At 65.2% G+C, this 55,218-nt stretch carries 59 protein-coding genes, 5 tRNA genes and 1 other RNA gene (2 of these 65 cut by a window edge); 9 read left to right on the top strand and 56 right to left on the bottom strand.

What is annotated here, in order from left to right:
• On the top strand, window positions 1–948 hold the 3' portion of the coding sequence (locus tag CRO39_RS10340) for an amidase (RefSeq protein WP_097121868.1). It extends 684 nt beyond the left edge of the window; 948 of the gene's 1,632 nt are visible here — the last part of the coding sequence; the start codon falls outside the window, past its left edge; its stop codon occupies window positions 946–948.
• Window positions 949–1,083: 135 nt separating this feature from the next.
• Entirely contained in the window at window positions 1,084–4,602 is a 3,519-nt protein-coding gene (locus tag CRO39_RS10345; RefSeq protein ID WP_097121869.1) for a bifunctional diguanylate cyclase/phosphodiesterase, read from the top strand.
• A gap of 17 nt (window positions 4,603–4,619) precedes the next feature.
• Here the strand turns inward: CRO39_RS10345 and CRO39_RS10350 are convergent, their stop codons facing one another.
• The 56 genes from CRO39_RS10350 to CRO39_RS10625 form a co-directional block, all read right to left on the bottom strand.
• Entirely contained in the window at window positions 4,620–5,768 is a 1,149-nt protein-coding gene (locus tag CRO39_RS10350; RefSeq protein ID WP_097121870.1) for a mechanosensitive ion channel family protein, read from the bottom strand.
• A 60-nt stretch (window positions 5,769–5,828) separates the two neighbouring features.
• Window positions 5,829–7,226 carry a class II 3-deoxy-7-phosphoheptulonate synthase gene (locus CRO39_RS10355; protein ID WP_097121871.1) on the bottom strand — a complete coding sequence of 466 codons (1,398 nt, stop codon included), beginning with the start codon at window positions 7,224–7,226 and terminating at the stop codon, window positions 5,829–5,831.
• 61 nt (window positions 7,227–7,287) lie between these two features.
• The gene (locus CRO39_RS10360; protein WP_097121872.1) at window positions 7,288–7,803 is read right to left on the bottom strand and encodes a disulfide bond formation protein B; all 516 of its coding nucleotides are present in this window, start codon (window positions 7,801–7,803) and stop codon (window positions 7,288–7,290) included.
• A gap of 112 nt (window positions 7,804–7,915) precedes the next feature.
• Entirely contained in the window at window positions 7,916–8,299 is a 384-nt protein-coding gene (rplQ, locus tag CRO39_RS10365) for a 50S ribosomal protein L17 (RefSeq protein WP_097121873.1), read from the bottom strand.
• A 296-nt stretch (window positions 8,300–8,595) separates the two neighbouring features.
• A complete protein-coding gene (locus tag CRO39_RS10370; RefSeq protein ID WP_097121874.1) occupies window positions 8,596–9,594 on the bottom strand; it encodes a DNA-directed RNA polymerase subunit alpha in 999 nt (332 codons plus the stop codon).
• A 54-nt stretch (window positions 9,595–9,648) separates the two neighbouring features.
• The gene (gene rpsD / locus CRO39_RS10375; RefSeq protein ID WP_097121875.1) at window positions 9,649–10,275 is read right to left on the bottom strand and encodes a 30S ribosomal protein S4; all 627 of its coding nucleotides are present in this window, start codon (window positions 10,273–10,275) and stop codon (window positions 9,649–9,651) included.
• Window positions 10,276–10,289: 14 nt separating this feature from the next.
• A complete protein-coding gene (gene rpsK / locus CRO39_RS10380; protein WP_055941307.1) occupies window positions 10,290–10,682 on the bottom strand; it encodes a 30S ribosomal protein S11 in 393 nt (130 codons plus the stop codon).
• A gap of 12 nt (window positions 10,683–10,694) precedes the next feature.
• Window positions 10,695–11,051 (bottom strand): 30S ribosomal protein S13, encoded by a 357-nt coding sequence (rpsM, locus tag CRO39_RS10385; protein WP_097121876.1) that lies wholly within the window; start codon window positions 11,049–11,051, stop codon window positions 10,695–10,697.
• A gap of 347 nt (window positions 11,052–11,398) precedes the next feature.
• A complete protein-coding gene (secY, locus tag CRO39_RS10390; protein ID WP_097121877.1) occupies window positions 11,399–12,754 on the bottom strand; it encodes a preprotein translocase subunit SecY in 1,356 nt (451 codons plus the stop codon).
• A gap of 7 nt (window positions 12,755–12,761) precedes the next feature.
• A complete protein-coding gene (gene rplO / locus CRO39_RS10395) occupies window positions 12,762–13,205 on the bottom strand; it encodes a 50S ribosomal protein L15 (RefSeq protein ID WP_162125913.1) in 444 nt (147 codons plus the stop codon).
• Window positions 13,205–13,396 carry a 50S ribosomal protein L30 gene (rpmD, locus tag CRO39_RS10400; RefSeq protein WP_097121879.1) on the bottom strand — a complete coding sequence of 64 codons (192 nt, stop codon included), beginning with the start codon at window positions 13,394–13,396 and terminating at the stop codon, window positions 13,205–13,207. The genes rplO and rpmD overlap by 1 nt, the downstream gene beginning before the upstream one ends.
• Window positions 13,389–13,931: a 30S ribosomal protein S5 gene (gene rpsE / locus CRO39_RS10405; RefSeq protein WP_097121880.1), complete on the bottom strand. Its 543-nt coding sequence runs from the start codon at window positions 13,929–13,931 to the stop codon at window positions 13,389–13,391. Before rpsE ends, rpmD begins: the two co-directional genes overlap by 8 nt.
• Before the next feature lie 154 nt (window positions 13,932–14,085).
• The gene (gene rplR, locus CRO39_RS10410; RefSeq protein WP_097121881.1) at window positions 14,086–14,442 is read right to left on the bottom strand and encodes a 50S ribosomal protein L18; all 357 of its coding nucleotides are present in this window, start codon (window positions 14,440–14,442) and stop codon (window positions 14,086–14,088) included.
• Window positions 14,443–14,471: 29 nt separating this feature from the next.
• The gene (rplF, locus tag CRO39_RS10415; RefSeq protein WP_097121882.1) at window positions 14,472–14,999 is read right to left on the bottom strand and encodes a 50S ribosomal protein L6; all 528 of its coding nucleotides are present in this window, start codon (window positions 14,997–14,999) and stop codon (window positions 14,472–14,474) included.
• A 12-nt stretch (window positions 15,000–15,011) separates the two neighbouring features.
• Entirely contained in the window at window positions 15,012–15,410 is a 399-nt protein-coding gene (gene rpsH, locus CRO39_RS10420) for a 30S ribosomal protein S8 (RefSeq protein ID WP_097121883.1), read from the bottom strand.
• 205 nt (window positions 15,411–15,615) lie between these two features.
• Window positions 15,616–15,921 (bottom strand): 30S ribosomal protein S14, encoded by a 306-nt coding sequence (gene rpsN, locus CRO39_RS10425; RefSeq protein ID WP_097121884.1) that lies wholly within the window; start codon window positions 15,919–15,921, stop codon window positions 15,616–15,618.
• Window positions 15,922–15,939: 18 nt separating this feature from the next.
• Complete coding sequence (gene rplE, locus CRO39_RS10430) at window positions 15,940–16,482, bottom strand: 50S ribosomal protein L5 (RefSeq protein ID WP_097121885.1); 543 nt, start codon at window positions 16,480–16,482, stop codon at window positions 15,940–15,942.
• 11 nt (window positions 16,483–16,493) lie between these two features.
• Window positions 16,494–16,811 carry a 50S ribosomal protein L24 gene (rplX, locus tag CRO39_RS10435; RefSeq protein WP_097121886.1) on the bottom strand — a complete coding sequence of 106 codons (318 nt, stop codon included), beginning with the start codon at window positions 16,809–16,811 and terminating at the stop codon, window positions 16,494–16,496.
• Between the two features lie 15 nt (window positions 16,812–16,826).
• Window positions 16,827–17,195 carry a 50S ribosomal protein L14 gene (gene rplN / locus CRO39_RS10440; RefSeq protein WP_097121887.1) on the bottom strand — a complete coding sequence of 123 codons (369 nt, stop codon included), beginning with the start codon at window positions 17,193–17,195 and terminating at the stop codon, window positions 16,827–16,829.
• Window positions 17,196–17,208: 13 nt separating this feature from the next.
• Entirely contained in the window at window positions 17,209–17,475 is a 267-nt protein-coding gene (gene rpsQ, locus CRO39_RS10445) for a 30S ribosomal protein S17 (RefSeq protein ID WP_097121888.1), read from the bottom strand.
• Window positions 17,476–17,487: 12 nt separating this feature from the next.
• Window positions 17,488–17,673 (bottom strand): 50S ribosomal protein L29, encoded by a 186-nt coding sequence (rpmC, locus tag CRO39_RS10450; protein ID WP_097121889.1) that lies wholly within the window; start codon window positions 17,671–17,673, stop codon window positions 17,488–17,490.
• On the bottom strand, window positions 17,673–18,086 hold the full coding sequence (gene rplP / locus CRO39_RS10455) for a 50S ribosomal protein L16 (protein WP_097121890.1): 414 nt from the start codon (window positions 18,084–18,086) through the stop codon (window positions 17,673–17,675). Before rplP ends, rpmC begins: the two co-directional genes overlap by 1 nt.
• 6 nt (window positions 18,087–18,092) lie before the next feature.
• Window positions 18,093–18,812, bottom strand: coding sequence for a 30S ribosomal protein S3 (rpsC, locus tag CRO39_RS10460; RefSeq protein WP_097121891.1), 720 nt, complete (start codon window positions 18,810–18,812; stop codon window positions 18,093–18,095).
• A 4-nt stretch (window positions 18,813–18,816) separates the two neighbouring features.
• Window positions 18,817–19,170 (bottom strand): 50S ribosomal protein L22, encoded by a 354-nt coding sequence (gene rplV, locus CRO39_RS10465; protein WP_097121892.1) that lies wholly within the window; start codon window positions 19,168–19,170, stop codon window positions 18,817–18,819.
• Window positions 19,171–19,176: 6 nt separating this feature from the next.
• Complete coding sequence (rpsS, locus tag CRO39_RS10470) at window positions 19,177–19,452, bottom strand: 30S ribosomal protein S19 (protein WP_097121893.1); 276 nt, start codon at window positions 19,450–19,452, stop codon at window positions 19,177–19,179.
• Between the two features lie 6 nt (window positions 19,453–19,458).
• On the bottom strand, window positions 19,459–20,286 hold the full coding sequence (gene rplB, locus CRO39_RS10475; RefSeq protein ID WP_097121894.1) for a 50S ribosomal protein L2: 828 nt from the start codon (window positions 20,284–20,286) through the stop codon (window positions 19,459–19,461).
• A gap of 11 nt (window positions 20,287–20,297) precedes the next feature.
• On the bottom strand, window positions 20,298–20,594 hold the full coding sequence (gene rplW, locus CRO39_RS10480) for a 50S ribosomal protein L23 (RefSeq protein WP_097121895.1): 297 nt from the start codon (window positions 20,592–20,594) through the stop codon (window positions 20,298–20,300).
• Window positions 20,591–21,196 carry a 50S ribosomal protein L4 gene (gene rplD / locus CRO39_RS10485; protein ID WP_097121896.1) on the bottom strand — a complete coding sequence of 202 codons (606 nt, stop codon included), beginning with the start codon at window positions 21,194–21,196 and terminating at the stop codon, window positions 20,591–20,593. Before rplD ends, rplW begins: the two co-directional genes overlap by 4 nt.
• 11 nt (window positions 21,197–21,207) lie before the next feature.
• The gene (gene rplC, locus CRO39_RS10490; protein WP_097121897.1) at window positions 21,208–21,861 is read right to left on the bottom strand and encodes a 50S ribosomal protein L3; all 654 of its coding nucleotides are present in this window, start codon (window positions 21,859–21,861) and stop codon (window positions 21,208–21,210) included.
• Window positions 21,862–21,872: 11 nt separating this feature from the next.
• Window positions 21,873–22,184: a 30S ribosomal protein S10 gene (rpsJ, locus tag CRO39_RS10495; RefSeq protein ID WP_027070119.1), complete on the bottom strand. Its 312-nt coding sequence runs from the start codon at window positions 22,182–22,184 to the stop codon at window positions 21,873–21,875.
• Window positions 22,185–22,727: 543 nt separating this feature from the next.
• Window positions 22,728–23,918, bottom strand: coding sequence for an elongation factor Tu (gene tuf, locus CRO39_RS10500; RefSeq protein WP_097121898.1), 1,191 nt, complete (start codon window positions 23,916–23,918; stop codon window positions 22,728–22,730).
• A 153-nt stretch (window positions 23,919–24,071) separates the two neighbouring features.
• On the bottom strand, window positions 24,072–26,162 hold the full coding sequence (gene fusA, locus CRO39_RS10505; protein ID WP_097121899.1) for an elongation factor G: 2,091 nt from the start codon (window positions 26,160–26,162) through the stop codon (window positions 24,072–24,074).
• Between the two features lie 179 nt (window positions 26,163–26,341).
• Entirely contained in the window at window positions 26,342–26,809 is a 468-nt protein-coding gene (gene rpsG, locus CRO39_RS10510; RefSeq protein WP_097121900.1) for a 30S ribosomal protein S7, read from the bottom strand.
• Between the two features lie 12 nt (window positions 26,810–26,821).
• The gene (gene rpsL, locus CRO39_RS10515; protein ID WP_097122018.1) at window positions 26,822–27,196 is read right to left on the bottom strand and encodes a 30S ribosomal protein S12; all 375 of its coding nucleotides are present in this window, start codon (window positions 27,194–27,196) and stop codon (window positions 26,822–26,824) included.
• Between the two features lie 229 nt (window positions 27,197–27,425).
• Window positions 27,426–31,658, bottom strand: a complete 4,233-nt coding sequence (gene rpoC / locus CRO39_RS10520; protein WP_097121901.1) for a DNA-directed RNA polymerase subunit beta' — start codon at window positions 31,656–31,658, stop codon at window positions 27,426–27,428.
• Between the two features lie 146 nt (window positions 31,659–31,804).
• Window positions 31,805–35,953 carry a DNA-directed RNA polymerase subunit beta gene (gene rpoB, locus CRO39_RS10525; RefSeq protein WP_097121902.1) on the bottom strand — a complete coding sequence of 1,383 codons (4,149 nt, stop codon included), beginning with the start codon at window positions 35,951–35,953 and terminating at the stop codon, window positions 31,805–31,807.
• Between the two features lie 346 nt (window positions 35,954–36,299).
• The gene (rplL, locus tag CRO39_RS10530) at window positions 36,300–36,668 is read right to left on the bottom strand and encodes a 50S ribosomal protein L7/L12 (RefSeq protein ID WP_097121903.1); all 369 of its coding nucleotides are present in this window, start codon (window positions 36,666–36,668) and stop codon (window positions 36,300–36,302) included.
• A gap of 74 nt (window positions 36,669–36,742) precedes the next feature.
• Window positions 36,743–37,273: a 50S ribosomal protein L10 gene (rplJ, locus tag CRO39_RS10535; RefSeq protein WP_097121904.1), complete on the bottom strand. Its 531-nt coding sequence runs from the start codon at window positions 37,271–37,273 to the stop codon at window positions 36,743–36,745.
• Between the two features lie 541 nt (window positions 37,274–37,814).
• Window positions 37,815–38,513: a 50S ribosomal protein L1 gene (gene rplA / locus CRO39_RS10540; RefSeq protein ID WP_097121905.1), complete on the bottom strand. Its 699-nt coding sequence runs from the start codon at window positions 38,511–38,513 to the stop codon at window positions 37,815–37,817.
• 4 nt (window positions 38,514–38,517) lie between these two features.
• The gene (rplK, locus tag CRO39_RS10545) at window positions 38,518–38,946 is read right to left on the bottom strand and encodes a 50S ribosomal protein L11 (RefSeq protein WP_097121906.1); all 429 of its coding nucleotides are present in this window, start codon (window positions 38,944–38,946) and stop codon (window positions 38,518–38,520) included.
• Window positions 38,947–39,161: 215 nt separating this feature from the next.
• The gene (gene nusG / locus CRO39_RS10550; RefSeq protein ID WP_097122019.1) at window positions 39,162–39,719 is read right to left on the bottom strand and encodes a transcription termination/antitermination protein NusG; all 558 of its coding nucleotides are present in this window, start codon (window positions 39,717–39,719) and stop codon (window positions 39,162–39,164) included.
• Window positions 39,720–39,732: 13 nt separating this feature from the next.
• Complete coding sequence (gene secE / locus CRO39_RS10555) at window positions 39,733–40,122, bottom strand: preprotein translocase subunit SecE (RefSeq protein ID WP_097121907.1); 390 nt, start codon at window positions 40,120–40,122, stop codon at window positions 39,733–39,735.
• Window positions 40,123–40,190: 68 nt separating this feature from the next.
• Window positions 40,191–40,266, bottom strand: a tRNA-Trp gene (locus CRO39_RS10560).
• 143 nt (window positions 40,267–40,409) lie between these two features.
• Window positions 40,410–41,600: an elongation factor Tu gene (tuf, locus tag CRO39_RS10565; RefSeq protein WP_097121898.1), complete on the bottom strand. Its 1,191-nt coding sequence runs from the start codon at window positions 41,598–41,600 to the stop codon at window positions 40,410–40,412.
• Between the two features lie 55 nt (window positions 41,601–41,655).
• Window positions 41,656–41,731: transfer RNA gene (locus CRO39_RS10570), tRNA-Thr, on the bottom strand.
• 42 nt (window positions 41,732–41,773) lie between these two features.
• Window positions 41,774–41,847, bottom strand: a tRNA-Gly gene (locus CRO39_RS10575).
• 78 nt (window positions 41,848–41,925) lie between these two features.
• Window positions 41,926–42,058: non-coding RNA, RtT sRNA (locus CRO39_RS10580), on the bottom strand.
• 40 nt (window positions 42,059–42,098) lie between these two features.
• A tRNA-Tyr gene (locus CRO39_RS10585) sits at window positions 42,099–42,184 on the bottom strand.
• 109 nt (window positions 42,185–42,293) lie between these two features.
• Window positions 42,294–43,385 (bottom strand): redox-regulated ATPase YchF, encoded by a 1,092-nt coding sequence (gene ychF / locus CRO39_RS10590; RefSeq protein WP_097121908.1) that lies wholly within the window; start codon window positions 43,383–43,385, stop codon window positions 42,294–42,296.
• Window positions 43,386–43,453: 68 nt separating this feature from the next.
• Window positions 43,454–44,038 carry an aminoacyl-tRNA hydrolase gene (gene pth, locus CRO39_RS10595; RefSeq protein WP_097121909.1) on the bottom strand — a complete coding sequence of 195 codons (585 nt, stop codon included), beginning with the start codon at window positions 44,036–44,038 and terminating at the stop codon, window positions 43,454–43,456.
• 57 nt (window positions 44,039–44,095) lie between these two features.
• A complete protein-coding gene (locus CRO39_RS10600) occupies window positions 44,096–44,758 on the bottom strand; it encodes a 50S ribosomal protein L25/general stress protein Ctc (protein ID WP_097121910.1) in 663 nt (220 codons plus the stop codon).
• Between the two features lie 176 nt (window positions 44,759–44,934).
• Complete coding sequence (locus CRO39_RS10605) at window positions 44,935–45,894, bottom strand: ribose-phosphate diphosphokinase (protein WP_097122020.1); 960 nt, start codon at window positions 45,892–45,894, stop codon at window positions 44,935–44,937.
• A gap of 74 nt (window positions 45,895–45,968) precedes the next feature.
• A tRNA-Gln gene (locus CRO39_RS10610) sits at window positions 45,969–46,044 on the bottom strand.
• 6 nt (window positions 46,045–46,050) lie between these two features.
• Complete coding sequence (ispE, locus tag CRO39_RS10615) at window positions 46,051–46,935, bottom strand: 4-(cytidine 5'-diphospho)-2-C-methyl-D-erythritol kinase (protein ID WP_097121911.1); 885 nt, start codon at window positions 46,933–46,935, stop codon at window positions 46,051–46,053.
• Complete coding sequence (gene lolB, locus CRO39_RS10620) at window positions 46,932–47,591, bottom strand: lipoprotein insertase outer membrane protein LolB (protein ID WP_097121912.1); 660 nt, start codon at window positions 47,589–47,591, stop codon at window positions 46,932–46,934. Before lolB ends, ispE begins: the two co-directional genes overlap by 4 nt.
• Window positions 47,588–49,270, bottom strand: coding sequence for a tetratricopeptide repeat protein (locus CRO39_RS10625; protein WP_097121913.1), 1,683 nt, complete (start codon window positions 49,268–49,270; stop codon window positions 47,588–47,590). Before CRO39_RS10625 ends, lolB begins: the two co-directional genes overlap by 4 nt.
• A gap of 66 nt (window positions 49,271–49,336) precedes the next feature.
• On the opposite strand from CRO39_RS10625, the gene hemA reads away from it, so the two are divergent.
• The 7 genes from hemA to ppk2 all read left to right on the top strand — a co-directional run.
• The gene (gene hemA, locus CRO39_RS10630) at window positions 49,337–50,617 is read left to right on the top strand and encodes a glutamyl-tRNA reductase (protein WP_097121914.1); all 1,281 of its coding nucleotides are present in this window, start codon (window positions 49,337–49,339) and stop codon (window positions 50,615–50,617) included.
• On the top strand, window positions 50,595–51,680 hold the full coding sequence (gene prfA, locus CRO39_RS10635) for a peptide chain release factor 1 (RefSeq protein ID WP_097121915.1): 1,086 nt from the start codon (window positions 50,595–50,597) through the stop codon (window positions 51,678–51,680). Before hemA ends, prfA begins: the two co-directional genes overlap by 23 nt.
• Entirely contained in the window at window positions 51,677–52,129 is a 453-nt protein-coding gene (locus CRO39_RS10640; RefSeq protein ID WP_097121916.1) for a GNAT family N-acetyltransferase, read from the top strand. The genes prfA and CRO39_RS10640 overlap by 4 nt, the downstream gene beginning before the upstream one ends.
• The gene (locus CRO39_RS10645) at window positions 52,126–53,838 is read left to right on the top strand and encodes an O-linked N-acetylglucosamine transferase, SPINDLY family protein (RefSeq protein ID WP_097121917.1); all 1,713 of its coding nucleotides are present in this window, start codon (window positions 52,126–52,128) and stop codon (window positions 53,836–53,838) included. Before CRO39_RS10640 ends, CRO39_RS10645 begins: the two co-directional genes overlap by 4 nt.
• An 80-nt stretch (window positions 53,839–53,918) precedes the next feature.
• Window positions 53,919–54,437 (top strand): molybdenum cofactor biosynthesis protein B, encoded by a 519-nt coding sequence (gene moaB / locus CRO39_RS10650; protein ID WP_097121918.1) that lies wholly within the window; start codon window positions 53,919–53,921, stop codon window positions 54,435–54,437.
• Between the two features lie 4 nt (window positions 54,438–54,441).
• Window positions 54,442–54,777 (top strand): helix-turn-helix domain-containing protein, encoded by a 336-nt coding sequence (locus tag CRO39_RS10655; RefSeq protein WP_097121919.1) that lies wholly within the window; start codon window positions 54,442–54,444, stop codon window positions 54,775–54,777.
• 52 nt (window positions 54,778–54,829) lie between these two features.
• On the top strand, window positions 54,830–55,218 hold the 5' end (the start) of the coding sequence (gene ppk2 / locus CRO39_RS10660; RefSeq protein ID WP_097121920.1) for a polyphosphate kinase 2. Its footprint extends 394 nt past the window's final position; the window shows 389 of its 783 coding nt (coding positions 1–389); the start codon lies at window positions 54,830–54,832; the stop codon falls past the right edge of the window.

Raw genomic sequence — 55,218 nt, forward strand, 5'->3', positions numbered from 1 at the left:
TGCCCCGCCGCCGTCAACGGACTGGTGGGACTCAAGCCCACCGTCGGCCTGGTCAGCCGCAACGGTATCGTGCCCATCTCGCACAGCCAGGATACCGCCGGCCCGATGACCCGCAGCGTGGCCGACGCGGCGCTGCTGCTGACCGTGCTGGCCGGACGCGATGTGGCCGATGCCGCCACCACCGGGTCGGCCTGGAACGTGACCCTGGACTACCACGCCCGGCTCAGGACCGACGCGCTGAAAGGCGCACGCATCGGCGTGTTGCGCAGCAAGTTCGCCATCCATCCGGATGCGGCAATGGCGATGGAGGCGGCCATCGAAGTGCTGCGCGAAGCCGGCGCGACCGTGGTCGACGCCGAGATACCCACCGACGGCCAATGGGACGACGCCGAACTGGAATTGATGCTGTACGAATTCAAGGTCGGGGTGGAACGCTACCTGGGCAACCACGATGCGCCGCTGAAGACGCTGCCGCAGCTGATCGGTTTCAACCAGCAGTACCGGACCTCGGAAATGCCCTACTTCGGACAGGAATTGTTCGAGATGGCCAACGGCAAGGGCGGGCTGGGCGACCCGGCCTATATCGCCGCGCGCAGCCTGGCGCGCCGGCTGGCCGGCCCCGAAGGCATCGATGCCGCGTTGAAGGCGCAGAAGCTGGATGCGCTGATCGCGCCGACCACCGGTCCGGCATGGCCGACCGACTACGCCAACGGCGACCGGTTTCCCGGCGCAGGTTATGGCGCCGCCGCCGTGGCCGGCTATCCCAGCCTGACCGTACCGATGGGGCATAGCGATGGCCTGCCGCTGGGCATCGTGTTCATGGGTACCGCCTGGAGCGAACCGCGGCTGATCGAGCTGGGCTTTGCCTACGAACAGCTGACCCGCGCGCGCAAGCCGCCAGAGTACTGGCCCAGCCTGCAGAAGCCGGCCCGCCCGGCGGCAAACTGAGCCTGCCCCTGGCACGACCGCCGGCCTTGCCGCCGCCTCCGGCGGGCGCCCGCGGCAGCGGTTGGTCGACCAGCGAATTGCGGCGTAGGATGGCGCCGGGGGACACCTGGCAAGCGGCGGGGGTATGCTGAAAGCATGGACGTGAATCCGGACCGCGCTTCGGAATTGCGGGCCCTGAGCGGCACGCGCCGCGGTGCGGCCGGACGATTGCGCCGGCTCGATACGCTGGCCTGGTGCGTGCTGGCGCTGGCGGTCCTGCTGTCCTTGTGGCTTGGCTATGTCGGCTGGCAACAGGCGCGCGACAGCGCCAAGGCGCAGTTCGACGCCCGTGCCGCCGCAGCGGCGACCGCCATCGCCACCCGGATGCATGCCTATGAGGACACGGTGCGCGCCGCAGCGGGCGCTCTGGAAGCGCGTTCGCAGATCGACAACGCCAATTTCCATGCCTTCGTCGACAAGCTGCAGATCCCAAGCCGCCAGGCCGGCGTGCACGGGCTCGGATTCGCCCGGCTGGTCGCCGGCCAGGAGCGCGACGACTACCTCGCCGCACAGCGCGCCAGTTACGGCGACAGTTTCGATATCCATCCTGCGGGCGAACGCGAACGCTACGTTGTCATCGATTTGCTTTACCCGGATCTGCACGGCATGCGCAGGTTGCTGGGCAGGGATCTGCTGGCCGAACCGGCGCGCCGTGCCGCTGTCGAGCAGGCGCGCGACACCGGCGAACTGGCGGCCGCGCCGCGCGTGGTGTTGGCCGATGCGGCAGCCGGTTCGCCGGAGGCGTACGGTTTCCTGCTGTTCGCGCCGGTGTACTCCGTGCCGCTGGCGCCGCAGTCCAGCATCGGCCAGAAGCAGGCCTCGCTGCGCGGCTTTGCCGTCGCAGGCTTTGGCTGGAAACAGGTCATCGAGCAAGCGCTGGGTACCGGGTACCCGCAGTATTTCGATCTGCAGCTGGGTTCCGGCCAGCCCGGCGAACCACCGGTATTCGAAAGCCGCGCGCTGCGCCAGCAGCATGGTGCGGCGATGCGGCCTGCTTTCTCTCATACCGCGCAACTGCAGTTCTTCGGCCGCTCGTGGCCATTGCAACTGGAATCGCCGCCGCTAGGGGCGGCGGTGACCGGCATCCCCACCCTCCTGTTGCTGGTCGCCGGCGGCATCGCGTTCGGCATCCTGCTGTTCGCCCTGCTGCGCAATCTGGCCCGCGCCGACCACCGCAGCCGGGCGCTGCTGGATGCGGTTGCCGATCATCTGCCGGCACTGATCGCCTACATCGACCGCAATGGCATGTACGGTTTCGCCAATCGCGCCACCCGCGACTGGTTCGGCTCGACGGTCGGCTGGAGCGGCCGCACGCTGGAAGACGTGCACGCCGACACTCCTGCCTTCCGGGAAGCGCTGCAGCGAGCCATGGCCGAATGCACGCCCGAGCATCTGGCCGCCTGGCAGGCGGAAATCGGCCATCCGCCACGGCCGGTGCAGGTCTATCTGGTGCCGGACCTGGAGAAGGACCAACAGATCTCCGGCTGGTACCTGATGGCCAGCGACAACAGCGAACAGCAGCGCGCCAACCGCGAACTGGCATTGGCCCGCGATCATCTGCAGCGCATCACCGACAAGCTGCCGGCGCTGATTGCGCAGTACGACCGCGACGAGCGGGCCGTCTTCTTCAACCGCGCCTGCGCGGACACGGTTACCTGGCAGCAACCCTACCGGCCGGGGATCGCCATCATCGAGCTGTTCGGGGAAGAGGCCTACGCCAGGCGCAAACCGTACATCGATGCGGTCCTGTCCGGGCGCGATGTCGACTTCGAAACCTCGTTCATGGGGCCGGAAGGATTGCGCAGGATGCACACCTACTACACTCCGGACATCGACGATGCCGGCCGGGTCAACGGCTTTTTCGTGATGTCGATCGACGTTACCGAAAAGGTCCGCCTGGAAACCGCGCTGTACAACGCCAACGAGCGCGCCGAAGTCACCCTGACCTCCATCAGCGAGGCCGTCATCACCGTCGATGTCGGCCAGCGCGTGACCTATATGAATCCGGCCGCCGAGGCGCTCAGCGGCTGGCCCTTGGAACGTGCGCTGCACCAGCCGCTGGACCAGGTGGTACCGCTCAGCCAGGTTACCGACCTGAGCCAGCACGACGGCCCGCACCCCAGCGCAATGATGGGCGACACCGAACTGCGGCGCCTGGACGGCCGGCGCATCCTGGTTGAACGCTCGCTTTCGCCGCTGCACGACCGCGACGAGGCGATGATCGGCTCGGTACTGGTGCTGCGCGACATCACCGAGGCGCGCGCGCTGAGCTCGCGCATGGCCTATCTGGCGCATCACGATTCGCTGACCGGGTTGCCCAACCGGATGCAGCTCAACGAAACGCTGGCGCAACTGATCAGCTGCGCCACCAACCGCGGCAACGGCGTGGCGGTGCTGTTCATCGACCTCGATCTGTTCAAGCACGTCAACGACGCTCTGGGTCACCATATCGGCGACCAGTTGCTGCAGCAGGTGGCGCGCCGGATCCAGCGCAATATCGGCAATCTGGGCAGCGTCTACCGGACCGGAGGCGACGAATTCGTCGTGCTGCTGGACAACGTGCTGACCCGCGACAGCGTGCTGCAGATGGCCGACCGCCTGCTGGCGATCGGCGGCACCCCCTACACCGTCGCATCGCACGAGCTGCACCAGGCTTTCAGCATCGGCATCAGCCTGTTCCCCGACGACGGCTACGACGCGGCCACCCTGATGATGCGCGCCGACGCCGCGATGTACCTGGCCAAGCGCAGCGGACGCAATGCCGCGCGCTTCTATACCCGCGAACTCGCTGCCAGCGTCGATGCCCGCATCGAGCTGGAAAACAGCCTGCGCCGCGGTCTGCGCAACGGCGATCTCTGCCTGCACTACCAGCCGCAAGTGGACCGGCACAGCGGCAGGATCGTCGGCATCGAAGGGCTGGCACGCTGGCAGCGCGGCGACCAGCTGGTGCTGCCGGGCGAGTTCCTGCCGATCGCCGAGGAAACCAACCTGATCGTCGACATCGACCACTGGGCGATCCGCGCGGCCTGCCGGCAGAATCGCATCTGGCAGCAATCCGGCCTTCCGCCGGTGCGGGTTTCGGTCAACATCGCCGCCGCCAATTTCGATACCGACCTGCTGCTGGATACCGTGATCGCCGCACTGGAAGACAGCGGCCTGGCGCCGGAATTCCTGGAACTGGAAGTCACCGAGACCACCATCATGCGCGATGTGCAACGCACCGACCGCATCCTGCGCGCGCTCAAATCGCTGGGCGTGCGCATCGCCATCGACGATTTCGGCACCGGCTTCTCAAGCCTCAGCTATCTCGGCAACTACGGATTCAATGTGCTGAAGATCGACCAGTCGTTCGTGCGCGACGTCACCGAGCCCAACCAGGGCGCGATTACCCGCGCAATCATCGGCCTGGCCAGCCAGTTGCAATGCCGCACCATCGCCGAAGGGGTCGAAACCGAGGCGCAGGCAGCCTGGCTGGCGAGCAACGGCTGCGACGAGATGCAGGGCAACCTGTTCAGTCCGCCGCTGCCTGCATCCGAATGCGCCAGATTGCTGGCGCGCAACACCATCTGGACGATTCCCCGCCAGCAACGGACGCTCACGGCGCACTGGTCATGAGCGCGACTGCGCGGTTTTCAGTCGGCTTGCGGCTGTACCGCCGGCGGACCATCCTCGGCGCCGGGCGAACGCGTCTGGGCTTCTGAAGGCGGAGCGGCGTGGCGGCCCTCGACGGTCTGCCGATCGAGTTCGGCGCGCAGCCGCGGCAACGATTCCGGATACTCCCGCAGCAGGAAATCGATCATGCGCTCGCGCACTGCGCAGCGCAGGTCGAAAGCATCGCCGGAATTGCGCGCGCTCACCAGCAGCCGCACCTGCACGCCGCGTTCGCTGGTGTCGGTAATCTGGCTGACGCACACGCGTCCGTCCCAGCGCTCGTCGCTTTCGCAAATCGCCTGCAACTGCGCGCGCACCGCCGCCATCGGCACGCGGTAGTCCAGCCACAGGAAGGCGGTACCCAGCATCTGCGCACTGCGCCGGGTCCAGTTCTGGAACGGATTCTCGATGAACCAGGTCAGCGGCACCACCAGCCGCCGCTCGTCCCAGATATGCACGACCACGAACGAGCTGGTGATTTCCTCGATACGGCCCCACTCCCCTTCGACAATCACCACATCGTCCAGCCGGATCGGCTGGGTCAGGGCGATCTGCAGCCCGGCGATCAGGTTGCCGAAGACCGGCTTGGCGGCGATGCCGGCAACCAGCCCGATGATGCCGGCCGACGCCAGCAGGGTTGCGCCGATCTGGCGCACCGCCGGAAAACTGAGCAGCGCCACCGACACCCCCAGCAGGATGATCGCGCCCATGACGACCCGGCTGAGCACACGGGTCTGGGTGTGGATACGGCGCGCGGCCAGGTTGTCGGCGACTTCCATCGAGTGTTTGCGCAGAATGGCCGCTTCCACCGCGGCCACCGCCCGCACCAGCAGCCAGCTGACGCATCCGACCAGGCCGATGCGGATCGCATGCAGCGAGGCTTCCAGCGGACGTTCGCGCAACGGCGTGGCTTCCAGTCCGAACGCCAGCAGCACCAGCGGCAACGCAAACGCCAGCGGCACCGCAATCACCCGCACGATGCGCGCGCGGCGATAATCGCGCCCGTCCATGCGCCGGGCCAGCGCCAGCAGTCCCCACCAGACCAGCAATCCCAGCAGCACTGCAGATCCCAGCGGCAGCGCGAATCCGCGCCACGTCGCCCCCTCCTGCAGCAGCGCCGCCAACGCCATCACCCGCTACCCGCCGCTCCTGCCCTGCGCTGACGCAGGCGCCGCCGCTGGCCGGCACGTTCAGGCATGCGGGCTGGCCTTGGTTTGCTGATTCTGCTTGCGCACGATCGACATCGCGATCTCCAGCGACTGCTCGTAGTTCAGGCGCGGATCCACCGTCGAACGGTAGGCCCGCTCCAGGTCCGCATCGGTGAGCTCGCGCGCGCCGCCGGTGCATTCGGTGACGTCCTCGCCGGTGAGCTCCAGATGCACGCCGCCCAGGCGCGTGCCGGCCGCCGCATGCAGATCGAAGGACTGCTCCACTTCGCCGCGTACATTGTCGAAGCGGCGGGTCTTGTAGCCGTTGCTGGTGCTCTCGGTATTGCCGTGCATCGGATCGCAGACCCACAGCACCCGGCGGCCGTCGCGCCGCACCGCTTCCAGCAAAGGCGGCAACTTGTCGGCCACCTGCGCGGCGCCCATGCGGTGGATGAAGGTCAACCGGCCAGGTTCGTCCTCCGGGTTCAGCACATCGATCAGGCGCAGCAACTGATCGGGATTGACCGACGGGCCGACCTTGATCGCAATCGGATTGCGCACGCCGCGCAGGTACTCCACATGCGCGCCATCGACCGCGGCAGTGCGCATGCCGATCCACGGATAATGCGTGCTGAGGTTGAACCAGCCCCACTGCCGCGGCACTTCGCGGGTCAGGCCTTCCTCGTAGGGCAGCAGTAAAGCCTCATGCGAGGTGTAGAAATCGATCCGGTTGAGGTTGTGCACTTCCGAGCCGGACAGCGTTTCCATGAAACGCACCGCGTCGCCGATGGAGGTGACCATCTGCTGGTACTCGTTGGCCAGCGGCGAATAGCCGACCCAGTTGAGGTTCCAGTATTCGGGATGGTGCAGATCGGCGAAGCCGCCATCGATCAGCGCGCGCACGAAGTTCATCGTCATCGCCGAGCGCGCATGCGCCTTGATCATCCGCCGCGGATCCGGAATCCGCGCTTCGGCGGTGAACTCGGGCCGGTTGACCAGATCGCCGCGGTAGCTGGGCAGGGTCACGCCATCACGGGTCTCGCTGTCGGCGGAACGCGGCTTGGCGTACTGGCCGGCAAAGCGGCCCACCCGCACCACCGGCAGGCGCAGTCCATGCACCAGCACAAGACTCATCTGCAGCAGCACCTTGAGCCGGTTGGAAATCAGCCCGGATTCGCAGTCGCTGAAGCTTTCGGCGCAGTCGCCGCCCTGCAGCAGGAAACGCTTGCCTTCCTGCGCTTCGGCCAATTGCTGCTTGAGCGCGAAGATTTCCCACGAGGTCACCAACGGCGGCAACTGGCGCAACTCGGCCAGCGCCGATTCCAGCGCGGCGGCATCCGGGTAGGTCGGCATCTGCAGGGCCGGCCGCGCGCGCCAGCTGTCCGGCGCCCAGTGGGCGGGAAGATTAACGGCGCGCAGGTTGCGTTCTGACGGGTTCATGCGATGGATCCTCGACGGCCGACCATGGTGCCAGATTGGTGCGCCGCGTCAAATATCAGCTTCAGCTGAATATGGACTTCCGGCTGCGAAACGCCGCGTAAAGCGCCCACAGCGCCAGCGCGACAAACCAGATCAGGCTCCAAGCCGGCATCGCCAGGCCCAGGAAGGTCCAATCGACTTGCGCGCATTCGCCGGAACCGGTGAACACCTTGCGCAGCACGTCGGTCAGCGGAAACGCCTCCATCATGTAGGACAGGTCCGGCCCGCAAGCCGGCACCTGATCCGGCGGCAGGCTCTGCAGCCATACATGGCGCCCGGCGATGGCCATGCCCACCGCTGCGACTGCGGCGCAGAGCAATCCGTAGACGCCGCGGGCGCCTTTGCGCTTGGGCGAATGCAGTGCCCCCAACAGAAATACCAGGCCCAACACGACAAAAACCCCGCGCTGGAACGTGCATAGCGGACAGGGCAGCAAACCGCCGTAGTACTGGCTATAGAGCGCGTAGGAGAGCAACGCGGCGCAGAGCACGAAACCGGCGAGGAACTGCGCTCGAAAGGTCCAGCGGAATGGATTCATGGCGGGGGGCGGTGGAGATCCAACCCGCATTATCGCCATCTGCCGCGCAAAAACAAAAACCCCGGCGCCAGGCCGGGGTTTTCGCTGTTGTCCTGCGGCTGTCAGCAGCCGATCATTCGGCGCCGGCAGCAGCCGCTTCGGGGCGGTCGACCAGTTCCACATAGGCCATCGGCGCATTGTCGCCAGCGCGGAAACCGCACTTGAGGATGCGCAGGTAGCCGCCAGGGCGGGTCTGGTAGCGCGGGCCAAGCGTGGTGAACAGCGTGCCCACCGCTTCCTTGTCGCGCAGGCGCGAGAAGGCCAGACGGCGATTGGCAACGCCATCGACCTTGGCGAGGGTGATCAGCGGTTCGGCGACGCGGCGGAGTTCCTTCGCCTTCGGCAGCGTGGTGCGGATCAGGCCGTGCTTGATCAGCGAGGCAGCCATGTTGCTGAACATCGCATCGCGATGGGCGCTGGTGCGGCTGAACTTGCGGCCGGATTTCTGGTGGCGCATGGGTTTGATTCCTGATGAATGTTGGGACGTTGGACTTCGTTGTCGCCATCCAGGCGGTGGAACTGTGGACTGCGGTTGGTCCGTACCGGCCGTCCTTGACCGGAATGCCGCGGACCTCGGGGTCCGTCGGCTGTGGTGGTGCGTTACTTCAGTTGCAGACGACACCCACTCCGGAGAGGACTGGATGCCGTCCCTGGCGGCGCACTGCCGGCTTCCGAACGACCGGCCCGGTCACCCTCACCGGTCGTTCGAAGCCGCTGCAGACGCCTTGAGGGCGTCCGCCAGCGCGCGGCTTCTCACCCAAGCATGCCGTGCTGGGCGACGCCGGCCGGCGGCCAGTTCTCCAGCTTCATGCCCAGGGACAGGCCGCGCTGGGCCAGGACTTCCTTGATTTCGGTCAGCGACTTCTTGCCCAGGTTCGGGGTCTTCAGCAGCTCGACTTCGGTCTTCTGGATCAGATCGCCGATGTAGTAGATGCTCTCGGCCTTCAGGCAGTTGGCCGAACGCACGGTCAGTTCCAGGTCGTCGATCGGGCGCAGCAGCACCGGATCCACGCCGCTGGCGGCCTGCTTGGGCGCGCCGCGATCGCGGTGGGTGAAGTCGCCGAACACTGACAGCTGGTCGCTGAGGATGTCGGCGGCGGTGCGCACGGCTTCCTCGGCATCGATGGTGCCGTTGGTTTCGATATCCAGCACCAGCTTGTCCAGGTCGGTGCGCTGCTCGACGCGCGCCGCTTCCACGGCATAGGCAACGCGGCGGACCGGCGAGAACGAAGCGTCCAGCATCAGCCGGCCGATGGTGCGGGTTTCCTCATCCGGACGGCGGCGGGCAGCCGCCGGCTGGTAGCCGAAACCGCGCTCGATCTTCAGGCGCATGTTGATGGCCGTGTCCTTGGTCAGGTTGCAGATGACCAGGTCGGGGTTGAGGATTTCGACGTTGTGATCGGTCTTGATGTCGGCGGCGGTCACCACACCCGGGCCCTGCTTGGCCAGGGTCAGGGTGGAGCTGTCGCCGGTGTGGATGCGGATGGCCACATCCTTGAGGTTCAGCAGGACTTCCAGTACGTCCTCCTGCAGACCTTCGATGGTGCTGTATTCATGCAGCACGCCGTCGATCTCGACTTCGGTGATGGCGAAGCCGGGGATGGACGACAGCAGCACGCGGCGCAACGCATTGCCGAGCGTATGGCCGTAGCCGCGCTCCAGCGGTTCGATGACCACTTTGGCGCGGTTGTCGGTCAGGCGCTCGATCTGCGGGCCGCGGGGGCGCAGCACTTGCTGAGTAATACCCGTCATGTTGCTTTGTCTCCTGCAAACCCCCGATGCGGGCATCGGGGGTGCGTGAATGAATTACTTCGAGTACAACTCGACGATCAGCGCTTCGTTGATGTCGGCAGGCAGCTCGGAACGCTCCGGCACGGCCTTGAACACGCCGCTGAACTTCTTCGAATCGACTTCGACCCAGGACGGGCTGAGATCGAGCTGCTCGGCGACCGTCAGCGACTCCTGCACGCGCAGCTGCTTCTGGGCGCGTTCGGACAACTCGATCGCGTCACCGGCCTTGATCTGGTACGACGGCAGGTTGACCGACTTGCCGTTGACCAGCACGCCGCGGTGCGAAACCAGCTGGCGGGCGGCCGGGCGCGTCACCGCAAAACCCATGCGGTAGATGACGTTGTCCAGACGGGTTTCCAGCAGCTGCAGCAGGTTCTCGCCGGTGTTGCCCTTCTTGGTCGAGGCCTTCTTGTAGTAGTTGCGGAACTGGCGCTCCAGCAGGCCGTAGATGCGCTTGACCTTCTGCTTTTCGCGCAGCTGGGTGGCGTAGTCGGACAGCTTGCCCTTGCGGGCGGCACCGTGCTGGCCGGGCTTCTGCTCCAGCTTGCACTTGGAATCCAGCGCGCGCGCCGGGCTCTTGAGGGAAAGATCGGCGCCTTCGCGGCGCGCGAGCTTACAGGTAGGACCAATATAACGAGCCATTTCTCTTCAGCTCCTCAGACGCGACGCTTTTTGGGCGGACGGCAGCCGTTGTGCGGGATCGGCGTGACGTCGATGATGTTGGTGATCTTGTAACCAACATTGTTGAGAGAACGCACGGCCGACTCGCGGCCGGGGCCGGGGCCCTTGATGCGGACTTCAAGTGACTTCACACCGTAATCCAGCGCGGCGCGGCCGGCCTTCTCGGCGGCGACCTGTGCGGCGAACGGGGTGGACTTGCGCGAACCACGGAAACCCGCGCCGCCCGACGTGGCCCACGACAATGCGTTGCCCTGGCGGTCGGTGATGGTGACGATGGTGTTGTTGAAAGAAGCATGGACGTGGGCGACGCCGTCGGTGATGACGCGCTTGATCTTCTTCTTGACTTTGGCAGCAGCTGGCTTGGCCATGAGTGACGCCCCTTACTTCTTGATGGCTTTGCGCGGACCCTTGCGGGTACGGGCATTGGTGCGGGTGCGCTGGCCACGCAGCGGCAGGCCGCGGCGATGACGCAGGCCGCGGTAGCAGCCCAGGTCCATCAGGCGCTTGATGGCGATGCCCACTTCGCGACGCAAGTCGCCTTCGACGATGTACTTGCCGATTTCGGCGCGCAGGCGCTCGACTTCCGGCTCGGACAGGTCGCGGATCTTGGTGGTCGAAGTGACGCCTGCGGCTTCGCAGACCTTCTTCGACCGGGTACGGCCAATGCCGTAGATGCTCTGCAGCCCCACCCAGACATGTTTCTGGGCAGGCAGGTTGACACCTGCAATACGCGCCATGACGCGGTCTCCAACTGTATTTGATGGCCCGAATGCGGTCCTGCCCTGGCGGGAGGCCGCAAGCTGGCGGAGTGAACTGGAAAGTTTAACCGGATCTCGGGTTGTTTGGAAGCCCGCGCCGGCCAAAGGCCAGCGTGGACCCGGCATGGGGAGTGTGCCCATGCTCCGGCGCCGGAACCTGCCTGGAACAGGGGACCGGCTTGCGCCGGACTCCCGCCCCGCCCGCGCTACTCTGGCGCAGGACTGGCTTGTTCTCACCTGCGCGCGAGATCGCCGCGCAGACCGCCCATTTCAGTAGTCCGGCCATCGGCCGGCTTTGCCCGGGAGGGACCCGGGCCAGGTTTGGATCAGCCGCGCGCCAGACCGCCGCGCGAGCCGCCTTTCAGGTTCGCCTTCTTCAGCAGGCTCTCGTACTGGTGCGACATCAGATGCGCCTGGATCTGCGCAATGAAGTCCATCACCACCACCACCACAATCAACAGCGAGGTGCCGCCGAAGTAGAACGACGTGCCCAACTGGGTACGCATCACCTCCGGTAGCAGGCAGACGATGACCAGATAGGCCGCGCCAACCGCGGTCAACCGGGTCAGTACGCCGTCGACGTAGTCCGCGGTTGCCTTGCCCGGACGGATGCCCGGGATCAGCGCGCCGGACTTCTTCAGGTTCTCGGCCGTTTCCTGCGAGTTGAACACCAGCGCCGTGTAGAAGAACGCAAAGCCGGTAATCATTGCCGCGAACACGATCATGTGCAGCGGCTCGCCCGGAGCCAGCGCGTTGGAAATGCGCTGCAGCCAGGTCGCTTCGGTCGACTGGCCGGACCACATCGCCAGCGTGGCCGGGAAGGCCAGGATGCTGGACGCGAAGATCGGCGGAATCACGCCCGCCATGTTGAGCTTCAGCGGCAGGAACGAGGTCTGGTTCATGTAGGCGTTACGGCCGCCCTGGCGGCGGGCGTAATTGACCGTGATCCGGCGCTGGCCACGCTCGACGAACACCACGAAGAACGTGAAACCAAGCACCACCAGCGCAATCAGCAGCAGCGAGATGAAGCTCATCGTGCCGTCGCGGAAGGCGCCGACGGTCTGGATGACCGCGCCCGGCAGGCCGGCGACGATACCGGCGAAGATGATCAGCGACACGCCATTGCCGACACCGCGCTCGGTGACCTGTTCGCCCACCCACATCAGGAAGATGGTGCCGGCAGTCAACGCGACCACCGCGGTCAGCACAAAGCCCATGCCCGGGGCGTACACCACCGGCATGCCGCCAGGAGCGACCTGGTTCTGCAGCGCGGTGGCGATGCTGCCGCCCTGCACCACCGCCAGCAGCACCGCGCCGATGCGGGAGTACTGGGTGATCTTGCGGCGGCCGGATTCGCCTTCCTTCTGCAGCGCCTTCAGGCTGGGGAAGATGTGCACGCACAGCTGCATCACGATGGACGCGGAGATGTACGGCATGACGTTCAGCGCAAAGATGCTGAAACGGTGCAAAGCGCCGCCCGAGAACATGTTGAACATGTCCACGATGCCGCCGCCCTGCGCCTGCATCATTGCCAGCATGGCATCGGGATTGACGCCCGGCACCGGTACGAAGCAGCCGATGCGGTAGACGATCAGCGCACCGACGACGAACAGCAGGCGCTGGCGAAGTTCGGTGAACTTGCCCGCGCCTGCCAGTGCACTGGCGGCATTACCCTGCGCCATGCGTCCGTTACTCCTGTACGCTGCCGCCGGCAGCCTCGATGGCCGCCTTGGCGCCTGCCGTGGCGGCCACGCCCTTCAGCACGAAAGCCTTGGACAGCTCGCCCTTCTTGACGATCTTGGCGCGCTTGGCGGTGCTGGGCACCAGCTTGGCCGCGCGCAGCGCCGCGAAGTCGACTTCACCGGCTTCCAGCTTGTCCAGCTGGTAGGACAGCACTTCGGCGCAGTCCAGCTTCAGCTTGGAACGGAAACCGACCTTCGGCAGGCGCTTGATCAGCGGCATCTGGCCGCCTTCGAACTTGGCCTTGATCTTGCCCTTGCCCGAACGCGCGAACGAGCCCTTGTGGCCCCGGCCGGCGGTCTTGCCCAGGCCCGAACCGATGCCGCGACCGACGCGCTTGCGTTCGGTGCGGGCGCCTTCGGCGTGCGTAAGTGTGTTGAGACGCATATCGATTACTCCTCGACCCGGACGAGGTAGTGAACCTTGTTGATCAGGCCGCGTACCTGCGGGCTGTCCTTCAGTTCACGCACATCGTTGAGCTTGTTCAGGCCCAGCGCCTTCACCGACAGGCGATGGCGCGACTGGGAACCACGCAGGCCGCGCACCAGGCGCACCTTGACGGTCTTGTTGGACTCATTAGCCATGGTTGAGTTCCTCCACCTTCTTGCCGCGCTTGGCCGCGATGCGAGCCGGCGACTGCATGTCGCCCAGGCCCTTCAGCGTGGCGCGCACCAGATTGATCGGATTGCGCGAACCCACCGCCTTGGCCAGCACGTTCTTCACGCCCACCGCTTCCAGCACGGCACGCATGGCGCCACCGGCGATGACGCCGGTACCTTCGGAGGCCGGCTGCATGAACACGCGGGCCGCGCCGTGGCCGGCCTTGACCGGGTGCCACAGGGTACCGTTGTTCAGGTCGACGGTCAGCATGCCCTTGCGGGCGTATTCCATCGACTTCTGGATGGCGACCGGCACTTCGCGCGCCTTGCCATAGCCGAACCCGATCTTGCCGTTGCCGTCGCCCACCACCGTCAGTGCGGTGAAGGTGAACTGGCGGCCGCCCTTGACGGTCTTGCTGACGCGGTTGACCGCGACCAGCTTCTCGATCATGCCGTCGTCGACTTTCTCTTCGCGGTTGCGGTCGCGATCGCGGCCCCGCGGTTGACGTTCTTCTGCCATCGTATTTCCTTGGTTGATTAAGTATGTACGGCTGGGCCGCTTATAGTTGTGTCATCGAACGGTGGACCGCACGCGCCTGCAGAAGAGGTGCGGCGTCCGGCGCAGCCCGCGCCGGCAGGTCAAGGCATGGGGGCCAACCCATGCCTTTCAATGCTTAGAACTGCAGGCCGCCTTCGCGCGCAGCGTCGGCCAGCGCCTTGATGCGGCCATGGTAGCGGTAGCCCGAACGGTCGAAAGCGACCTTTTCGATGCCCGCGGCCTTGGCGCGCTCAGCGATGATCTTGCCCACCTTGGCGGCCGCATCGCTGTTCTTGCCGTTCTTCAGGCCTTCCTTGACGTCGGCCTGCAGCGTATTGGCCGCAGCGATGACCTTGGAGCCGTCGGCGGTGAACAGTTGGGCGTACACGTGCTGGCCGGTGCGCAGCACCGACAGGCGCGGCACGTTCAGCACGCGGATGTGCGCACGGGTGGACTTGGCGCGGCGCAGGCGGGCGGTGTTCTTGATGCTCATGATCTGGTTCCTCGAAGCCGAAGGCGCGCTTACGCCTTCTTCGCTTCCTTACGGATGATGGTCTCGTCGGAGTACTTCACGCCCTTGCCCTTGTAGGGTTCCGGCGGACGGAAACCGCGGATCTTGGCGGCGACTTCGCCAACGCGCTGCTTGTCGGCACCCTGCACCAGGATTTCGGTCTGGGTCGGGGTGGCGATGGTGATGCCTTCAGGGGTCTTGAACAGCACCGGGTGCGAAAAACCCAGCGACAGGTTCAGGTCCTTGCCCTGCATGGCGGCGCGGTAACCGACGCCGACCAGCTCCAGCTTGCGCTCGAAGCCTTCCGAAACGCCCTTGACCATGTTGGCCAGGATGGCGCGGATGGTGCCGGTGATGGCGTCATGCGCCGGGGTGCTGGGCGACAGGCTGGCGGTACCGTCTTCCAGCTTGATGTCGACACCGGCCGGGCGCGCCATCGACAAGGTGCCCTTCGGGCCCTTGGCGCTGATGGTGTCCGGCTGGATGTTCAGTTCCACGCCCTTGGGGACGCTGATAGGCAGCTTGGCTACACGGGACATTGGTTTACTCCGTTAGGCCACAAAGCACAGGACTTCGCCGCCGACGCCCTGCTGGCGCGCCTGCGCATCGGTCATGATGCCCTTGGAGGTGGAAATGATGGCGATACCGAGACCGGCGAGCACCTTCGGCAGCTCGTCCTTGCCGCGGTACTGGCGCAGGCCCGAGCGCGACACGCGGCCCAGCTTTTCGATGACCGGCTTGCCTTCGAAGTACTTCAGGACGATTTCCAGTTCGGCCTTGTTGTTCTCGATCTTGTTGACGCGAGAATCGGCGATGTAGCCTTCAGCCTTCAGCACGTCGGCGATCGCGACCTTGATCTTGGAGGACGGCATCTTCACCGTCTGCTTGCCGACCGCGGCCGCATTCTTGATGCGCACCAGCATGTCGGCGATGGGATCAGTCATGCTCATTAGTCTTTACCTTTGAGTAGCACCGATATCCGCTTTCGCGAAAATCTTGGGATGTCCCTGGAAAACCCCAGGCGGTATGCGGCCCCAACCGGGGCCGGCCCCTGCGAACGGGCCGCGGGAGCCGAACATTATACGACAACAAGTCCGGACAATGCCGGACTTGCCCGTTTCGGCCCCGGAAACCTCTCCGGGGCGGGTCAAACGCTTACCAGCTGGCCTTGCGCAGGCCGGGCACATCGCCGCGCATGGTGGCTTCGCGCAGCTTGTTGCGGCCCAGGCCGAACTTGCTGTAGACGCCACGCGAACGGCCGGACAGCTCGCAACGGTTGCGCTCGCGGCTGGGCGAAGAATCGCGCGGCAGCTTCTGCAGCTTGGTCACCGCGTCCATCTTTTCTTCGTACGAAGCGGTGGTGCTGGAGATCGTCTTCTTCAGCGCGTCGCGCTTGGCGGCGTACTTCTTCGCCAGCTTGGCCCGCTTGATATCGCGGTTCACCATTGAGGTCTTTGCCATGTGTGGTTTTCCTGCGTATCAGTTACGGAACGGGAACTTGAACGCTTCGAGCAGCGCCTTGGCTTCGGCGTCGGTCTTGGCGGTGGTGGTGATGGCGATATCCATGCCGCGGACGGCGTCGACCTGGTCGAAGTCGATTTCCGGGAAGATGATCTGTTCCTTCACGCCCATGTTGTAGTTGCCGCGGCCGTCGAACGAACGGGCCGAAACGCCGCGGAAGTCGCGCACGCGCGGCAGCGAAACGCTGATCAGGCGGTCCAGGAATTCGAACATCCGGGCGCGCCGCAGCGTGACCTTGCAGCCGATCGGCCAGCCGTCGCGGATCTTGAACGAAGCCACCGAAACGCGGGACTTGGTCGTGATCGGCTTCTGGCCGCTGATCTTGGCCAGGTCGGCCACAGCGTTTTCCAGGATCTTCTTGTTGGTGGCCGCTTCACCGACACCCATGTTGATGGTGATCTTGGTGATCTTCGGGACTTCCATCGGATTGGTGTAGCCGAACTTCTTCATCAGAGCCGGCGCCACTTCTTCCTTGTAGATTTTTTCGAGACGGGTGGTCATGACCTCATTCCTCAGGCGTCGAGCGCCTCACCGCTGGAGCGGAACACACGCAGTTTGCGTCCATCCTCCAGCACCTTGAAACCAATACGCTCGCCCTTGCCCGTCGCCGGGTTGAAGACAGCCACATTGGAGATATGGATCGAAGCTTCGCGTTCGACCACGCCACCAGCCACGCCGGCCTGGGGGTTCGGCTTGGTATGGCGCTTGACGATGTTGACGTTGGAGACGACCACACGGTCGCCGTCCACACGCACCACATCGCCCTTCTTGCCCTTGTCCTTGCCGGCGGTGACGATCACCTGATCGCCTTTCTTGATTCGGTTAGCCATTTCTTTGTCCTCCGCTCACAGCACTTCGGGTGCGAGCGAAACGATCTTCATGAACTTCTCGGAACGCAGCTCACGGGTCACAGGCCCGAAGATACGGGTACCGATCGGCTCCTGCTTGTTGTTGAGCAGCACGGCGGCGTTGCCGTCGAAGCGGATCAGCGAACCGTCCGGGCGGCGAACGCCCTTGCGGGTGCGCACGACCACGGCGTCATAGACTTCGCCCTTCTTGACCTTGCCGCGCGGAATGGCGTCCTTGACGGTCACCTTGATGACGTCGCCGATGTGGGCGTAGCGGCGCTTGGAACCGCCCAGCACCTTGATACACATCAGTTCCTTGGCGCCGGAGTTGTCGGCCGCGTCAAGGTAGCTCTGCATCTGGATCATGATTCAGCTCCTCTTATTCAGCCGCGCGGGTGACGACTTCCACCACACGCCAGTTCTTGGTTTTGGACATCGGGGCGATTTCGACCACGCGCACCACATCGCCTTCCTTGCAGCTGTTGTCGGCGTCGTGGGCGTGCAGCTTGGTCGAACGGCGGATGTACTTGCCGTACAGCGCATGCTTGACCTGGCGTTCCACCAGCACGGTGACGGTCTTGTCCATCTTGTTGCTGACGACGCGGCCTTCGATGGTGCGTTTCGCTTTGTCTTTGTTATCGCTCATCTTGGGCGCTCCTTACTTCTGGCTGCCGAGCAGCGTCTTGACGCGAGCGATCTCGCGGCGGACACGGCGGGTTTCATGGGTCTTCGGCAGTTGGCCGGTGACCTGCTGCATGCGCAGCGAAAACTGCTCCTTGCGCAGATCGGTCAGGTGGGCCTTCAGTTCGTCAGCCGACTTCTCGCGGAGTTGCTTGAGTTCCATTAGCGCACCGTCCGGGTCACGAAAGTGGTGGTGACGGACAGCTTGGCCGCGGCCAGGCGGAACGCCTCGCGCGCGATTTCCTCGCTGACGCCTTCGATTTCATAGATCATGCGGCCAGGCTGGATCTGCGCCACCCAGTATTCCACGTTGCCCTTGCCGGAGCCCATGCGGACTTCGATCGGCTTCTTGGTGATGGGCTTGTCCGGGAACACGCGGATCCACATCTTGCCGCCGCGCTTGACGTAGCGGCTGATGGAACGGCGCGCGGCCTCGATCTGGCGCGCGGTCAACTGACCGTGCGCCGTGGCCTTCAGGCCGTACTCGCCGAAACTGACGAGGTTGCCGCTCCAGCTCAGGCCTTCGTTCCGGCCCTTGTGCATCTTGCGGTATTTGGTTCGCTTGGGTTGCAACATGACTGATTACCTCGCGTCGCGGTCACGGGCCGGGCGCGCCGGACGTTCGCTGCGCTCGGGGCGCGCGTCGTCCTGCTTCTCCTGACCCACCTGGCTGAAATCGAAGATTTCGCCCTTGTAGACCCACACCTTGATGCCGATGATGCCGTAGGTGGTCTTGGCCTCGGCAAAACCGTAATCGATGTCGGCGCGCAGGGTGTGCAACGGCACACGGCCTTCGCGGTACCACTCCGAACGGGCGATTTCCGCACCATTCAGACGGCCGGCGACATTGACCTTGATGCCCAGGGCACCGAGGCGGATCGCGTTGCCGACGGCACGCTTCATCGCGCGGCGGAACATGATGCGGCGCTCAAGCTGCTGGGCGATCGACTCGGCCACCAACTGGGCGTCGAGTTCCGGCTTGCGCACTTCGGTGACGTTGATGTGCGCCGGGACGCCCATCATCTGGCTCACTTCCTTACGCAGCTTCTCGATGTCCTCGCCGCGCTTTCCGATCACCACGCCCGGGCGGGCGGTGTGAATGGTGACGCGGGCGGTCTTGGCCGGACGCTCGATCAGGATCTTGGAGATCCCGGCCTGCGCCAGCTTCTTGCGCAGCATGTCGCGCACCTTGAGGTCGGCCGCCAGGTAGCTTGCGTAATCGCGCTTGTTGGCGAACCACTTGGAGTTCCAGTCCTTGGCGATGCCCAGGCGGATTCCGGTCGGATGAACTTTATGACCCATAGTCTTATTTGCCTTTACCGGTGCCTTCGCCAACAACCACGGTGATGTGGCTGGTGCGCTTGAGGATACGGGTGCCGCGGCCCTTGGCGCGGGCCATGAAACGCTTCAGCGTCGGGCCTTCGTCGACCATGATGGTCGTGACCTTCAGCTCGTCGACGTCGGCGCCCTGGTTGTTCTCGGCATTGGCAATCGCCGACTCGACCACTTTCTTGATCAGGTGGGCGGCCTTCTTGTCCGAGAACTTCAGCAGGTTGACGGCGCGTTCGGCCGACAGGCCGCGCACCTGGTCGGCGACCAGGCGGGCTTTCTGCGGGGAGATGCGCGCGGTGCGCAGGATGGCTTTCGCTTCCGTGGTCATCTCTGCTTACCTCTTGCCGCCGGCTTTCTTGTCGCCACCGTGGCCCTTGAAGGTCCGGGTGACGGCAAATTCGCCTAGTTTGTGGCCGACCATGTTCTCGTTGACCAGCACCGGAACGTGGTTCTTGCCGTTGTGCACGGCGATGGTGAAACCCACCATCTCCGGCAGAATCATTGAACGACGCGACCAGGTCTTGATCGGTCGCTTGCTGCCGCCGGCGGCCTCCACCTTCTTGATGAGGTGGTGATCGACGAACGGGCCCTTCTTGAGTGAACGTGCCATGGTCGATTAGCCCCTACGATCGCGGACGATGAATTGCTGGGTGCGCTTGTTCTTGCGCGTCTTGTAACCCTTGGTCGGCACACCCCACGGGGTGACCGGATGCGGGTTGCCCTGGCCGGCCTTGGCCTCACCACCGCCGTGCGGGTGATCGACCGGGTTCATGGCCGCACCGCGGACGGTCGGCTTGATGCCGCGCCAGCGCTTGGCGCCGGCCTTGCCGAGCTTGGCCAGGCTGTGCTCGTCGTTGCCGACTTCGCCGATGGTGGCGCGGCACTCGACCTGCACCTTGCGCATTTCGCCGGAGCGAAGACGCAGCGTGGCGAAACCCTGCTCGCGTGCCACCAGCTGCACGGCGGCGCCGGCGGCGCGGGCGATCTGCGCGCCCTTGCCCGGCTTCAGCTCGATGCCGTGAACCGTGGTGCCGACCGGGATGTTGCGCAGCGGCAGCGTGTTGCCGGCGCGGATCGGTGCGTCGCGCCCGGCGATCACCTGATCGCCGGCCTTCAGGCCCTTCGGCGCGATGATGTAGCGGCGCTCGCCATCGACATAGCACAGCAGCGCGATATGCGCGGTGCGGTTGGGATCGTATTCGATCCGTTCCACGCGCGCCGGGATGCCTTCCTTGTCGCGCTTGAAGTCGATGATGCGGTAATGCTGCTTGTGGCCGCCACCGATATGGCGGGTGGTGATGCGGCCATGGTGGTTGCGGCCGCCCGTCTTGCTCTGCGGTTCAAGCAGGGCAGCGTGCGGAGCACCCTTGTGCAGCTCCGGCGTCACGACGCGGACCGCGGAACGGCGGCCGGGCGAAGTGGGTTTGAATTTCATCAATGGCATGTGGTTCTACCTCAGGCCTTGGCCGATACATCGATGGCCTGGCCATCGGCCAGACGCACGTACGCCTTGCGCCAGTCGCCGCGACGGCCGTTACGGTTACGGAAGGACTTGTTCTTGCCCTTGACGTTGACCACATTGACCGCCTCGACCTTGACGTCGAACAACTTCTCCACGGCGGCCTTGACATCGGCCTTGGTGGCGTCGTTCGCGACTTCGAAGACGTATTGATTGGAAACTTCCTGCAGACGCGCGGTCTTCTCGGACACGCGCGGCGCACGGAGCACGGCGAAAATCTTTTCGTTGCTCATGCCAGCCACTCCTCGATCTTCTTGACCGCATCGGTGGTGACGACGACGGTATCGGCGCCGACCAGCGAGGCCGGATCCAGGCCCTGCACATCGCGCACTTCCACATACGGCAGATTGCGGGCGGACAGGTACAGATGCTCGGACGCCTCTTCGGTGACGATCAGCGGGCGCCGACCGACTTCCAGGCCCTTGAGCTTGGCGATCAGGCCCTTGGTGCTGCTGGCCTCGACATCGAAAGCGTCCACGACCATCAGGCGGTCCTGGCGGTTGAGTTCGGACAGGATCGCGCAGATGGCGGCCCGGTACATCTTGCGGTTGACCTTCTGCTCGAAGCTGCGCGGCTTGGCCGCGAAGGTCACGCCGCCGCCGACGAAGATCGGAGCGGTCAACGCGCCGTGGCGGGCGCCGCCGCCCTTCTGCTTCTTCGACTTCTTGGTGGTGCCGTTGACTTCCGAGCGCGTCTTCTGCGCCTTGGTGCCGGCGCGGCCCGCGTTGCGGTATGCGACCACAACCTGGTGAACCAGGTCTTCGCTGAATTCGCGACCGAACACCGCGTCGGAAACCGACAGCTTGTTGGCGCTACCTGTGATGGCTAGTTCCATCGTCGTTCTCCTTAAGCCTTGCTCGCCGGACGGACGATCACGTCGCCGCCTGGCGCACCCGGCACCGCCCCACGGATGGCGATAAGGCCGCGCTCGGCGTCCACTCTCACCACTTCCAGGTTCTGGGTGCTCTGCTGCACGGCGCCCATGTGACCGGACATCTTCTTGCCCGGGAAAACGCGACCCGGGGTCTGGCGCTGACCCAGCGAACCCGGCGCGCGATGCGACAGCGAGTTACCGTGGGTGGCGTCGCCCATGCGGAAGTTGTAGCGCTTGATGGTGCCCTGGAAGCCCTTGCCCTTGGTCACGCCCTGGACATCGACCTTCTGGCCCACTTCAAAGATGTCGGCCTTGATTTCGCCGCCAATGGCGAAGTCGCCCAGTTTGTCGGCCTCCACGCGCAGCTCCCACAAACCGCGGCCGGCTTCGACCTTGGCCTTGGCCAGGTGACCGGCGGCCGGCTTGTTGACCAGCGCGGCGCGGCGGGTGCCGACGGCAACCTGCACGGCGCTGTAGCCGTCGGTTTCCGGGGTCTTGATCTGGGTGATGCGGTTCGGCGTGGCTTCAATCAGCGTCACCGGGATGGACTTGCCGTCTTCGGTGAACACCCGGGTCATGCCGGCCTTGCGGCCGACGAGTCCCAACGAATATTTCTTCGCGGTCATGGTCGTTGGCCTCAGGTCAGCTTGATCTGGACGTCGACGCCGGCAGCCAGTTCGAGCTTCATCAGCGCGTCCACGGTCTTGTCGTTGGGGTCGACGATGTCGAGCACGCGCTTGTGCGTGCGGGTCTCGTACTGGTCGCGCGCGTCCTTGTCGACGTGCGGGGAAACGAGGATGGTGTAGCGTTCGATCTTGGTCGGCAGCGGGATCGGGCCGCGCACCTGCGCGCCGGTCCGCTTGGCCGTCTCGACGATCTCGCTGGCCGAGCGGTCGATCAGGCGATGATCGTACGCTTTGAGCCGGATTCGGATCTTCTGGTCCGCCATGACGGTGTTCCTTGGTTAAAAGAGCGACGGGCGCGGCCTCTGGGATGCCTTGCCCCGATTAAGTCCAGTCGTTTAGGTCCCCTTATCGGCGGGCCGCAGGCGCGGATGCCGGATGGGCCTGAACGGCCGGGGTTCATCCTGAAAAACTGGGCAGGCCGGTCAAACCGGCCCGCCCAGACAGAAAAGTATAGGACGCGTGACATGCCCCGTCAACACCGGGACGAACGATTTAACGAATTCCAAAGGAATCCGCCAAAACGATGACACGCGACTCTCCTTGTCTGGCGAACACGAGGCGCTTCCTGCACCTCTTTTCGCGGTAAGCCGGCGGCCTCCCAGGGAGCGCCGGCTGGCAATGCGTTTCCCGGTGAAAGGCCGTTAGGCCATTCGAGGGGCGCGAAGTATAGCGGTGTTTTTGCCGTTTTGCAGCAATCCGGGCGGATATTCTTGCTGGATTGCGGGGTAAGGCACTGTGGATCCCCGCTTTCGCGGGGATGACGAACCGACAAAGCCGGACGCGCACTGCGCGCCCGGGTCAGTTCGTCACTTGATGATTTTGGCTACCACGCCGGCGCCAACCGTACGGCCGCCTTCGCGAATCGCAAAGCGCAGGCCTTCGTCCATCGCCACCGGGTTGATGAGCGCCACCGTCATCTTCACGTTGTCGCCCGGCATCACCATCTCCACACCCTCCGGCAGCGTCACCGCACCGGTGATGTCCGTGGTCCGGAAGTAGAACTGCGGACGGTAGCCCTTGAAGAACGGCGTGTGACGCCCGCCTTCGTCCTTGCTCAGCACGTACACCTCGGCCTCGAACTCGGTGTGCGGGGTAATCGAACCCGGCTTGGCCAGCACCTGCCCGCGCTCCACGTCGTCACGCTTGGTGCCGCGCAGCAGCAGACCGGCGTTGTCGCCCGCCTGGCCCTGGTCCAGCAGCTTGCGGAACATTTCCACGCCCGTCACCGTCGTCTTCTGGGTCGGACGGATGCCCACGATTTCGATTTCGTCGCCCACCTTGATGATGCCGCGCTCAATACGACCGGTCACCACCGTGCCACGGCCGGAAATCGAGAACACGTCTTCCACCGGCATCAGGAACGGCTTGTCGATGTCGCGCTCGGGCTCCGGAATGTAGCTGTCCAGCGCCTCCACCAGCTTGATGATGGCCGGCACGCCAATCTCGCTCTGGTCGCCTTCCAGCGCCTTCAGCGCCGAACCATGAATAATCGGCGTGTCGTCGCCCGGGAAGTCGTACTTGCTCAGCAGCTCGCGAACTTCCATTTCCACCAGCTCCAGCAGCTCGGCGTCGTCCACCATGTCCGCCTTGTTCAGGAACACCACGATGTACGGCACGCCCACCTGGCGCGCCAGCAGAATGTGCTCGCGCGTCTGCGGCATCGGGCCGTCCGCCGCCGAGCACACCAGAATCGCGCCGTCCATCTGCGCCGCACCGGTAATCATGTTCTTCACGTAGTCCGCGTGACCCGGGCAGTCCACATGCGCGTAGTGCCGGTTCGGGCTTTCGTATTCCACATGCGCCGTCGAAATCGTGATGCCGCGCGCCTTCTCTTCCGGCGCCGCGTCAATCGCGTCGTACGCCTTGAACTCGCCGCCAAAGCGCTCCGCGCCCACCTTCGTCAGCGCCGCCGTCAGCGTCGTCTTGCCGTGGTCAACGTGACCAATCGTGCCCACGTTCACGTGCGGCTTGGTGCGTTCGAATTTACCCTTTGCCATTGTCTTCTACCTTGTGATTACCAGCCTGCGGCTGTTGTGAGACTTCTCGTGATTCGTGATTAGTGATTGGTTTGAGACAGGATTCGCGTTCCTTCGAATCGCGAATCCCGGTTTTTAACGGCCTTTACGGCCGGTCATCACCAATCACGGCTTCTAGTTCTTCTTGACCACCGCTTCGGCGATGTTGGCCGGGGCTTCTGCGTAATGATCGAACTCCATCGAGAACGTCGCGCGCCCCTGCGACATCGAGCGCAGCGTGGTGGCGTAGCCGAACATCTCGCCCAGCGGCACCATCGCGTTGATCACCTTGCCGGACGGACTGTCGTCCTGGCCCTGCAGGATGCCGCGACGGCGGCTGACGTCGCCCATCACGTCGCCCAGGTATTCCTCCGGGGTGACGATCTCGACCTTCATCATCGGCTCCAGCAACACCGGGCTGGCCTTGCCGAAGGCTTCCTTGAACGCCATCGAACCGGCGACCTTGAACGCCATTTCGTTGGAGTCGACGTCATGGAACGAGCCGTCCACGGCCTTGATGGCCACGTCGACCACCGGGAAGCCGGCCAGCGGGCCGCTCTTCATCGCTTCCTCGATGCCCTTGCCTGCCGCAGCCACGTATTCCTTCGGCACCACGCCGCCGACGATGGCGCTCTCGTAGGTGAAGCCGCCGCCGCGTTCCTGCGGCTCCATCTCGATGACGATATGGCCGTACTGGCCGCGACCGCCGGACTGGCGCACGAACTTGCCTTCCTGCTTGACCCCCTTGCGGATGGTTTCGCGGTAGGCCACCTGCGGCTTGCCGACGTTGGCTTCAACGTTGAACTCGCGCTTCATGCGGTCGACGATGATTTCCAGGTGCAGCTCGCCCATGCCGGCGATGATGGTCTGGCCGGATTCTTCGTCGGTACGCACGCGGAACGACGGGTCTTCCTGCGCCAGGCGGCCCAGGGCCAGACCCATCTTCTCCTGGTCGGACTTGGTCTTCGGCTCCACCGCCATCGAGATGACGGGTTCCGGGAACACCATGCGTTCCAGGGTGATGATGTGATCCTGCGCGCACAGCGTGTCGCCGGTGGTGACGTCCTTCAGACCCACCGCCGCGGCGATATCGCCCGCGCGCACTTCCTTGATTTCCTCGCGGTTGTTGGAGTGCATCTGCAGGATGCGGCCCACGCGCTCCTTCTTCGACTTGACCGGGTTGTAGACCTGGTCGCCGGAGTTGAGCACGCCCGAGTAGACGCGGAAGAAGGTCAGCGAGCCGACGAACGGGTCGGTCATGATCTTGAACGCCAGCGCCGAGAACGGCTCGTTGTCGCCAGCCTTGCGGCTGTCTTCCTTCTCGTTCTCGTCCACGCCCTGCACCGGCGGACGATCGGTCGGCGACGGCAGCAGCTGGATCACGCCGTCCAGCATCGCCTGCACGCCCTTGTTCTTGAACGCGGTGCCGCAGTAGACCGGAATCACTTCCACCTTCAGGGTGCGCTCGCGCAGACCGCTGATGATCTCGGCTTCGGACAGATCGCCCTCATTGAGGTACTTGTCCATCAGCTCTTCGTTGGCCTCGGCCGCAGCCTCGACCATGAACGCGCGCGCCTCGGTGGCCTTGTCGGCCAGCTCGGCGGGGATGTCGCGGTATTCGAACACGGTGCCCTGCGAGGCGGTATCCCAATGGATCGCCTTCATCTTGACCAGATCGATCACGCCTTCGAAACCGTCTTCGGCGCCGATCGGCACCTGCATCGGCACGGCATAGGCGCCCAGGCGGCTCTTCAGCTGCTCGACGACCTTGTCGAAGTTGGCGCCGGTACGGTCCATCTTGTTGACGAAGGCAAGACGCGGCACCGAGTACTTGTTGGCCTGGCGCCACACGGTCTCGGATTGCGGCTGCACGCCGCCGACGGCGCACAGCACGAACACCGCGCCATCAAGCACGCGCAGCGAACGCTCGACTTCGATGGTGAAGTCGACGTGCCCGGGGGTATCGATGATGTTGAAGCGGTGCTGTGGCAGCGACTTGTCCATGCCGCTCCAGAACGCCGTAGTGGCGGCGGAGGTGATGGTGATGCCGCGCTCCTGCTCCTGCTCCATCCAGTCCATCGTGGCGGCGCCGTCGTGCACTTCACCGATCTTGTGGCTGACGCCGGTGTAGAACAGGATGCGCTCGGACGTGGTGGTCTTGCCGGCGTCGATGTGCGCCATGATGCCGAAATTGCGGTAACGCTCGATGGGAGTGGTGCGAGCCACGACAGATCTCTCTTTTCAGTTTGGAAAGTCCGTGCACGATGGCACCGGACTATGCGAAGGAATCGCCTTTCACATGACCGAACGCCGCCCTGAGGCGGCCTTCGGATTCACCATGCGACGTAAGCCGCCGCAAGAGCACCTAGATGGTGCCGGGGGCCCCTAAAAGCAAGGGGCCAGGATTACCAGCGGTAGTGCGCGAACGCCTTGTTGGCTTCCGCCATGCGGTGGGTTTCTTCACGCTTCTTGATGGCGCCGCCACGATTTTCCGAGGCGTCCAGCAGTTCGGCGGCCAGCTTGCGCGGCATCGTGTTTTCGCCGCGCTTGCGCGCGGATTCGATCAGCCAGCGCATGGCCAGGGCCAGGCGGCGGGTGGAACGGACTTCGACCGGCACCTGGTAGGTGGCGCCGCCGACGCGGCGGGACTTCACCTCGACGGTCGGGGCGACGTTGTCCAGCGCCTTCTCGACCAGTTCCAGGGCATTGGGGTTCTTCTCACCGATGACGTCCATGGCACCGTAGACGATCTTCTCGGCGACCGACTTCTTGCCGCTGAGCATGACCATGTTGATGAAACGGGCGATGGTCTGGCTGCCGTGCTTGGGATCCGGCAGGACCTGGCGCTGGGGGGTTGAGCCTTTACGCGACATAGTTAGGTTTCCTTATGCCTTCGGGCGCTTGGCGCCGTACTTGGAACGACCCTGGCGGCGCTTGGCGACGCCGGAAGCGTCCAGCGCACCACGCACGGTGTGGTAGCGCACACCCGGCAGGTCCTTGACGCGGCCGCCGCGCACCAGCACCACCGAGTGCTCCTGCAGGTTGTGGCCTTCACCGCCGATGTAGCTGATGATTTCTTCCTGGTTGGTCAGGCGCACCTTAGCCACCTTGCGCAGCGCCGAGTTCGGCTTCTTCGGGGTGGTGGTGTAGACGCGCGTGCAGACGCCGCGACGCTGCGGACACTTGTCCAGCGCCGGGGACTGGCTCTTGTAGGTGGGGGCCTGCCGCGGCTTGCGGACCAGCTGGTTGACGGTTGCCATAGTGGTTTCTTCGTTGAAGGCCGTAGCCTTGTTGCGTGAAAACGAAGGCAGGCCGAAACCGGCCCGCCAAGACGGAAGAGTATAGCTGGCAATCGACAGCATCGTCAACGCGACGCCTGTCGATACCAGTATGCTTTAGCGATCCCGCCCTTCCTGGGCCGAAAACGAGGCGCTCCGTGCGCCTCATTTCGTGGTCTGGGGCGGCCGTCAGGCCGCCGGTAGTGCGTTCTTAGTTGGAACCGGACTCCTCACCCGCCGCTTCGGCGGCGGATTCGACGGCGACCGGGGCTGCCGTTTCGACCGGACCGGCCAGGGCGTCGACCTCGGCCTCGGTCAGACCCGAAGCGTTGCGGCGGCGCTGGTTGTGGTACGCCAGGCCGGTACCGGCCGGAATCAGGCGGCCGACGATGACGTTTTCCTTCAGCCCGCGCAGGTTGTCCTTGGTGCCGCGGACGGCCGCCTCGGTCAGCACGCGGGTGGTTTCCTGGAACGATGCGGCCGAGATGAACGACTCGGTGGCCAGCGAGGCCTTGGTGATGCCCAGCAGGACCGGATCGTACTTGGCCGGCAGTTCATTGCGGGCCTGCGCCTTGGCATTCTCCTCGAGGACACGCTGCTTCTCGGCCTGCTCGCCAGCCAGGAACTTGGTGTTGCCCGGGTCGGTGATCTCGACCTTGCGCAGCATCTGGCGGGTGATCACCTCGATGTGCTTGTCGTTGATCTTCACGCCCTGCAGGCGGTAGACGTCCTGGATTTCCTTGACCAGATAGGCCGCCAGCGGCTCCACGCCCAGCAGGCGCAGGATGTCCTGCGGGCTCGGCTCGCCGTCCACCACGGTTTCGCCCTTGGCCACGTGCTCGCCTTCGAACACGATGATCTGGCGGAACTTGGGAATCAGTTCCTCGTGCTCGGAACCGTCGGTGTCCTTGATGATCAGGCGCTGCTTGCCCTTGGTGTCCTTGCCGAAGCTGATGATGCCCGAACGCTCGGCCAGGATCGCCGGATCCTTGGGCTTGCGCGCTTCGAACAGGTCGGCCACGCGCGGCAGACCGCCGGTGATGTCGCGGGTCTTGGAGGCTTCCTGCGGCACCTTGGTCACCACGTCGCCGACGCCGACCGGCGCGCCGTCCTGCAGGTTGACCACCGAGCGCGGCGGCAGCAGGTACTGCGCCGGCAGATCGGTGCCGGGGATGTTCAGGTCCTTGCCGTCCTTGTCGACGATGCGCACGATCGGGCGCAGATCCTTGCCCTGCGAGCCGCGACGCTTGGGATCGGTGATTTCGCGCGAGGCCAGGCCGGTCAGATCGTCGGTCTTCTCGATCACGGTCACGCCGTCGACGAAGTCGACGAAGCGGACGAAACCGGCCACTTCCGACACGATCGGATGGTTATGCGGATCCCAGTTGGCGACCGACTGGCCGGCGGTGATCTGGTCGCCGTCCTTGACCGTGATGGTGGCGCCGTACGGCAGCTTGTAGCGCTCGCGCTCGCGGCCATGGCCGTCCAGCACCGACAGCTCGCCCGAACGCGACACCGCCACCAGGTGGCCGTTGGCGTGTTCGACGAACTTCAGGTTGTTGAACTTGATCGAGCCGGTGGTCTTGACGGTGATGTTGTCCACCGCCGCCGCACGCGAAGCCGCGCCACCGATGTGGAACGTACGCATGGTCAGCTGGGTGCCGGGCTCGCCGATCGACTGCGCGGCGATGACGCCGACCGCTTCGCCGATGTTGACGGTGTGGCCACGGGCCAGGTCGCGGCCGTAGCAGTGCGCGCAGACGCCGAAGTCGGATTCGCAGGTGATGGTGGAACGCACCTTCAGCGCCTGCACACCGGCATCTTCCAGCTTCTGCACCCAGGCCTCGTCCAGCAGGGTGTTGCGGGTGACGATGGGGTCTTCGTCGTTGCCGGGCAGGAACACGTCCTCGGCCACGATGCGGCCCAGCACGCGCTCGCGCAGCGGCTCGACCACGTCGCCGCCTTCCACGATGGGCGTCATGGTCAGGCCTTCCTGGGTACCGCAGTCGACCTCGGTGATCACCACGTCCTGCGCCACGTCGACCAGTCGGCGGGTCAGGTAGCCGGAGTTGGCGGTCTTCAGCGCGGTATCGGCCAGACCCTTGCGGGCGCCGTGGGTGGAGTTGAAGTACTCCTGCACGTTCAGGCCTTCGCGGAAGTTGGCCTTGATGGGCGTCTCGATGATCGAGCCGTCCGGGCGGGCCATCAGGCCGCGCATGCCGGCCAGCTGGCGGATCTGCGCCTGCGAACCGCGGGCGCCGGAGTCGGCCATGATGTACAGCGAGTTCATCGACTTCTGGTCGATGGTCTCGCCCTTGGCGTTCTGCACCTTGTCGGTACCGATGGTGTCCATCATCGCCTTGGCGATGCGCTCATTGGTGCGCGACCAGATGTCGACCACCTTGTTGTAGCGCTCGCCGGCGGTGACCAGACCGCTCTGGTACTGCTCCTGGATTTCCAGCACTTCCTGTTCGGCCTCGCCCAGGATGCCCTTCTTCTCGACCGGAATCAGCATGTCGTCGATACCGATCGACACGCCGGCGCGGGTGGCGTAGGCGAAGCCGGTGTACATCAGCTTGTCGGCGAACACGACCGTATCCTTCAGCCCCAGCATGCGGTAGCTGGAGTTGATCAGGCGGCTGATGTTCTTCTTGGTCAGCTCGGTGTTGGCGAGCGCGAACGGCAGGCCTTCGGGCAGGATTTCGGCCAGCAGCGCGCGACCGATCGTAGTGTCCACGATCGAGGTCTTCTTTTCGCGGTTGCCTTCCTCGTCGATCACCGTCTCGGCGATGCGTACCTTGACCTTGGCGTGCAGCTCGACCACGCGGTTGTCGTAGGCGCGCTTGACCTCGGCGATGTTGGCGAACGCCATGCCCTCGCCCTTCTTGTTCTCAAGGGCGCGGGTCATGTAGTACAGGCCCAGCACCACGTCCTGCGACGGCACGATGATCGGCTCGCCGTTGGCCGGCGACAGGATGTTGTTGGAGGACATCATCAGCGCACGCGCTTCCAGCTGGGCTTCCAGGCTCAGCGGAACGTGCACGGCCATCTGGTCACCGTCGAAGTCGGCGTTGAACGCGGTGCAGACCAGCGGGTGCAGCTGGATGGCCTTGCCTTCGATCAGCACCGGCTCGAACGCCTGGATGCCCAGGCGGTGCAGGGTCGGCGCGCGGTTCAGCAGCACCGGGTGCTCGCGGATAACCTCTTCCAGGATGTCCCAGACTTCGGCTTCTTCGCGCTCGACCAGCTTCTTGGCGGCCTTGATGGTGGTGGCCAGGCCACGGCGCTGCAGCTTGGCGAACACGAACGGCTTGAACAGTTCCAGCGCCATCTTCTTCGGCAGGCCGCACTCGTGCAGGCGCAGGGTCGGGCCGACCACGATGACCGAACGGCCGGAGTAGTCCACGCGCTTGCCCAGCAGGTTCTGGCGGAAGCGGCCCTGCTTGCCCTTGATCATGTCGGCCAGCGACTTCAGCGGACGCTTGTTGGTGCCGGTGATGGCGCGGCCGCGGCGGCCGTTGTCCATCAGGGCGTCAACCGACTCCTGCAGCATGCGCTTTTCGTTGCGCACGATGATGTCCGGCGCATTCAGCTCCAGCAGGCGGCGCAGGCGGTTGTTGCGGTTGATGACGCGGCGGTACAGGTCGTTCAGGTCGGAGGTCGCGAAGCGGCCGCCGTCCAGCGGCACCAGCGGGCGCAGATCCGGCGGCAGCACCGGCAGCACGGTCATCACCATCCACTCCGGACGGTTGCCCGATTCCAGGAAGGCTTCGACCAGCTTGATGCGCTTGGTCAGGCGCTTGAGCTTGGTTTCCGAGCCGGTGCTGGCGATTTCCTCGCGCAGGGTCACCATTTCCGACTGCAGATCGATGGTGCGCAGCAGGTCGTAGACCGCCTCGGCGCCCATGGCCGCGTCGAAATCGTCGCCATGTTCCTGGCGCGCGGTCATGTACTGCTCTTCGGTCAGCAACTGGCGGCGTTCCAGCGCGGTCAGGCCCGGCTCGGTCACCACGTAGGCTTCGAAATACAGCACGCGCTCGATGTCGCGCAGGGTCATGTCCAGCATCAGGCCGATGCGCGAGGGCAGCGACTTCAGGAACCAGATGTGCGCAACCGGGCTGGCCAGGTCGATATGGCCCATGCGCTCGCGGCGCACCTTGGCCAGGGTCACTTCGGTGCCGCACTTCTCGCAGACCACGCCGCGGTGCTTCATGCGCTTGTACTTGCCGCACAGGCACTCGTAGTCCTTGATCGGTCCGAAGATGGCGGCGCAGAACAGGCCGTCGCGCTCGGGCTTGAAGGTGCGGTAGTTGATGGTTTCCGGCTTCTTCACTTCGCCGAAGGACCACGAACGGATCAGGTCCGGCGAGGCCAGCGCGATCTTGATCGCGTCGAAGTCCAGCGTCTGGCGCTGCTGGTTGAAGAGGTTGAGCAGGTCTTTCATTTGATATCTCCGGGTCGGAGGAATTCGTATCTGGGACGGGGCGAGGAGAACTTTCTACGGGACTCGGGACTCGGGGCCGGAAAATCGAAAAGCACTTAGCCTTTCGCTTTACGAGTCCCTAGTCCCGGCCCCCGAGTCCCTGCCTTTCAGTCTTCCAATTCCATGTTGATGGCCAGCGAACGGATTTCCTTCACCAGTACGTTGAAGGATTCCGGCATGCCGGCGACCATCTCGTGTTCGCCGTCGACGATGTTCTTGTACATCTGGTTGCGGCCCTGCACGTCGTCGGACTTGACCGTCAGCATTTCCTGCAGGGTGTGCGCCGCGCCGTAGGCTTCCAGCGCCCAGACTTCCATTTCGCCGAAGCGCTGACCGCCGAACTGCGCCTTGCCGCCCAGCGGCTGCTGGGTGACCAGCGAGTACGGGCCAGTCGAACGCGCGTGCATCTTGTCGTCCACCAGATGGTTGAGCTTCAGCATGTGCATGTAGCCGACCGTGGTGTGGCGGTCGAACGCCTCGCCGGTGCGGCCGTCGTACAGCTGGGTCTGGCCGCTGATCGGCAGATCGGCCAGTTCCAGCATGGCCTTGATCTCGCTTTCGGCCGCACCGTCGAACACCGGAGTGGCCATCGGCACGCCGTCGGTCAGGTTCTTGGCCAGCGCGATCAGTTCCTCGTCGCTGAACTGTCCCAGGTCCACGCGCTCCTCGCCCAGCTTCAGATCATGGTTGTAGATCTGATGCAGGAACTTGCGCAGATCGGCCACCTTGGCCTGCGCCTCGAGCATGTTCTGGATCTTGCGACCCAGGCCCTTGGCGGCCCAGCCCAGGTGGACTTCCAGCACCTGGCCGATGTTCATACGCGACGGCACGCCCAGCGGGTTCAGCACGATGTCGACGGTCTCGCCGTTGGCCATGTACGGCATGTCCTCAACCGGCACGATGGTCGAAACCACGCCCTTGTTGCCGTGACGGCCGGCCATCTTGTCGCCGGGCTGGATGCGGCGCTTGACGGCCAGGTAGACCTTGACCATCTTCAGCACGCCCGGGGCCAGATCGTCGCCGGCGGTGATCTTGCCGCGCTTGTCGGCGAAACGACGCTCGAATTCCTTCTCGTGCGCCTGGATCTGCTTCTGTGCGCGCTCGATCGCGTCGACCGCGTCGTCATCCTTCATGCGGATGGCGAACCAGTCGGCCTTCTTCAAGCCGTCCAGGTAGGCGTCAGTGATGGTGTCGCCCTTCTTCAGGCCGGTACCGCCGTTGGCGACCTTGCCGACCAGCGACGAGCGCAGGCGGGCGTAGATGGCGCCTTCCAGGATACGGAACTGATCGTCGAAGTCCTTCTTGACGCGCTTGATCTCGTTTTCCTCGATCTGGCGCGCGCGCTTGTCCTTCTCGATGCCGTCGCGGGTGAAGACCTGCACGTCGATGACGGTGCCGTCCATGCCCGGCGGCACGCGCAGCGAGCTGTCCTTAACGTCGGAGGCCTTCTCGCCGAAGATCGCGCGCAGCAGCTTCTCTTCCGGGGTCAGCTGGCTCTCGCCCTTCGGCGTGACCTTGCCGACCAGGATGTCGCCGGCGCGCACCTCGGCGCCGATATACACCACGCCGCTCTCGTCCAGGCGGTTCAGTGCCTGCTCGGAAACGTTGGGGATGTCGGCGGAGATTTCTTCCGGTCCCAGCTTGGTGTCGCGGGCGACGCAGGTCAGCTCTTCGATGTGGATCGTGGTGTAGCGATCCTCTTCCACCACGCGCTCGGACAGCAGGATGGAGTCTTCGAAGTTGTAGCCGTTCCACGGCATGAACGCGATCAGCATGTTCTGGCCCAGGGCCAGTTCGCCGATGTCGGTGGACGGGCCGTCGGCCAGCACGTCGCCGCGGGCGATGACATCGCCCACGTTGACCAGCGGGGTCTGGTTGATACAGGTGTTCTGGTTGGAACGGGTGTACTTGATCAGCGAGTAGATATCGACGCCGGCATCGTGTTCGCCGGAGATTTCCTCCTCGTTGACCTTGACCACGATGCGGCCGGCATCGATCTGCTCGACCACACCGCCGCGCAGCGCGTTGACGGTCACGCCGGAGTCGCGCGCCACGGCGCGCTCGATGCCGGTGCCTACCAGCGGCTTCTGCGCGCGCAGCGTCGGCACGGCCTGGCGCTGCATGTTGGCGCCCATCAGCGCGCGGTTGGCGTCATCGTGCTCCAGGAACGGCACCAGCGCGGCGGCGATCGACACCGTCTGCATCGGCGAGACGTCCATGTAGTCCACTTCGCTCGGCGGCTTCAGCAGCGATTCGCCCTGCTGGCGGCACGGCACGAACTGCTCGGTCAGCTTGCCCTTGGCGTCATGCAGCGCATTGGCCTGGGCAATGACGTACTCGTTCTCCTCGATCGCCGACAGGTATTCGATCTCGTCGCTGACGACGCCGTCGACGACCTTGCGGTACGGGGTTTCCAGGAAGCCATAGCCATTGGTGCGGGCGTACACGGCCAGCGAGTTGATCAGGCCGATGTTCGGGCCTTCCGGCGTCTCGATGGTGCAGACGCGGCCGTAATGGGTCGGATGCACGTCGCGCACTTCGAAGCCGGCGCGCTCGCGGGTCAGGCCGCCCGGGCCCAGCGCCGAAACGCGGCGCTTGTGGGTGACTTCCGACAGCGGATTGTTCTGGTCCATGAACTGCGACAGCTGCGAGGAGCCGAAGAACTCCTTGATCGCCGCGGCCACCGGCTTGGCGTTGATCAGTTCCTGCGGGGTCAGGCCCTCGGACTCGGCCATCGACAGGCGCTCCTTGACCGCGCGCTCGACGCGGACCAGGCCCACGCGGAACACGTTCTCGGCCATTTCGCCGACCGAACGCACGCGGCGGTTGCCGAGGTGATCGATGTCGTCGACGACGCCGCGGCCGTTGCGGATCTCGGTCAGGACCTTGATGACTTCCAGGATGTCCGAGGTCTCGCCCAGTTCGGCGACCAGACGCTTGGATTCCTCATCGTTGCGCGCACCGAAGTACTTCTTGTCGTACAGCACCGACTCGCCGGTGACTTCCTTGCGGCCGACCCGGCGGTTGAACTTCATGCGGCCGACGTTGGACAGGTCGTAGCGCTCGAAGGTGAAGAACAGGTTATGGAACAGGTTCTGCGCGGCGTCCTTGGTCGGCGGCTCGCCCGGACGCATCATCCGGTAGATTTCCACCAGCGCTTCCAGCTGCGTCTTGGACGGGTCGATGCGCAGGGTGTTGGACAGGTACGGACCGCGATCCAGATCGTTGACCCACAGCGTGCCGACCGCGTCGACGCCGGCCTTGCGGAACGCGATCAGCTGGTCTTCGCTGATTTCGTCGTTGGCAGTGGCCAGCAGTTCGCCGGTGTTGGCGTCGATAACGTCATGCGACAGGATGCGGCCGACCAGGTACTCGTCCGGCACCGCCAGGGCGGCGATGCCGCTCTGCTCCAGCTGCTTGACGTGGCGCGCGGTGATGCGCTTGCCGGCTTCGACGATGACCTTGTCGCCGTCGGCCAGATCGAAGTTCAGCGTTTCGCCGCGCAGGCGCTCGGCCACCAGTTCCAGCTGCACGCCTTCGGGCAGGATGTGGAAGGTGTTGATGTCGAAGAACTCGTTCAACATCTCTTCGTTGCTGTAGCCCAGCGCACGCAACAGGATGGTCACCGGCAGCTTGCGGCGACGGTCGATACGGGTGAACAGCGCGTCCTTCGGGTCGAACTCGAAGTCCAGCCAGGAGCCGCGGTAAGGAATGATGCGGGCGCTGTACAGCAGCTTGCCCGAGCTGTGGGTCTTGCCGCGGTCGTGATCGAAGAACACGCCCGGGCTGCGGTGCAGCTGCGAAACGATGACGCGCTCGGTGCCGTTGACGATGAAGGTGCCGTTGTCGGTCATCAGCGGGATTTCGCCCAGATAGACCTCCTGTTCCTTCACGTACTTGATGGCCTTGGTGGACGACTCGCGGTCGTAGATCACCAGGCGCACGGTGACGCGCAGCGGGGCGCCGTAGCTCAGCCCGCGGTTACGGCATTCGCGCTCGTCGAAGCCCGGCTCGCCCAGCTTGTAGCCGACATATTCCAGCGCGGCGTTGCCGCTGTAGCTGGCGATCGGGAACACGGACTTCAGCGCGGCATGCAGGCCCTTGTCCTCGCGCTTGGAAGGCTCTACGTGTTCCTGCAGGAATTCACGGTAGGAATCGACCTGGATGGCGAGCAGGAACGGGACCTCGAGGATCTGGCGCTGCTTGCCGAAATCCTTGCGGATACGCTTCTTTTCGGTGAACGAATATGTCGTCATTTGACTAGTCGCCTTTGGCATCTGGGCTGCGCTTGCGCAGTCCCGGGGGAACGGTAAATCGTCAGTTGGAAGTCGCTGGTATTGCCGGCACCAGCACGCCTTCTCTTGCTACTTCCAACTACCAACTCGGTTTTTTTAAGCCGGTGAAGGGTCAAATCGCGCTTCGCGCCGCAAATGGCCAGTCAAGAGCGATGCTCCCATTGGCCATGCACAGGCCGCGTAAGCGGCCGACTTCACAGCCTCGCTAGGCGAGGCGACTTCACCGCACAACAACAACGACCGAAGGCCAGGGGCTTGCGCCCCCGGCCTCGGTGTGTCGCCAATGTCAGCCGGCGACGGATTTCGCTTACTTCACTTCGACAGTCGCACCAGCGGCTTCGAGGTCCTTCTTGAACTTGTCGGCATCTTCCTTCGACACGCCTTCCTTGACCACGCCACCGGCTTCGGTGAGGTCCTTGGCTTCCTTCAGGCCCAGGCCGGTGATGGCGCGGACAGCCTTGATGACTTCCACCTTCTTGTCGCCAGCGGACTTCAGGATGATGTTGAACTCGGTCTGCTCTTCGACAGCGGCAACCGGACCGGCGGCAGCAACGGCGGCAACCGGAGCGGCGGCGGACACGCCGAACTTCTCTTCGATGGCCTTGACCAGCTCCATCACTTCCATCAGGGTCTTTTCGGCGATGGCGTCGACGATCTGTTCGTTAGACAGGGACATTGTGATTACCTTTGAAAATTTTTCTGGGTGAGGTTCGTTGGAACCGTACGGGTATCGAACTTGGGCAGCTGCGCTCAGGCTTCAGCCGGGGCTTCTTCAGCAGCGGCTTCTTCGCCGCCGCCCTGCTTGTCGCCCACGGCCTTGACCGCGCGGGCGAACATGCTTGCCGGTTCGGCCAGCACGCGGGCCAGCATGGCCAGCGCCTGATCGAGCGTCGGCAGCGAAGCCAGCACGTCGACATGGCTGGCCGGATACAGCTGGCCCCCTACGGCGACGATCTTGGGCTGCAGCTTGTCGTTGCCCTTGGCGAATTCCTTGATCAGGCGACCGGCGGCGCCGGGCTCCTCGGTCGAGAACGCATACAGCAAAGGACCGACCAGCGCATCTTTGGTGCACTCGTATTCGGTACCTTCCACGGCGCGCGCGGCCAGCGTGTTCTTGACGACTCTCAAGTACACGCCGGATTCGCGGGCCTTCTTGCGCATCTCGGTCATCTGCGTGACCGTGGTGCCTGCGTACTCGGCGGCGATCAGGGAGTGGGCCTTGGCGGCGACGTCTGCCAGCTCGGCGACAACTTCTTGCTTCTGGGACAGATTAAGAGCCATAAACACTCCTCTTGTGAACTCCGCTCACGGCTCCTGCCGCTTGCGGTCCTGGGCGGCGCCCCTCCCTGGGCACCGGGGACGCTGCGCGTCCCGGTGGTGGCCTTTCTGACTGGCATCCCCAGAAGGGTGGAACCAGAAAACTTCCAGAAGGCGGCACCATCTACGCGGGCACGATTCCGGCGATGGAATCGAATTAAGCGATCCCGCTGTACCGATGGCGACTCCCTGCCGTGATCAAGCTTCCCTGCCCGTCATCGATATGCGCTGACCGCACCTGCGGTCTTTGACAGCTATCGCATCGGGCCGGAGCCCTCCGCGATTGCCCTCAAAAGCTTAGGAACGAGTGGTTAGGAACGAGAAACGAGTGGGATTTGGCCGTCCCCGCTTTTACTCGTTTCTCATGTCTCTCTACTCGTTCCTGCTTTCATACTTATTGCTATCAAAACTTCCAGAAACGAGTGGAGAGGAACCAGAAACGAGTGAACCGCTTTCGCCGTCGCTTTTACTCGTTCCTCACTCCTCGTCACTCGTTCCTGCTTTCTTACTTCAAGGACAGCGAGGACTGGTCCACGGTCACGCCGGGGCCCATGGTCGAGCTGACCGAGACCTTCTGCAGGTACTGGCCCTTGGAGGTCGCCGGCTTGGCCTTGACCAGATCGGCCAGCAGGGCCTGCAGGTTCGACTTCAGCGCTTCGTCTTCGAAGCTGGCCTTGCCGATGGTGCAGTGGATGATGCCGGCCTTGTCGGTGCGGTAACGCACCTGGCCCGACTTGGCGTTCTTCACCGCTTCTGCCGGGTTCGGCGACACGGTGCCGACCTTGGGGTTGGGCATCAGGCCGCGCGGGCCCAGCACCGTACCCAGCTTGCCGACCACGCGCATCGCGTCCGGCGTGGCGATGACCACGTCGTAGTTGATGTCGCCGGCCAGCATCTTCTCGGCCAGATCGTCCATGCCGACGGCTTCGGCGCCGGCGGCGGCGGCTTCGTCAGCCTTGGCGCCGGCCGGGGCGAACACCGCCACGCGCACCGACTTGCCGGTACCTGCCGGCAGCACGGTGGAACCGCGCACCTGCTGGTCGGACTTCTTGGCGTCCACGCCCAGGCGCACGGCCACGTCGACGGATTCGACAAACTTGGCCTTGGTGGCGGTCTTGACGATCTTCAGCGCTTCTTCGATCGAATAGGCCTTGCCCGGGGTCACTGCAGCGAAAATCGCTTTCTGTCGTTTGCTCTTTGCCATGGTCTCAGCCCTCCACCGTCAAACCCATCGAACGGGCCGAGCCCGCGATGGTGCGCACTGCAGCGTCCAGATCGGCCGCGGTCAGATCGGGTTCCTTCGCCTTGGCGATTTCCTCGAGCTGCTTGCGGGTGACCTTGCCCACCTTCTCGGTGTTCGGGCGCTTGGAGCCGGACTGGATGCCGACGGCCTTCTTGAGCAGGATGGTCGCCGGGGGCGTCTTGGTGATGAAGGTGAAGGTGCGGTCCGAATAGGCCGTGATCACGGTCGGAATCGGCAAACCCGGTTCCAGCTTCTGGGTGGCGGCATTGAACGCCTTGCAGAATTCCATGATGTTCAGGCCGCGCTGACCCAGCGCAGGACCGACCGGCGGCGAGGGATTGGCCTGGCCGGCCTTTACCTGCAGCTTGATGTAACCGACAACTTTCTTTGCCATCTGAGTCTTCTCCGGGTGCTAGCGCCTGGACGACAGGCTCCCCATCGGGTCGGGAAAATCACGCGTCCCGACAATCGCGTTGCTTTGCTGAATCCATTCGCGCAGACGGCCGCCCAGAGGGCGGCCAGCGCTTCCGCCCGGCTACACCGGACAGTGAGCCGCGCAGTATATCAGGATTTTCCGTCCCCTGCCGAACCGGCCCAGGACGACCGTTCTCAGGCCTTTTCGACCTGGCCGAATTCCAGTTCCACCGGGGTGGAACGGCCGAAAATCAGCACCGCCACCCGCAGGCGGCTCTTTTCGTAGTTGACTTCCTCGACCACGCCGTTGAAGTCGTTGAACGGGCCATCGATGACGCGGACCATCTCGCCCGGCTCGAACAGCACTTTCGGGCGAGGCTTCTCGACGCCTTCCTGCACGCGGTCGAGGATGGCGGCGGCCTCCTCATCGCGGATCGGCAGCGGACGGTCGGCGGTGCCGCCGATGAAGCCCAGCACCTTGGAGGTGTCCTTGACCAGGTGCCAGCTTTCGTTGTCCATGCGCGGGATGCCCGCTTCGTCATGGGTCTCGATCTGCACCAGCACGTAGCCCGGGAAGAACTTGCGTTCGGAACGGCGCTTCTGGCCGGAACGCATTTCCACGACTTCTTCGGTGGGAACCAGCACGTCGCCGAAACGGTCTTCCATGCCGTCGCGGACAATCCGGTCCCGCAACGCCTGCGCCACCGACTTCTCGAAGCCCGAATAGGCGTGTACGACATACCAACGCTTCACTGCGACATTCTCCTCAGCGGCCAAAGTTCAGGAACAGCTCGATCAGCGCTTTGATGGCGAAATCGAACGCCGCCAGAATCAGGCTGAGGATGATGACCACCACGATCACCACCCAGGTAGTGCGCATCGCTTCCTGACGCGTCGGCCAGACGACCTTGCGCATCTCGAAGCGCGACTCGGCCAGGAACTCGCGGGTATCGCGGCCCTTGCTGCTGGTCAGGAACACCACCGCGCCCAGCACAAGTCCGGCGGCCACCGCCAGCGACCGCAGCGGCGTGGCCCACTGGCCGTTGAACCACCACCATGCCGCCAGGCCTGCTGCCACCAGCGCAATCGCGAGGACGTATTTGGCGATGTCGCCAGCCGCAGAAGCGCCCTTGGAATGTTCGACTTTGCTGTTCAAGTCACGGTTGCTCTTTGAGTGACAGCCCGCTCACGAATGAGCGGACGTTTGCGGAGGGATCCGCCATGTGGCACGCCAGGAGGGACTCGAACCCCCAACCTGCGGTTTTGGAGACCGCTGCTCTGCCAATTGAGCTACTGGCGTATGAAATGCTGCTGGTTCCTTTAGACGGCGAAGGCGGACCGAGGTTCCGGCCCGCCATTCGCGCTTTGTCAGCTGGGCCCCGACCTGCGCCGGGATGACGAACCGACAAAGCCGGGCGCGCACTGCGCGCCCGGGTCAGTTCGTCACTTGATGATTTTGGCCACCACGCCGGCGCCAACCGTACGGCCGCCTTCGCGAATCGCAAAGCGCAGGCCTTCGTCCATCGCCACCGGGTTGATGAGCGCCACCGTCATCTTCACGTTGTCGCCCGGCATCACCATCTCCACACCCTCCGGCAGCGTCACCGCGCCGGTGATGTCCGTGGTCCGGAAGTAGAACTGCGGACGGTAGCCCTTGAAGAACGGCGTGTGACGCCCGCCTTCGTCCTTGCTCAGCACGTACACCTCGGCCTCGAACTCGGTGTGCGGGGTAATCGAACCCGGCTTGGCCAGCACCTGCCCGCGCTCCACGTCGTCACGCTTGGTGCCGCGCAGCAGCAGACCGGCGTTGTCGCCCGCCTGGCCCTGGTCCAGCAGCTTGCGGAACATTTCCACGCCCGTCACCGTCGTCTTCTGGGTCGGACGGATGCCCACGATTTCGATTTCGTCGCCCACCTTGATGATGCCGCGCTCAATACGACCGGTCACCACCGTGCCACGGCCGGAAATCGAGAACACGTCTTCCACCGGCATCAGGAACGGCTTGTCGATGTCGCGCTCGGGCTCCGGAATGTAGCTGTCCAGCGCCTCCACCAGCTTGATGATGGCCGGCACGCCAATCTCGCTCTGGTCGCCTTCCAGCGCCTTCAGCGCCGAACCATGAATAATCGGCGTGTCGTCGCCCGGGAAGTCGTACTTGCTCAGCAGCTCGCGAACTTCCATTTCCACCAGCTCCAGCAGCTCGGCGTCGTCCACCATGTCCGCCTTGTTCAGGAACACCACGATGTACGGCACGCCCACCTGGCGCGCCAGCAGAATGTGCTCGCGCGTCTGCGGCATCGGGCCGTCCGCCGCCGAGCACACCAGAATCGCGCCGTCCATCTGCGCCGCACCGGTAATCATGTTCTTCACGTAGTCCGCGTGACCCGGGCAGTCCACATGCGCGTAGTGCCGGTTCGGGCTTTCGTATTCCACATGCGCCGTCGAAATCGTGATGCCGCGCGCCTTCTCTTCCGGCGCCGCGTCAATCGCGTCGTACGCCTTGAACTCGCCGCCAAAGCGCTCCGCGCCCACCTTCGTCAGCGCCGCCGTCAGCGTCGTCTTGCCGTGGTCAACGTGACCAATCGTGCCCACGTTCACGTGCGGCTTGGTGCGTTCGAATTTACCCTTTGCCATGGCTGCCTGTTCTCGAGTAGATCGTTGAATGGATGTTGCTTTTGTGACGCTTGGATGGTGCTCACGAATGGAATCGAACCATCGACCTCCTCCTTACCAAGGAGGTGCTCTACCGACTGAGCTACGTGAGCGTGAAACTGTTTTCGTTGGTGCGGCAATGCAGGAGCGTTCAGTGGAGCGGGAGACGGGAATCGAACCCGCACCATCAGCTTGGAAGGCTGAGGTTCTACCGTTGAACTACTCCCGCGCCGGGAAACCGCAACAACTCGTTTTACTTGTTCTGCCCGGACATCGCTGACAACTGCTGAATCCGGACACATCAATTTGGTGGAGGGAGGTGGATGACTCGGGACTTCGTCCCTCGCCCTCCGGGCCGCACCTCCGGTGCGTTCAGAAGCCCCTTCGGGACTTCTGTCGAACCACTCGGCGGTTCTCACCCACCTCGTGTTTCGCCTGACCGGACATCGCTGACAACTGCTGAATCCGGACACATCAATTTGGTGGAGGGAGGTGGATTCGAACCACCGAAGGCGTAAGCCAGCAGATTTACAGTCTGCCCCCGTTGGCCGCTTGGGTATCCCTCCGGATTCACCGGATTGAGTCGACCGGCGCGGTCAAATTCAAGCCAGGGTGAAACAGCCCGAGATTTTGGCCTGAACCCGCCGCCCTGTCAACGCGCGCGGGCAGGAATTTTCAAACATTGAAGCGGAAGTGCAGTACGTCGCCTTCCTGCACCCGGTATTCCTTGCCTTCCAGGCGCAGGCGGCCGGCGTCGCGGGCGCCGGATTCGCCCTTGTACTTGAGGAAATCGTCGAAGGAGATGGTCTCGGCGCGGATGAAGCCCTTCTCGAAATCGGTATGGATGACCGCCGCGGCCTGCGGGGCGGTGGAACCGGCCTTGACCGTCCAGGCGCGGACTTCCTTTACCCCAGCGGTGAAATAGGTCTGCAGGCCCAGCAGCTTGTAGGCGGCGCGGATGACCCGGTTCAGGCCCGGCTCGTCCAGCCCCAGGTCGGTCAGGAAGGCATCGCGATCGGCATCGTCCAGCTGCGACAGTTCCTCCTCGATGGCGGCCGACACCGGCACCACCTCGGCGCCTTCGGCCGCGGCACGGGCACGCACGGCATCCAGGTGCGGATTGTTGTCGAAGCCGTCTTCCAGCACGTTGGCTACGTACATCACCGGCTTCAGGGTCAGCAGGAACAGGTCCCGGACCAGCGCCTTTTCCTCTTCGTCCAGGCCCAGTGCGCGGCCGGGCCTGCCTTCGCTGAGGCCCGCATGCAGCTTCTGCAAGACCGGCTTGCGGGCGATGGCATCCTTTTCGCCGGCCTTGGCTGAACGTTCGGCGCGGTTGAGTGCTTTTTCGACGCTATCCAGATCCGCCAGCGCCAGCTCGGTGTCGATGGTGTCGATATCCGACAGCGGGTCGACCTTGCCGGCCACATGGACGATATCGCCATGTTCGAAGCAGCGCACCACATGGGTGATGGCATCGACCTCGCGGATATGGGCCAGGAACTTGTTGCCCAGGCCCTCGCCGCTGGCCGCACCGGCCACCAGCCCGGCGATGTCGACGAATTCGACCGCGGTGGGAATGCACTTTTGCGGTTTGACGATTTCGGCCAGTTGGTTCAGCCGCGGGTCCGGTACCGGCACCACGCCGACGTTGGGTTCGATCGTGCAGAACGGAAAATTGGCCGCAGCGATGCCCGCCTTGGTCAGCGCATTGAACAGGGTCGATTTGCCGACGTTGGGCAGACCGACGATGCCGCATTTGATACCCATATTCGAGGAGTGAGCCGTGAGAAGTCAGGAGTGAGTGGCGTGCGCCCTCACTCCTCACTGCTCTCCACTCAACCCTGCTTCACAGTGTGCAGCCGTGTCATCGCATCCATGAAATTGCCTGAAACCGCCAGCGGCAGCGCGTCGATGGCATTGTCGATGGCACGGCCGATCAGGATTTCGTCATCCTTGCCCGGCCTGCCCAGCACCCACGGCGTGACCTTGTCCTTGTGGCCCGGGTGGCCGATGCCGATGCGCAGGCGGTGGAACTTGCCGTGGCCCAGCAATTGCATGGTATCGCGCAGGCCGTTCTGGCCGCCGTGGCCGCCATCGAACTTCAACCGCGCCGTGCCCGGCGCCAGATCCAGTTCGTCGTGCGCCAGCAGCGCCTCTTCCGGGGCGATTTTCCAGTAGCGCAGCGCGGCGTTGACCGATTTGCCGCTGAGGTTCATGTAGGTGGCCGGTTTCAGTAGCCACACCGATTGCCCGGCAATGACCACCTTGGCGGTCTCGCCGAACAGCTTGGATTCCAGACCGAAGCGCACACCCTGTTGTTCTGCCAGGGCATCGACAAAACGGAACCCGGCATTGTGCCGGGTTCGCGCGTGTTCGGCCCCGGGATTGCCCAGTCCGACGATGAGACGCAAGCCTGCCATAACGATACCCGCTGCAGGTTCGCCCACCGCCGCGGCGGCGGGCGAACCCAGGCAGGATTACTTCTTCTCTTCGTCTTTCTTGGCGGCCTTGGTCGCCGGCACTTCGGCCGCAGGCTCTTCTTCCGACTCCGCGGCTTCCACGCGGCCGTGCTTGGCGATGACCACCGCCACATCGTGCTCCTTGCCCAGCTTCAGTTCCGGCAGCTCGACGCCGGCCGGCAGCTTGATGTCGGACAGGTGGATCACGTCGCCGACAGCCAGCGTGGCCAGGTCGACTTCGATGAACTCCGGCAGATCCTTCGGCAGGCAGCTGATCTGCACTTCGTTCAGCTCGTGGGTGACCACGACTTCGGCGGACTTGCCGGCGGGCGACTTGTCCTCGTTGAGGAAGTGCAGCGGCACCGCGGCGCGCAGGGTTTCGTTCTCGTTCACGCGCTGGAAATCCAGGTGCATGATCTGCTGCTTGAACGGGTGACGCTGCATATCGCGCAGCAGCACCTTCTGGATGTCGCCATTGAGGCTCAGATCCAGGATGGACGAGTAGAACCAGTCGTTCTGGCTGGCCAGCCAGACCTCGTTGTGGTTCAGCTGGATGCTGACCGGCTTGAGTTCGCCACCGTAAACGATGGCCGGTACCGTGCCGGCGCGACGCAGGCGGCGGCTCGCACCCTTACCCTCGTCTTCGCGGCGTTGCACCTTGATTTCGTGTGTCGTTGCCATTTTTGCTACTACCTTCAGTTGAATGAACCGCCTCGCGGCGGTTTTGATGACTCTTCCGCGACCAGAAGAGCCGTTTGGGGCAGTGAAGGGATAAGTCACCCGCTGCGCGGGTTGCAAATGGCGAAGAGAAACTCTTTACCACTTGCAGGCGATGCAATCGCAGACTTCACCCTTCACTAATCTACATACAGCGAACTCACCGACTCGCCGAAGGCGATGCGGCGGATGGTTTCGGCCAGCAGCTCGGCCACGCTGAGCTGGCGGATGCGGGTGCAGGCCCTGGCTTCGGGCGACAGCGGGATGGTGTCGGTGACGACCAGTTCATCCAGCAGCGACGCGTTGAGGTTGTTGACCGCCGGACCGGACAGCACCGCATGGGTGCAGTAGGCCGCCACCTTGGTGGCGCCGCGCTCCTTGAGCGCCGCGGCGGCAGCGCACAGGGTACCGGCCGTATCGACGATGTCGTCGACCAGCACGCAGGCCTTGCCTTCGACATCGCCGATGATGTTCATCACCGTCGACACGTTGGCGCGCGGCCGGCGCTTGTCGATGATGGCCAGGTCGGCATCATCCAGCCGCTTGGCGACCGCGCGTGCGCGCACCACACCGCCCACATCGGGCGACACCACCATCATGTTCTCGGTGCCGTAGGCGCGCCAGATGTCGGCCAGCAACAGCGGCGAGGCATACACGTTGTCCACCGGCATGTCGAAGAAGCCCTGGATCTGGTCGGCATGCAGATCCACCGTCAACACCCGGTCGGCATCGACCGCGCTGAACATCTTGGCCGCCACCTTGGCGGTGATGGGCACCCGCGAGGAGCGCATGCGGCGGTCCTGGCGCGAGTAGCCGAAATAAGGCACCACGGCGGTGACGCTGGCGGCCGAGGCGCGCTTGAGCGCGTCGATCAGCACCAGCAGCTCCATCAGGTTTTCCGCGCTGGGCGCGCAGGTCGGCTGCACGACGAAGACTTCCTGCCGGCGCACGTTCTCCTCGATTTCCACCTGCACTTCGCCGTCGGAGAAACGCGAGACCAGCGCCTTGCCCGGGCGCACGCCCAACTCGCGGCAGATGCTGGCCGCCAACGGTTTGTTGGCATTGCCGGAGAAGACAAGCAGATTGCGTTCGTCTTGCATTTTCTTCATCTCGGCACGGGCGGTAATCGAAGGAAACAACTGTGTGATGACAGCATCGCAGCGCGAACTGCAGATGGCTGGGGCGGTAGGATTCGAACCTACGCATGCCGGGATCAAAACCCGGTGCCTTAACCGCTTGGCGACGCCCCAGTGCGCTTACACCGGTTCCGTCAGGGAGGCCTGCAAAGGCGAGCGCGAGGCGCCGGCGACCGTCCAGGCGCGCAGCCCGGACAGTTCCGCCAGGCCGGCTTCGGCCGAAGCGCGATCAGCGAATTCGACAAAGCAGCCGCTGCCTGAGCCGGTCAAGCGTGGTCTGCCGATACGCGCCAAGGCCCGGAACGCGGCCTCGATGGCCGGTTCGCGGCGGCGCAGCACCGGCTCGAACGCATTGCCGAGCAGGTTTCCCGAAACGAAGTCGGATATTTTCGCGGGTGCGGCTTGGCGCGTCAAATCCGGGGCAGCGAAAAGTTCGGCCGTGGGCACGTGAACGCCCGGATCGACCAGCACATACCAGGCCGGCGGCAGCGCCAGCGGGGTCAGTTCCTCGCCCACGCCCTCGGCCCAGGCGTTGTCGCCACGCACGAAGACCGGCACGTCGGCGCCCAGGCGCAGGCCGAGATCCGCCAGCGTCGATGTATCGAGCCGTAGCCGCCAGAGCCGGTTCAGCGCCACCAGCACGGTTGCGGCATCGGACGAACCGCCGCCGAAGCCGCCACCGGCCGGAATGCGCTTTTCGACGGAGATGTCCGCACCCAAAGGCGAATTCGATGCCGTTTTAAGAAGTTTTGCCGCCCGCACCAGCAGGTCCTGGTCGGCGCTGACGCCCGGCACCGACTCGCCGAACCGGCTGATGGCGCCATCGTCGCGTGGCCGCAGATGCACCGTGTCGCCCCACTCCAGCAGCCGGAACACGGTCTGCAGCTGGTGGTAGCCATCCGCGCGCCGCCCGACGATTTGCAGGAACAGGTTCAGCTTGGCCGGCGCCGGCCAGGCCGACCAGCCCTCCGCAGCGGGGTACGGGTCCCGGGAACCTCCGCTCACGGCGAGCCGATGTCCCACTGGTCGACGATCAGGCGTACCCGCGCGGTCGCCCGCGAAGCTTCGACACGGCGCGGCATTGCCGGGCGCTCGCCTTCCGGTTCGAACCAATCCTGATAGTCGATGCGCCAGTCCTGCTCGCGCAGACTGCGCAGGCGGCCGTCGGCGGCGAATTCCACCTGCGCCGGCCCGTCGCTGCGGTAGGAGGCGTCCGCCACGCCGCGCGCCCAGCGCACCAGCGACTGCAGCGGGATGTCCCATCCGGTCGCCTCGCGCAGCAGCTGTTCGGCATCCTCGCCTTCGCGCACGCCGCCTTCCAGCCCTTCCAGGCGGCCGGCCCGGCTGTGCAGATCGCCGGTCAGCCGCCAGCTCTGCCGGGTCACCGGGGCGCTCAGCGAGACTTCGTAGCGCTCGTCGTCCTGGCGCCATTCGATGCGGCCATTGCCGCCCTTGCCCTGCTGGCTGACCGCCACCCGTCCCTGGAACTGCCAGTCGGGACGCGCGCCAAGCCAGGCTTCGCGCGTGGCCTGGCGGGCCTGCGCCGCAGCGATGGCGGTCGGATCGGTCAGTTGCGGGGACGGTTGCGGGCGGACGCCGCGGCTGGCGCAGCCGCCCAGCGCCAGCGCTGCGGCCGCGACTAGGAACGCTTTCCCGATCATGCGCCGGTCTTCTCCAGGGCGCGCTGCAGCGAGCGGTTCTCGGGGTCCAGCTTGCGCGCTTCCTCGAAATAGCGGCGCGCCTCGTCCTTCTGCCCCATCACCCACAGCACTTCGGCGACGTGCGCGGCGATTTCGGCATCCTTGCGCAAAGTGTAGGCGCGCCGCAGCTCCGCCAGCGCGTCGGCGTTGCGGCCCAGCCGGTACAGCACCCAGCCGTAGCTGTCGATGATGGCGGCGTCTTCCGGCGCCGCGGCGCGGGCGCGGTCGATCAGTTCCAGCGCTTCCTGGTAACGGGTGGTGCGGTCGGCCAGGGTGTAGCCCAGCGCATTGAGCGCGGCGACGTTTTCCGGGTCGATCACCAGGATCTTGCGGAAATCGGCTTCGGCGCGGTCGATGCGGTCGCGCCGTTCCCAGGCCAGGCCGCGCGAGTACAGCAGCGCCAGATCGTCCGGATAGGCGGCCAGCGCGCGCGCGAACACGTCCAGTTCGCCGGCGTCGTCTTCGTCCTTCTGCCGCAGTTCGGCTTCCAGCAGGTAGGCATTGCGGCGGGCATCGTCCTCGCTGCCGGCATCGCCCTGCAACCGGCGCACTTCGGCATAGGCCTCGTCCTTGCGCTCCAGCTGATGCAGCGTGCTGACCGCACGCAGCTGCGCCTCGGCGCGCTGTTCGCCGCCGGGCACGCTGCGGTACCAGTCCAGCGCCTCCTGCGGCCGCTTCAGGAACTCGGCGATCTGCCCCAGCAGCAGGCGCCGGTCGGGACTGAACTGGTCAGCGCCGGCCGCCGCTGCGGATTGCTGGCGCAGTTCCTCATAAAGCTCGCCCAGCGCAATATTGTCTTCGGCCTTGGCCAGCAGCGAAGCGCGCAGGCCATAGGTCAGCGTGTCCTGCGGGCCCTGCGCCAGCGCCTGCGAAGCGGCCACCGGATCGCCCAGGCGGTCGTATTCCTCGGCCAGGCTGAGCCGGACCGCGCTGTCCTCCGCCGCCGCCGGCAGCAGCCCGTCCAGCACCTTGCGCGCCTGATCGGTCTTTTCCGCCCGGGTCAGCTGGCGCGCATGCAGCAGGGCCACGCGCGGTTCCTGCGGGAAACGGCGGACCACTTCGCCGACGATGCGCTCGGACAGCGCCTGCTGATCCAGTTGCTGGGCCAGGCCGGCAAAGGCCAGCCAGGCTTCCAGTTTGGCCGGAATGGCGCCTTCGTCGACCAGTTCGCCCAGCAGGCGCGCCGACAGTTGCGGATCCCGGCCGCCGCTTCCCAACGCGGCCAGCGCATGGCGCCAGCCCGTGTCGTCGGTTTCGCGCAGCAGGCCCAGCAGCTCGCGCCGCGCCGCCCTGGCCTTGCCCTGGCGCAGCGCCAGGGTGGCTTCGGCGGTCCGCATGGCCAGCGATTCCGGCGCGCGCTGCCGCCACAGTTTCAGCGTCTGCGCGGCGCGTGCGTCATCGTTGGCCAGCAGGGCGATACGGGTGGCGCGCTCGGCCAGACCGGCGTCGTCGTCCTGCTGCGCCGCCTGCAGATACCAGCGCGAAGCCTCCGGCAGCTGCCCGGCCTGCAGGGCGAATTCGCCGGCCATCACCGCGGCCAGCGGGTCTTCGGCGGGCGCCGGTTTGCGCGCGGCCTGCGCCGGCTGCGACAGGGCCAGCGCCAGCAGCGCGGCAACGGTGATACGAATCATTGCGGGCATAAGCATCGAGCGGGCCGTAAAATAGGGACCCTTACCAGCCAGCAGCTTAGCGCAAGCACCTGAACGATGACGTTGTGGGTTCTCGGACTCAACCACCAGACCGCGCCGGTCGAACTGCGCGAACGCGTCGCGTTCGACGCCGGGTCGCTGCCGCGCGCGCTGTCCTCGCTGCGCGCCCTGCCGCGGGTGGATGAAGCGGCGCTGCTGTCGACCTGCAACCGCACCGAGCTGTACGCGGTGGCCGAAGACGGCGACGTGCTGGCGACCTGGCTGGCCGACCACGCGCCCGGCCTGGAGGGCTACCTGTACCGGCACCGCGACGCCGCTGCGGTCCGCCACCTGTTCCGGGTCGCCACCGGACTGGATTCGATGGTGCTGGGCGAGCCGCAGATCCTCGGCCAGGTCAAGGATGCCTGGGCCAGCGCGCGTGAGCACGGCGCGCTGGGCAATCGCCTGGACCGGCTGTTCCAGCAGACCTTCTCGGTGGCCAAGCGCGCGCGCACCGATACCCGGGTCGGCGCCAACCCGGTGTCGGTGGCCTCGACCGCGGTACGGCTGGCGCAGAGTTCGTTCGCCCGGCTCAGCGACTCGACGGTGCTGCTGATCGGCGCCGGCGAGACCATCGAACTGGCCGCCCGCCACCTCAGCGAAGGCCGGGTGCAGCGCCTGCTGATCGCCAACCGCACGCTGGCCCACGCCCAGGAGCTGGCGTTGCGCCATGGCGGCTATGCGCTGCCGCTGACCGAACTGTCCCGCCATCTGGGCGAAGCGGACGTGGTGTTTTCGGCCACCGCCAGCCGCGAGCCGGTGCTGACCCGCGACGATGTTTCCATGGCGCTGGGCACGCGCAAGCACAAGCCGATGCTGCTGTTCGACCTGGCGGTGCCGCGCGACATCGAACCCGCCGTCGCCGGCCTGGCCGACGCCTACCTGTACACCGTCGACGATCTGGAACGCGCGGTCGAAGACAATCGCCGCAGCCGCCGCGAAGCCGCCGAGGCGGCCGAAACCATCATCGACCTGCAGGTCACGCGCTACGTCGAAACCCTGGAGGCCAGCGCCCGCCAGCAGCCGCTCAAGCGCCTGCGCGCGCTGGGCGATGCGACCCGCGACGACGTGCTGGCCAAGGCGCGCCAGCAACTGGTCAACGGCCGCAACCCCGACGAGGTGCTGGACTTCCTGGCCCATACGCTGACCAACCGGTTGCTGCATCCGCCGACCGCGGCGCTGCGCGAAGCCGCGCTCAGCGGCGACGCCGAGCTGGCGCGCGCGGCCGACAGGCTGTTCCCGGCGCAGCCGCCCTACTCCCATTCCAAGAAATCCGATGACACCGACCCTGCGCCGTAAACTCGAGGCGCTGGCCGAGCGCCGCGAAGAACTCGAACGCCTGCTGGCCGACCCGTCGGTGCTGGCCGACAACGATCGTTTCCGCAACTACTCGCGCGAATTCGCCCAGTTGCAGCCGCTGGTCACCGCGCTGGCCGAGGAAACCCGCGCCAAGCGCGACCTGGCCGCCGCCGAGGCCATGCGCGAGGACCCCGAACTGGCCGAGCTGGCCGCCGAGGAAATCGCCGCGGCGCAGACCCGCCTTGCCCAGTTGGAAGACGAACTGTCGCTGCTGCTGGTGCCCAAGGATGCCCGCGACGACGCCAACCTGTTCCTGGAAGTGCGCGCCGGCACCGGCGGCGATGAGGCGGCGATCTTCGCCGGCGATCTGTTCCGCATGTATGCGCGCTATGCCGAGCGCCAGGGCTGGAAGGTGGAGGTCGAATCCGACAGTCCCGGCGAACACGGCGGCTACAAGGAAATCGTCGCCCGCATCGTCGGCCGCGGCGCCTATTCCAAGCTCAAGTTCGAATCCGGCACCCACCGCGTGCAACGCGTGCCCGAGACCGAATCGCAGGGCCGCATCCACACTTCGGCCGCCACCGTGGCGATCATTCCGGAAGACGAAGCGGTCGATGATATCGTCGTCAATCCCGCCGATCTGCGCGTGGATACGTTCCGTTCCTCCGGCGCCGGCGGCCAGCACGTCAACAAGACCGATTCGGCCATCCGCATCACCCACCTGCCGACCGGCGTGGTGGTGGAATGCCAGACCGAGCGCTCGCAGCACGCCAACCGCGACAAGGCGATGAAGCGGCTGAAGGCGCAGTTGCTGGATGCCGAACGCAGCAAGCAACTGGCCGCGCAGGCCGAATCGCGCAAGCTGCAGGTCGGCAGCGGCGACCGCAGCCAGCGCATCCGCACCTACAACTTCCCGCAGGGCCGCATCACCGATCACCGGGTCGACGGCCTGACCCTGTACGACCTGCCCAACATCATCCAGGGCAACCTGGACGAACTGATCGACCGCCTGACCCGCGAACACCAGGCCGAAGAACTGGCCCGCCTGTCGGAGGCCGCATGAGCGTGACCGTCGCCCGCGCCGGGCTGGATGATGTGGACGCGCTGGCGCCGCTGTTCGCCGCCTATCGCGCGTTCTATGCCCAGACCGATGACCTGCCGCTGGCGCGCGCCTTTCTGCACGAGCGGATGCGACACGGCGAATCGGTGGCCCTGCTGGCGCGGCTGGACGGCAATGCCGCCGGTTTCGTGCAGCTGTACCCGTCGTTCTCGTCGGTCAGCGCGGCGCGCATCTGGATTCTCAACGATCTGTTCGTCGCTGCGGCCGCCCGTCGCCGCGGCGTTGCGCAGGCGCTGCTGGAGGCCGCCAGCGCTTTCGCCCGCAGCGATGGCGCCATCCGGCTGGAACTGGAAACCGACCTCGGCAACGACGCGGCGCAGGCGCTGTACAGGGCGATGGGCTGGCAGTCGTTCGACGGCACCTTGCGCTTCCGGCTGCCGCTGGCAGGATGAACGAACCCGCGCCGCCCGCCGAACTGTCGCGCCTGCGCGCGGAGCTGCAACGCAATCCGGCCGACTTCATCGCCTGGGTGATGCTGGCCGATGCCGAGATGGATCGCGGCGATGGCGCCGCCGGTCTGGCCGCGGCGCAGCGCGCGCTGGCGTTGCGTCCCGGCCACCCGGAAGCGCTGGCGCGGTTGGGACGCGTGCACTGGATGCAGGGGCGGCACGCGGAAGCGGCGACGGCTCTGCGTCAGGCACTGGCGCAGGCGCCGCAGCACCCCGGCATTGCGCTGTGGCTGGGCCACGCGCTCGAAGATGCCGGCCAGGCCGAGGACGCCGCACAAGCCTACCAACACGCGTACCGGTTGATGCCGCAGGAACCGATGTTCGCCGCGCATCTGCTGAACTGGCGCCGCAAGCTGTGCGACTGGCGCGATCTGGATGCGCTGGCGGCGCAGGTTCGCGGTGCCGTCGCACAGGGCCAGGCCGCGGTGGAACCGTTCGCGTTCCTCAGCGAGGATGCCTCGCCCGCCGAACAGCTGGCCTGCGCCAGACTGCGCGCACGCGACGTGGCCGCGAGCAGCGCAGCGCTTGCGTCGCCGGTGCGCGGCGCGGAGGCGGACGGCAGCGCCAGACTGCGGCTCGGTTTCCTGTCCAACGGCTTCGGCGCGCACCCCACCGGGTTGCTGACCGTGCGGTTGTTCGAAGCGCTGGCCGCGCATGGCGATATCGAAACGCATCTCTTCGCGCTCAACCGCGACGATGGCAGCGCCATCCGCCAGCGCCTGCAGGCGGCAGCGCGATTGCACGGGATTACCGGCTGGCCGCATCGCCGCACCGCCGAGTTCATCCACGAACAGGGTATCGAGGTGCTGTTCGATCTGCGCGGCTGGGGCGGCGGCGGCGCGCCCGAGGTGCTGGCAATGCGGCCGGCACCGGTGCAGGTCAACTGGCTGGCCTATCCGGGCACCTCCGGCGCGCCCTGGATCGACTACGTACTGGCCGATGCGTTCGTACTGCCGCAGGCGCTGGAAAGCGCCTACTCCGAAACCGCAATCCGGCTGCCGCGCTGCTTCCAGCCCTCGGACACGGCACGGGAAATCGCCGCGCCGCCCAGCCGCGCCGATTGCGGTCTGCCGGAAACCGGCATGGTGTATTGCTGCTTCAACAACAGCTACAAGATCAACCCGGCCAGCTTTACGCGGATGATGGCGGTGCTGTCGCAGGTTCCCGGCAGCGTGCTGTGGTTGCTGTCGGGCCCTGGACTGGCCGATGCGCGGTTGCGCGAACAGGCGCAGCGCGCGGGCATCGACGCCTCGCGGCTGGTGTTCATGCGCAAGCTGCCGCATGCCGACTACATGAGCCGCTACCGGCATGCCGATCTCTTTCTCGACACCGCCCCCTACAACGCCCACACCACCGCCTCCGATGCGTTGTGGGCCGGCTGCCCGGTGCTGACCCTGCCCGGCCAGACCTTTGCCTCGCGCGTGGCCGGCAGCCTCAACCATCATCTCGGCATGGATGAGATGAACGTCGGCAGCGATGAGGCTTTCATCGCGCAGGCGGTGCGCCTGGGCAACGATGCCGGTGCCCGCGAAGCGCTGGGACAGCGGCTCGGGCAGCGGCGGGCGCAGTCCGGCCTGTTCGATATGGACGGCTTTGCGCAGGATTTCAGCGATGCCGCGCGCGCCATGGCGCAATCCGGGCAGCGCCGCTGAGGCTTGCGGACCAGGCCACCCGAACGCCGGCTTTACCGTCTTGCTGTTCCATCGGCAGGTCCTGCTGCTACCCTGCGCGCATGGTCAATCAAGCCGATTTCGTTGCGCTGAACCTGTGCCTGCTGACGGTGTCGGACACGCGCACGCTGGATGACGACAAATCCGGCGACTACCTGGCCCAGGCCTGCGCCGAAGCCGGGCACCGGCTGTTCGAACGCGACATCGCGCCCGACGATCGCTACCGGCTGCGCGCCATCGTTTCGCGCTGGATCGCCGATCCGGCCGTGGACGGCGTCCTGGTCACCGGTGGCACCGGCTTCACCGGCCGCGACTCCACGCCCGAAGCGCTGTTGCCGCTGCTGGACAAGCAGATGCCCGGTTTCGGCGAGCTGTTCCGCCAGATCAGCTTCGAGGAAATCGGCACTTCGTCGCTGCAGTCGCGCGCCTTCGCCGGACTGGCCAACCAGACCTTCGTGTTCTGCCTGCCGGGTTCGACCTCGGCCTGCCGTACCGCCTGGGAGAAGATCATCCGGGCGCAACTGGACGCGCGTACCCGCCCCTGCAACCTGGCCACGTTGCGCCCCCGCCTGAAGGAGTGAACGCATGTCGCTGGATACCACGCTGCGGCTGTTGGCCAAGGCCAGCGGCATGACCGCCAGCGATATTGCCGCCGCCATCCCGCGCGCCGGTGCGGCGACGGTCAAAGCCTGGATGAGCGGAGACAGGCTGCCGGGCAAGGATCAGCTGTCCGCCCTGGCCCGCGCCTTCGGCGTACCGGCCGGCGCGCTGCTGTCGGAACTGGCCACCACGCTGGATCCGGCGCGGACCAAGGGCGAGCACGATCTGCTGGCGGCCTACCGCGAACTCTCCACCCGCCAGCAGGGAGCGTTGCTGGAAGTGGCCCGCAGCATGGCCAGCCACCGGCGACGCAGTCGCTGACCGGTTCCGCAAGGCCGGCCTGGCGCGCGGCCGCCGTCAACGGAGTGCCCCGATGAGAAAGCTCAACCGCAAGGAATACGAGAAACTGCTGAAGCCGCTGCAACTGGAGCTGGCGGCGATGGCCCGCTGGCTGCAGTACACCGGCAACCGCCTGCTGGTGCTGGTGGAAGGCCGCGATACCGCCGGCAAGGGCGGCGTCATCAATGCCATCAGCGAGCATCTGAACCCGCGCCAGTGCCGCATCGTCGCCCTGCCCAAGCCAAGCGAGCGCGAAAGCAGCCAGTGGTATCTGCAGCGCTATATCGCCCATCTGCCGGCCGCCGGCGAGATCGTGCTGATGGACCGCAGCTGGTACAACCGCGCCGGCGTCGAGAAGGTGATGGGCTATTGCAGCCAGGAGCAGTACCAGGCCTTCCTGAAACAGGCGCCAGTATTCGAAAA

The sequence above is a fragment of the Pseudoxanthomonas wuyuanensis genome, assembly GCF_900215535.1.
GTDB lineage: Bacteria > Pseudomonadota > Gammaproteobacteria > Xanthomonadales > Xanthomonadaceae > Pseudoxanthomonas_A > Pseudoxanthomonas_A wuyuanensis.

Excerpts from the sequence above, each read along its gene's own strand:
- moaB (WP_097121918.1), top strand. The coding sequence starts at position 53,919 with ATGGTCAATCAAGCCGATTTCGTTGCGCTGAACCTGTGCCTGCTGACG.
- rplB (WP_097121894.1), bottom strand. The coding sequence starts at position 20,286 with ATGCCATTGATGAAATTCAAACCCACTTCGCCCGGCCGCCGTTCCGCG.
- rplX (WP_097121886.1), bottom strand. The coding sequence starts at position 16,811 with ATGGCTAACCGAATCAAGAAAGGCGATCAGGTGATCGTCACCGCCGGC.
- rplL (WP_097121903.1), bottom strand. The coding sequence starts at position 36,668 with ATGTCCCTGTCTAACGAACAGATCGTCGACGCCATCGCCGAAAAGACC.
- rplV (WP_097121892.1), bottom strand. The coding sequence starts at position 19,170 with ATGACCACGGAAGCGAAAGCCATCCTGCGCACCGCGCGCATCTCCCCG.
- rpsQ (WP_097121888.1), bottom strand. The coding sequence starts at position 17,475 with ATGAGCGATAACAAAGACAAAGCGAAACGCACCATCGAAGGCCGCGTC.
- rpsL (WP_097122018.1), bottom strand. The coding sequence starts at position 27,196 with ATGGCAACCGTCAACCAGCTGGTCCGCAAGCCGCGGCAGGCCCCCACC.
- rpsJ (WP_027070119.1), bottom strand. The coding sequence starts at position 22,184 with ATGGCGGACCAGAAGATCCGAATCCGGCTCAAAGCGTACGATCATCGC.
- rplF (WP_097121882.1), bottom strand. The coding sequence starts at position 14,999 with ATGTCCCGTGTAGCCAAGCTGCCTATCAGCGTCCCCAAGGGCGTGGAA.
- rplC (WP_097121897.1), bottom strand. The coding sequence starts at position 21,861 with ATGACCGCGAAGAAATATTCGTTGGGACTCGTCGGCCGCAAGGCCGGC.
- rpsM (WP_097121876.1), bottom strand. The coding sequence starts at position 11,051 with ATGGCGCGTATTGCAGGTGTCAACCTGCCTGCCCAGAAACATGTCTGG.
- CRO39_RS10640 (WP_097121916.1), top strand. The coding sequence starts at position 51,677 with ATGAGCGTGACCGTCGCCCGCGCCGGGCTGGATGATGTGGACGCGCTG.
- tuf (WP_097121898.1), bottom strand. The coding sequence starts at position 23,918 with ATGGCAAAGGGTAAATTCGAACGCACCAAGCCGCACGTGAACGTGGGC.
- CRO39_RS10600 (WP_097121910.1), bottom strand. The coding sequence starts at position 44,758 with ATGGCAACGACACACGAAATCAAGGTGCAACGCCGCGAAGACGAGGGT.
- CRO39_RS10345 (WP_097121869.1), top strand. The coding sequence starts at position 1,084 with ATGGACGTGAATCCGGACCGCGCTTCGGAATTGCGGGCCCTGAGCGGC.
- rplD (WP_097121896.1), bottom strand. The coding sequence starts at position 21,196 with ATGGAACTAGCCATCACAGGTAGCGCCAACAAGCTGTCGGTTTCCGAC.
- CRO39_RS10645 (WP_097121917.1), top strand. The coding sequence starts at position 52,126 with ATGAACGAACCCGCGCCGCCCGCCGAACTGTCGCGCCTGCGCGCGGAG.
- CRO39_RS10605 (WP_097122020.1), bottom strand. The coding sequence starts at position 45,894 with ATGCAAGACGAACGCAATCTGCTTGTCTTCTCCGGCAATGCCAACAAA.
- rplN (WP_097121887.1), bottom strand. The coding sequence starts at position 17,195 with ATGATCCAGATGCAGAGCTACCTTGACGCGGCCGACAACTCCGGCGCC.
- rpmD (WP_097121879.1), bottom strand. The coding sequence starts at position 13,396 with ATGGCTAATGAGTCCAACAAGACCGTCAAGGTGCGCCTGGTGCGCGGC.
- hemA (WP_097121914.1), top strand. The coding sequence starts at position 49,337 with ATGACGTTGTGGGTTCTCGGACTCAACCACCAGACCGCGCCGGTCGAA.
- rplR (WP_097121881.1), bottom strand. The coding sequence starts at position 14,442 with ATGAGCATCAAGAACACCGCCCGCCTGCGCCGCGCCAAGTCCACCCGT.
- rplJ (WP_097121904.1), bottom strand. The coding sequence starts at position 37,273 with ATGGCTCTTAATCTGTCCCAGAAGCAAGAAGTTGTCGCCGAGCTGGCA.
- rpoC (WP_097121901.1), bottom strand. The coding sequence starts at position 31,658 with ATGAAAGACCTGCTCAACCTCTTCAACCAGCAGCGCCAGACGCTGGAC.
- rplP (WP_097121890.1), bottom strand. The coding sequence starts at position 18,086 with ATGTTGCAACCCAAGCGAACCAAATACCGCAAGATGCACAAGGGCCGG.
- ychF (WP_097121908.1), bottom strand. The coding sequence starts at position 43,385 with ATGGGTATCAAATGCGGCATCGTCGGTCTGCCCAACGTCGGCAAATCG.
- rplE (WP_097121885.1), bottom strand. The coding sequence starts at position 16,482 with ATGACCACCCGTCTCGAAAAAATCTACAAGGAAGAAGTGGCGCCGGCT.
- CRO39_RS10370 (WP_097121874.1), bottom strand. The coding sequence starts at position 9,594 with ATGACGGGTATTACTCAGCAAGTGCTGCGCCCCCGCGGCCCGCAGATC.
- rplA (WP_097121905.1), bottom strand. The coding sequence starts at position 38,513 with ATGGCAAAGAGCAAACGACAGAAAGCGATTTTCGCTGCAGTGACCCCG.
- rplK (WP_097121906.1), bottom strand. The coding sequence starts at position 38,946 with ATGGCAAAGAAAGTTGTCGGTTACATCAAGCTGCAGGTAAAGGCCGGC.
- rpsC (WP_097121891.1), bottom strand. The coding sequence starts at position 18,812 with ATGGGTCATAAAGTTCATCCGACCGGAATCCGCCTGGGCATCGCCAAG.
- rpsH (WP_097121883.1), bottom strand. The coding sequence starts at position 15,410 with ATGAGCATGACTGATCCCATCGCCGACATGCTGGTGCGCATCAAGAAT.
- rpsS (WP_097121893.1), bottom strand. The coding sequence starts at position 19,452 with ATGGCACGTTCACTCAAGAAGGGCCCGTTCGTCGATCACCACCTCATC.
- rplQ (WP_097121873.1), bottom strand. The coding sequence starts at position 8,299 with ATGCGCCACCAGAAATCCGGCCGCAAGTTCAGCCGCACCAGCGCCCAT.
- secY (WP_097121877.1), bottom strand. The coding sequence starts at position 12,754 with ATGGCGCAGGGTAATGCCGCCAGTGCACTGGCAGGCGCGGGCAAGTTC.
- rpsN (WP_097121884.1), bottom strand. The coding sequence starts at position 15,921 with ATGGCAAAGACCTCAATGGTGAACCGCGATATCAAGCGGGCCAAGCTG.
- tuf (WP_097121898.1), bottom strand. The coding sequence starts at position 41,600 with ATGGCAAAGGGTAAATTCGAACGCACCAAGCCGCACGTGAACGTGGGC.
- prfA (WP_097121915.1), top strand. The coding sequence starts at position 50,595 with ATGACACCGACCCTGCGCCGTAAACTCGAGGCGCTGGCCGAGCGCCGC.
- rpsD (WP_097121875.1), bottom strand. The coding sequence starts at position 10,275 with ATGGCTCGTTATATTGGTCCTACCTGTAAGCTCGCGCGCCGCGAAGGC.
- rpoB (WP_097121902.1), bottom strand. The coding sequence starts at position 35,953 with ATGACGACATATTCGTTCACCGAAAAGAAGCGTATCCGCAAGGATTTC.
- CRO39_RS10355 (WP_097121871.1), bottom strand. The coding sequence starts at position 7,226 with ATGAACCCGTCAGAACGCAACCTGCGCGCCGTTAATCTTCCCGCCCAC.
- rpsG (WP_097121900.1), bottom strand. The coding sequence starts at position 26,809 with ATGTCGCGTAAAGGCTCAACCCCCCAGCGCCAGGTCCTGCCGGATCCC.
- rpsK (WP_055941307.1), bottom strand. The coding sequence starts at position 10,682 with ATGGCCAAGCCAGCTGCTGCCAAAGTCAAGAAGAAGATCAAGCGCGTC.
- CRO39_RS10655 (WP_097121919.1), top strand. The coding sequence starts at position 54,442 with ATGTCGCTGGATACCACGCTGCGGCTGTTGGCCAAGGCCAGCGGCATG.
- CRO39_RS10625 (WP_097121913.1), bottom strand. The coding sequence starts at position 49,270 with ATGCCCGCAATGATTCGTATCACCGTTGCCGCGCTGCTGGCGCTGGCC.
- rpmC (WP_097121889.1), bottom strand. The coding sequence starts at position 17,673 with ATGGAACTCAAGCAACTCCGCGAGAAGTCGGCTGACGAACTGAAGGCC.
- pth (WP_097121909.1), bottom strand. The coding sequence starts at position 44,038 with ATGGCAGGCTTGCGTCTCATCGTCGGACTGGGCAATCCCGGGGCCGAA.
- rpsE (WP_097121880.1), bottom strand. The coding sequence starts at position 13,931 with ATGGCAGAAGAACGTCAACCGCGGGGCCGCGATCGCGACCGCAACCGC.
- CRO39_RS10350 (WP_097121870.1), bottom strand. The coding sequence starts at position 5,768 with ATGGCGTTGGCGGCGCTGCTGCAGGAGGGGGCGACGTGGCGCGGATTC.
- CRO39_RS10360 (WP_097121872.1), bottom strand. The coding sequence starts at position 7,803 with ATGAATCCATTCCGCTGGACCTTTCGAGCGCAGTTCCTCGCCGGTTTC.
- lolB (WP_097121912.1), bottom strand. The coding sequence starts at position 47,591 with ATGATCGGGAAAGCGTTCCTAGTCGCGGCCGCAGCGCTGGCGCTGGGC.
- rplW (WP_097121895.1), bottom strand. The coding sequence starts at position 20,594 with ATGAGCAACGAAAAGATTTTCGCCGTGCTCCGTGCGCCGCGCGTGTCC.